General features: G+C 54.1%; 64 protein-coding genes and 1 riboswitch (1 of these 65 running past the window's edge). Of the genes, 11 read left to right on the top strand and 53 right to left on the bottom strand.

Annotation, left to right across the window (positions count from 1 at the left end; genetic code table 11):
- The 4 genes from AC6RNO_RS08350 to lpdA all read right to left on the bottom strand — a co-directional run.
- On the bottom strand, positions 1 to 882 hold the 5' portion of the coding sequence (locus AC6RNO_RS08350; RefSeq protein WP_474681504.1) for a dihydrolipoamide acetyltransferase family protein. The gene continues 510 nt to the left of window position 1, outside the view; the window shows 882 of its 1,392 coding nt (coding positions 1-882); the start codon lies at positions 880 to 882; the stop codon falls past the left edge of the window.
- 201 nt (positions 883 to 1,083) lie between these two features.
- A complete protein-coding gene (locus AC6RNO_RS08345; RefSeq protein WP_474681505.1) occupies positions 1,084 to 2,064 on the bottom strand; it encodes an alpha-ketoacid dehydrogenase subunit beta in 981 nt (326 codons plus the stop codon).
- 3 nt (positions 2,065 to 2,067) lie between these two features.
- Positions 2,068 to 3,078: a thiamine pyrophosphate-dependent dehydrogenase E1 component subunit alpha gene (locus AC6RNO_RS08340; protein ID WP_488436660.1), complete on the bottom strand. Its 1,011-nt coding sequence runs from the start codon at positions 3,076 to 3,078 to the stop codon at positions 2,068 to 2,070.
- A gap of 113 nt (positions 3,079 to 3,191) precedes the next feature.
- Positions 3,192 to 4,616 (bottom strand): dihydrolipoyl dehydrogenase, encoded by a 1,425-nt coding sequence (gene lpdA, locus AC6RNO_RS08335; protein ID WP_497105176.1) that lies wholly within the window; start codon positions 4,614 to 4,616, stop codon positions 3,192 to 3,194.
- Positions 4,617 to 4,783: 167 nt separating this feature from the next.
- On the opposite strand from lpdA, the gene AC6RNO_RS08330 reads away from it, so the two are divergent.
- Positions 4,784 to 5,044, top strand: a complete 261-nt coding sequence (locus AC6RNO_RS08330; protein ID WP_497105175.1) for a DUF2627 family protein — start codon at positions 4,784 to 4,786, stop codon at positions 5,042 to 5,044.
- On the opposite strand, the gene AC6RNO_RS08325 is transcribed toward AC6RNO_RS08330, so the two are convergent.
- The 4 genes from AC6RNO_RS08325 to steA all read right to left on the bottom strand — a co-directional run bounded on the left by AC6RNO_RS08325 (position 5,022) and on the right by steA (position 8,717).
- A complete protein-coding gene (locus AC6RNO_RS08325; RefSeq protein ID WP_497105174.1) occupies positions 5,022 to 5,195 on the bottom strand; it encodes a hypothetical protein in 174 nt (57 codons plus the stop codon). The genes AC6RNO_RS08330 and AC6RNO_RS08325 overlap by 23 nt on opposite strands.
- A 731-nt stretch (positions 5,196 to 5,926) precedes the next feature.
- Positions 5,927 to 6,811 (bottom strand): hypothetical protein, encoded by an 885-nt coding sequence (locus tag AC6RNO_RS08320; protein ID WP_474681510.1) that lies wholly within the window; start codon positions 6,809 to 6,811, stop codon positions 5,927 to 5,929.
- A complete protein-coding gene (locus tag AC6RNO_RS08315) occupies positions 6,784 to 7,566 on the bottom strand; it encodes a glycosyltransferase family 2 protein (RefSeq protein ID WP_474681511.1) in 783 nt (260 codons plus the stop codon). Before AC6RNO_RS08315 ends, AC6RNO_RS08320 begins: the two co-directional genes overlap by 28 nt.
- The gene (gene steA / locus AC6RNO_RS08310) at positions 7,563 to 8,717 is read right to left on the bottom strand and encodes a putative cytokinetic ring protein SteA (RefSeq protein ID WP_497105173.1); all 1,155 of its coding nucleotides are present in this window, start codon (positions 8,715 to 8,717) and stop codon (positions 7,563 to 7,565) included. The genes AC6RNO_RS08315 and steA overlap by 4 nt, the downstream gene beginning before the upstream one ends.
- A 134-nt stretch (positions 8,718 to 8,851) precedes the next feature.
- Here steA and AC6RNO_RS08305 point away from each other — a divergent pair, with 134 nt between their 5' ends.
- Positions 8,852 to 9,034 (top strand): hypothetical protein, encoded by a 183-nt coding sequence (locus AC6RNO_RS08305; protein WP_474681513.1) that lies wholly within the window; start codon positions 8,852 to 8,854, stop codon positions 9,032 to 9,034.
- 69 nt (positions 9,035 to 9,103) lie between these two features.
- Here the strand turns inward: AC6RNO_RS08305 and AC6RNO_RS08300 are convergent, their stop codons facing one another.
- On the bottom strand, positions 9,104 to 9,280 hold the full coding sequence (locus AC6RNO_RS08300; protein ID WP_497105172.1) for a hypothetical protein: 177 nt from the start codon (positions 9,278 to 9,280) through the stop codon (positions 9,104 to 9,106).
- Positions 9,281 to 9,394: 114 nt separating this feature from the next.
- Between AC6RNO_RS08300 and brfA the strand changes: the two genes are divergently transcribed.
- Positions 9,395 to 9,643, top strand: coding sequence for a ribosome rescue factor BrfA (gene brfA, locus AC6RNO_RS08295; protein ID WP_488436654.1), 249 nt, complete (start codon positions 9,395 to 9,397; stop codon positions 9,641 to 9,643).
- Here the strand turns inward: brfA and AC6RNO_RS08290 are convergent.
- The gene (locus AC6RNO_RS08290) at positions 9,593 to 9,844 is read right to left on the bottom strand and encodes a hypothetical protein (protein ID WP_474681515.1); all 252 of its coding nucleotides are present in this window, start codon (positions 9,842 to 9,844) and stop codon (positions 9,593 to 9,595) included. The genes brfA and AC6RNO_RS08290 overlap by 51 nt on opposite strands.
- Positions 9,845 to 9,947: 103 nt before the next feature.
- Between AC6RNO_RS08290 and AC6RNO_RS08285 the strand changes: the two genes are divergently transcribed.
- Complete coding sequence (locus AC6RNO_RS08285) at positions 9,948 to 10,214, top strand: hypothetical protein (protein ID WP_474681516.1); 267 nt, start codon at positions 9,948 to 9,950, stop codon at positions 10,212 to 10,214.
- A 105-nt stretch (positions 10,215 to 10,319) separates the two neighbouring features.
- On the opposite strand, the gene AC6RNO_RS08280 is transcribed toward AC6RNO_RS08285, so the two are convergent.
- The 12 genes from AC6RNO_RS08280 to AC6RNO_RS08225 form a co-directional block, all read right to left on the bottom strand.
- Positions 10,320 to 11,729 (bottom strand): cobyrinic acid a,c-diamide synthase CobB, encoded by a 1,410-nt coding sequence (locus AC6RNO_RS08280; protein WP_474681517.1) that lies wholly within the window; start codon positions 11,727 to 11,729, stop codon positions 10,320 to 10,322.
- Positions 11,726 to 12,883 carry a cobalt-precorrin 5A hydrolase gene (locus tag AC6RNO_RS08275; protein WP_488436653.1) on the bottom strand — a complete coding sequence of 386 codons (1,158 nt, stop codon included), beginning with the start codon at positions 12,881 to 12,883 and terminating at the stop codon, positions 11,726 to 11,728. The genes AC6RNO_RS08280 and AC6RNO_RS08275 overlap by 4 nt, the downstream gene beginning before the upstream one ends.
- Entirely contained in the window at positions 12,880 to 13,656 is a 777-nt protein-coding gene (cobM, locus tag AC6RNO_RS08270) for a precorrin-4 C(11)-methyltransferase (RefSeq protein WP_474681519.1), read from the bottom strand. Before cobM ends, AC6RNO_RS08275 begins: the two co-directional genes overlap by 4 nt.
- Positions 13,657 to 14,367 carry a precorrin-2 C(20)-methyltransferase gene (cobI, locus tag AC6RNO_RS08265; RefSeq protein ID WP_474681520.1) on the bottom strand — a complete coding sequence of 237 codons (711 nt, stop codon included), beginning with the start codon at positions 14,365 to 14,367 and terminating at the stop codon, positions 13,657 to 13,659.
- On the bottom strand, positions 14,360 to 15,595 hold the full coding sequence (cbiE, locus tag AC6RNO_RS08260; RefSeq protein ID WP_497105171.1) for a precorrin-6y C5,15-methyltransferase (decarboxylating) subunit CbiE: 1,236 nt from the start codon (positions 15,593 to 15,595) through the stop codon (positions 14,360 to 14,362). Before cbiE ends, cobI begins: the two co-directional genes overlap by 8 nt.
- 18 nt (positions 15,596 to 15,613) lie before the next feature.
- A complete protein-coding gene (locus AC6RNO_RS08255; RefSeq protein ID WP_497105170.1) occupies positions 15,614 to 16,717 on the bottom strand; it encodes a cobalt-precorrin-5B (C(1))-methyltransferase in 1,104 nt (367 codons plus the stop codon).
- Between the two features lie 7 nt (positions 16,718 to 16,724).
- Positions 16,725 to 17,375, bottom strand: coding sequence for a precorrin-8X methylmutase (locus tag AC6RNO_RS08250; RefSeq protein WP_474681523.1), 651 nt, complete (start codon positions 17,373 to 17,375; stop codon positions 16,725 to 16,727).
- Positions 17,376 to 17,381: 6 nt separating this feature from the next.
- Positions 17,382 to 18,158, bottom strand: coding sequence for a precorrin-6A reductase (gene cobK / locus AC6RNO_RS08245; RefSeq protein ID WP_497105169.1), 777 nt, complete (start codon positions 18,156 to 18,158; stop codon positions 17,382 to 17,384).
- A complete protein-coding gene (locus AC6RNO_RS08240) occupies positions 18,155 to 19,102 on the bottom strand; it encodes a CbiX/SirB N-terminal domain-containing protein (RefSeq protein ID WP_497105168.1) in 948 nt (315 codons plus the stop codon). The genes cobK and AC6RNO_RS08240 overlap by 4 nt, the downstream gene beginning before the upstream one ends.
- Positions 19,103 to 19,169: 67 nt before the next feature.
- Positions 19,170 to 20,843 (bottom strand): precorrin-3B C(17)-methyltransferase, encoded by a 1,674-nt coding sequence (gene cobJ, locus AC6RNO_RS08235; protein ID WP_488436647.1) that lies wholly within the window; start codon positions 20,841 to 20,843, stop codon positions 19,170 to 19,172.
- A 145-nt stretch (positions 20,844 to 20,988) separates the two neighbouring features.
- Positions 20,989 to 21,192: riboswitch (cobalamin riboswitch) on the bottom strand.
- Positions 21,193 to 21,235: 43 nt separating this feature from the next.
- Positions 21,236 to 21,466, bottom strand: a complete 231-nt coding sequence (locus AC6RNO_RS08230) for a hypothetical protein (protein ID WP_488436646.1) — start codon at positions 21,464 to 21,466, stop codon at positions 21,236 to 21,238.
- 14 nt (positions 21,467 to 21,480) lie between these two features.
- Positions 21,481 to 22,149, bottom strand: a complete 669-nt coding sequence (locus AC6RNO_RS08225; RefSeq protein WP_497105167.1) for a DUF1361 domain-containing protein — start codon at positions 22,147 to 22,149, stop codon at positions 21,481 to 21,483.
- Positions 22,150 to 22,316: 167 nt separating this feature from the next.
- Here AC6RNO_RS08225 and AC6RNO_RS08220 point away from each other — a divergent pair, with 167 nt between their 5' ends.
- Positions 22,317 to 22,895 carry a guanylate kinase gene (locus AC6RNO_RS08220; protein WP_474681529.1) on the top strand — a complete coding sequence of 193 codons (579 nt, stop codon included), beginning with the start codon at positions 22,317 to 22,319 and terminating at the stop codon, positions 22,893 to 22,895.
- Between the two features lie 45 nt (positions 22,896 to 22,940).
- Here AC6RNO_RS08220 and AC6RNO_RS08215 read toward each other — a convergent pair whose 3' ends face one another.
- Both AC6RNO_RS08215 and AC6RNO_RS08210 read right to left on the bottom strand, forming a co-directional pair.
- Entirely contained in the window at positions 22,941 to 23,228 is a 288-nt protein-coding gene (locus AC6RNO_RS08215; RefSeq protein ID WP_474681530.1) for a hypothetical protein, read from the bottom strand.
- Positions 23,229 to 23,487: 259 nt separating this feature from the next.
- Complete coding sequence (locus tag AC6RNO_RS08210) at positions 23,488 to 23,997, bottom strand: S-layer homology domain-containing protein (protein WP_488436645.1); 510 nt, start codon at positions 23,995 to 23,997, stop codon at positions 23,488 to 23,490.
- A 754-nt stretch (positions 23,998 to 24,751) separates the two neighbouring features.
- Between AC6RNO_RS08210 and AC6RNO_RS08205 the strand changes: the two genes are divergently transcribed.
- Complete coding sequence (locus AC6RNO_RS08205) at positions 24,752 to 26,335, top strand: M4 family metallopeptidase (RefSeq protein WP_474681532.1); 1,584 nt, start codon at positions 24,752 to 24,754, stop codon at positions 26,333 to 26,335.
- A 255-nt stretch (positions 26,336 to 26,590) separates the two neighbouring features.
- Here AC6RNO_RS08205 and AC6RNO_RS08200 read toward each other — a convergent pair whose 3' ends face one another.
- Both AC6RNO_RS08200 and AC6RNO_RS08195 read right to left on the bottom strand, forming a co-directional pair.
- Positions 26,591 to 27,046, bottom strand: coding sequence for a GNAT family N-acetyltransferase (locus AC6RNO_RS08200; protein WP_497105166.1), 456 nt, complete (start codon positions 27,044 to 27,046; stop codon positions 26,591 to 26,593).
- A gap of 226 nt (positions 27,047 to 27,272) precedes the next feature.
- A complete protein-coding gene (locus tag AC6RNO_RS08195; RefSeq protein ID WP_474681534.1) occupies positions 27,273 to 27,533 on the bottom strand; it encodes a hypothetical protein in 261 nt (86 codons plus the stop codon).
- A 311-nt stretch (positions 27,534 to 27,844) separates the two neighbouring features.
- Between AC6RNO_RS08195 and AC6RNO_RS08190 the strand changes: the two genes are divergently transcribed.
- Together AC6RNO_RS08190 and AC6RNO_RS08185 are read left to right on the top strand one after the other, a co-directional pair.
- On the top strand, positions 27,845 to 28,171 hold the full coding sequence (locus AC6RNO_RS08190) for a YciI family protein (RefSeq protein ID WP_497105165.1): 327 nt from the start codon (positions 27,845 to 27,847) through the stop codon (positions 28,169 to 28,171).
- A 53-nt stretch (positions 28,172 to 28,224) separates the two neighbouring features.
- Positions 28,225 to 28,518 (top strand): type II toxin-antitoxin system HicB family antitoxin, encoded by a 294-nt coding sequence (locus tag AC6RNO_RS08185; protein WP_474681536.1) that lies wholly within the window; start codon positions 28,225 to 28,227, stop codon positions 28,516 to 28,518.
- 138 nt (positions 28,519 to 28,656) lie between these two features.
- Here the strand turns inward: AC6RNO_RS08185 and spo0A are convergent, their stop codons facing one another.
- The 26 genes from spo0A to AC6RNO_RS08055 all read right to left on the bottom strand — a co-directional run bounded on the left by spo0A (position 28,657) and on the right by AC6RNO_RS08055 (position 50,509).
- A complete protein-coding gene (gene spo0A, locus AC6RNO_RS08180; protein WP_474681563.1) occupies positions 28,657 to 29,454 on the bottom strand; it encodes a sporulation transcription factor Spo0A in 798 nt (265 codons plus the stop codon).
- Positions 29,455 to 29,693: 239 nt separating this feature from the next.
- Positions 29,694 to 31,022: a SpoIVB peptidase gene (gene spoIVB / locus AC6RNO_RS08175; protein WP_497105164.1), complete on the bottom strand. Its 1,329-nt coding sequence runs from the start codon at positions 31,020 to 31,022 to the stop codon at positions 29,694 to 29,696.
- A gap of 117 nt (positions 31,023 to 31,139) precedes the next feature.
- Positions 31,140 to 32,867, bottom strand: a complete 1,728-nt coding sequence (recN, locus tag AC6RNO_RS08170) for a DNA repair protein RecN (RefSeq protein ID WP_497105163.1) — start codon at positions 32,865 to 32,867, stop codon at positions 31,140 to 31,142.
- Between the two features lie 15 nt (positions 32,868 to 32,882).
- Positions 32,883 to 33,332 (bottom strand): transcriptional regulator AhrC/ArgR, encoded by a 450-nt coding sequence (gene ahrC / locus AC6RNO_RS08165; RefSeq protein ID WP_497105162.1) that lies wholly within the window; start codon positions 33,330 to 33,332, stop codon positions 32,883 to 32,885.
- A 3-nt stretch (positions 33,333 to 33,335) separates the two neighbouring features.
- The gene (locus AC6RNO_RS08160) at positions 33,336 to 33,788 is read right to left on the bottom strand and encodes a hypothetical protein (protein WP_474681567.1); all 453 of its coding nucleotides are present in this window, start codon (positions 33,786 to 33,788) and stop codon (positions 33,336 to 33,338) included.
- Positions 33,789 to 33,895: 107 nt separating this feature from the next.
- A complete protein-coding gene (locus tag AC6RNO_RS08155) occupies positions 33,896 to 34,723 on the bottom strand; it encodes a TlyA family rRNA (cytidine-2'-O)-methyltransferase (RefSeq protein WP_497105161.1) in 828 nt (275 codons plus the stop codon).
- Positions 34,724 to 34,790: 67 nt separating this feature from the next.
- Positions 34,791 to 36,677: a 1-deoxy-D-xylulose-5-phosphate synthase gene (gene dxs / locus AC6RNO_RS08150; RefSeq protein ID WP_497105255.1), complete on the bottom strand. Its 1,887-nt coding sequence runs from the start codon at positions 36,675 to 36,677 to the stop codon at positions 34,791 to 34,793.
- An 87-nt stretch (positions 36,678 to 36,764) separates the two neighbouring features.
- Complete coding sequence (locus tag AC6RNO_RS08145) at positions 36,765 to 37,661, bottom strand: farnesyl diphosphate synthase (RefSeq protein WP_497105254.1); 897 nt, start codon at positions 37,659 to 37,661, stop codon at positions 36,765 to 36,767.
- Between the two features lies 1 nt (position 37,662).
- A complete protein-coding gene (gene xseB / locus AC6RNO_RS08140; protein WP_474681569.1) occupies positions 37,663 to 37,923 on the bottom strand; it encodes an exodeoxyribonuclease VII small subunit in 261 nt (86 codons plus the stop codon).
- Positions 37,913 to 39,280 carry an exodeoxyribonuclease VII large subunit gene (xseA, locus tag AC6RNO_RS08135; RefSeq protein WP_497105160.1) on the bottom strand — a complete coding sequence of 456 codons (1,368 nt, stop codon included), beginning with the start codon at positions 39,278 to 39,280 and terminating at the stop codon, positions 37,913 to 37,915. The genes xseB and xseA overlap by 11 nt, the downstream gene beginning before the upstream one ends.
- Before the next feature lie 9 nt (positions 39,281 to 39,289).
- The gene (gene folD / locus AC6RNO_RS08130) at positions 39,290 to 40,156 is read right to left on the bottom strand and encodes a bifunctional methylenetetrahydrofolate dehydrogenase/methenyltetrahydrofolate cyclohydrolase FolD (protein ID WP_488436643.1); all 867 of its coding nucleotides are present in this window, start codon (positions 40,154 to 40,156) and stop codon (positions 39,290 to 39,292) included.
- Positions 40,157 to 40,213: 57 nt separating this feature from the next.
- On the bottom strand, positions 40,214 to 40,669 hold the full coding sequence (gene nusB, locus AC6RNO_RS08125; RefSeq protein WP_474681572.1) for a transcription antitermination factor NusB: 456 nt from the start codon (positions 40,667 to 40,669) through the stop codon (positions 40,214 to 40,216).
- A 110-nt stretch (positions 40,670 to 40,779) separates the two neighbouring features.
- Positions 40,780 to 41,007 (bottom strand): DUF2273 domain-containing protein, encoded by a 228-nt coding sequence (locus AC6RNO_RS08120; RefSeq protein ID WP_474681573.1) that lies wholly within the window; start codon positions 41,005 to 41,007, stop codon positions 40,780 to 40,782.
- Between the two features lie 14 nt (positions 41,008 to 41,021).
- A complete protein-coding gene (gene amaP, locus AC6RNO_RS08115; protein ID WP_474681574.1) occupies positions 41,022 to 41,582 on the bottom strand; it encodes an alkaline shock response membrane anchor protein AmaP in 561 nt (186 codons plus the stop codon).
- Between the two features lie 64 nt (positions 41,583 to 41,646).
- Complete coding sequence (locus AC6RNO_RS08110) at positions 41,647 to 42,060, bottom strand: Asp23/Gls24 family envelope stress response protein (RefSeq protein WP_474681575.1); 414 nt, start codon at positions 42,058 to 42,060, stop codon at positions 41,647 to 41,649.
- 195 nt (positions 42,061 to 42,255) lie between these two features.
- Positions 42,256 to 43,614, bottom strand: coding sequence for an acetyl-CoA carboxylase biotin carboxylase subunit (gene accC / locus AC6RNO_RS08105; protein ID WP_474681576.1), 1,359 nt, complete (start codon positions 43,612 to 43,614; stop codon positions 42,256 to 42,258).
- A 26-nt stretch (positions 43,615 to 43,640) separates the two neighbouring features.
- The gene (gene accB, locus AC6RNO_RS08100) at positions 43,641 to 44,138 is read right to left on the bottom strand and encodes an acetyl-CoA carboxylase biotin carboxyl carrier protein (protein ID WP_488436642.1); all 498 of its coding nucleotides are present in this window, start codon (positions 44,136 to 44,138) and stop codon (positions 43,641 to 43,643) included.
- Positions 44,139 to 44,313: 175 nt separating this feature from the next.
- On the bottom strand, positions 44,314 to 45,150 hold the full coding sequence (locus tag AC6RNO_RS08095; RefSeq protein ID WP_497105159.1) for a SpoIIIAH-like family protein: 837 nt from the start codon (positions 45,148 to 45,150) through the stop codon (positions 44,314 to 44,316).
- A gap of 66 nt (positions 45,151 to 45,216) precedes the next feature.
- The gene (spoIIIAG, locus tag AC6RNO_RS08090; protein ID WP_474681579.1) at positions 45,217 to 45,852 is read right to left on the bottom strand and encodes a stage III sporulation protein AG; all 636 of its coding nucleotides are present in this window, start codon (positions 45,850 to 45,852) and stop codon (positions 45,217 to 45,219) included.
- 48 nt (positions 45,853 to 45,900) lie between these two features.
- On the bottom strand, positions 45,901 to 46,626 hold the full coding sequence (gene spoIIIAF, locus AC6RNO_RS08085; protein WP_497105158.1) for a stage III sporulation protein AF: 726 nt from the start codon (positions 46,624 to 46,626) through the stop codon (positions 45,901 to 45,903).
- Positions 46,627 to 46,738: 112 nt separating this feature from the next.
- Positions 46,739 to 47,938, bottom strand: a complete 1,200-nt coding sequence (gene spoIIIAE / locus AC6RNO_RS08080) for a stage III sporulation protein AE (RefSeq protein ID WP_497105157.1) — start codon at positions 47,936 to 47,938, stop codon at positions 46,739 to 46,741.
- Between the two features lie 30 nt (positions 47,939 to 47,968).
- Positions 47,969 to 48,358, bottom strand: a complete 390-nt coding sequence (gene spoIIIAD, locus AC6RNO_RS08075; protein ID WP_474681581.1) for a stage III sporulation protein AD — start codon at positions 48,356 to 48,358, stop codon at positions 47,969 to 47,971.
- Between the two features lie 12 nt (positions 48,359 to 48,370).
- The gene (gene spoIIIAC / locus AC6RNO_RS08070; protein ID WP_029197158.1) at positions 48,371 to 48,574 is read right to left on the bottom strand and encodes a stage III sporulation protein AC; all 204 of its coding nucleotides are present in this window, start codon (positions 48,572 to 48,574) and stop codon (positions 48,371 to 48,373) included.
- Between the two features lie 60 nt (positions 48,575 to 48,634).
- A complete protein-coding gene (gene spoIIIAB, locus AC6RNO_RS08065) occupies positions 48,635 to 49,159 on the bottom strand; it encodes a stage III sporulation protein SpoIIIAB (RefSeq protein ID WP_474681687.1) in 525 nt (174 codons plus the stop codon).
- A 6-nt stretch (positions 49,160 to 49,165) separates the two neighbouring features.
- Entirely contained in the window at positions 49,166 to 50,170 is a 1,005-nt protein-coding gene (gene spoIIIAA, locus AC6RNO_RS08060) for a stage III sporulation protein AA (protein ID WP_474681582.1), read from the bottom strand.
- 72 nt (positions 50,171 to 50,242) lie between these two features.
- Positions 50,243 to 50,509 carry a YqhV family protein gene (locus AC6RNO_RS08055; RefSeq protein ID WP_474681583.1) on the bottom strand — a complete coding sequence of 89 codons (267 nt, stop codon included), beginning with the start codon at positions 50,507 to 50,509 and terminating at the stop codon, positions 50,243 to 50,245.
- 350 nt (positions 50,510 to 50,859) lie between these two features.
- Here AC6RNO_RS08055 and comA point away from each other — a divergent pair, with 350 nt between their 5' ends.
- Genes comA through AC6RNO_RS08040 form a run of 3 tightly spaced genes read left to right on the top strand, consistent with a single transcriptional unit; the run spans position 50,860 to position 52,919 of the window.
- A complete protein-coding gene (gene comA, locus AC6RNO_RS08050) occupies positions 50,860 to 51,666 on the top strand; it encodes a phosphosulfolactate synthase (RefSeq protein WP_474681584.1) in 807 nt (268 codons plus the stop codon).
- 3 nt (positions 51,667 to 51,669) lie between these two features.
- A complete protein-coding gene (locus tag AC6RNO_RS08045) occupies positions 51,670 to 52,398 on the top strand; it encodes a 2-phosphosulfolactate phosphatase (RefSeq protein WP_474681585.1) in 729 nt (242 codons plus the stop codon).
- Between the two features lie 56 nt (positions 52,399 to 52,454).
- Entirely contained in the window at positions 52,455 to 52,919 is a 465-nt protein-coding gene (locus AC6RNO_RS08040) for a DUF441 domain-containing protein (protein WP_474681586.1), read from the top strand.
- Here the strand turns inward: AC6RNO_RS08040 and AC6RNO_RS08035 are convergent, their stop codons facing one another.
- The gene (locus tag AC6RNO_RS08035) at positions 52,920 to 54,176 is read right to left on the bottom strand and encodes an aspartate kinase (protein ID WP_474681587.1); all 1,257 of its coding nucleotides are present in this window, start codon (positions 54,174 to 54,176) and stop codon (positions 52,920 to 52,922) included. It abuts the gene before it with no gap.
- Positions 54,177 to 54,665 lie beyond the last annotated feature (489 nt).

Here is a 54,665-nt window from a genome sequence, read left to right as displayed (position 1 = left end):
CGCCAAATATGTCAAATTGATGCCTTCCCGGCGCATGAACTCGTCCTTCACTTTGTTCCGCAGTACGACGAGATTCGTCACGTCCACCTCGATCATCGTCCAGGCGTGCGGAATTTCCGTTACGCTCTGGCGCATCCGGGTCGCAATCGCGTTGCGGATCGGCGTAACATCGATGAAATATTCGTTGCGCGCATCCGATGTTTGGCCTTCCACCTCGATCAGCGGCGTAGGCGGATTCGCCGACAGATGAATGCCAGAGCTGCGCACCGGCATTTTGGCGGCGGTTTGCGTCAAATCTGCCGCAGCCGCAGGCGCAGCCGGAGGGACGGGCACCGCACTTGCCGCAGGCGCAGCCGCCAAAGCAGCCGGCTGCCCGGCCGGCGCAGCAGTTCCGCCGGAGGCGATGAACTGCTCCACATCCTTGCGGGTGATGCGGCCGCCGAGACCTGTGCCCGTTACCCGGGACAGATCGACGTTATTGTCCATCGCCAACCGATGGACAGCCGGCGAGAACCGGCCCCGCATGCTTTGATCGCCGCCTGCGGCCAGCGCAGCCCCGGCGGCAGGCGAAACCGCTCCGCCTTGCGCCCCGAAGCCCTGCTGCGGCTCGCTTGCGCCATCCTCAGCAGGCAGCTCCAGCAGGCAGATCGCCTCGCCGACAGCGGCGGTTTCCCCTTCGCCGACCAATATTTTAACAATTTTGCCTTCAATCGGCGAAGGCATCTCCGTATTTACTTTTTCCGTAAACAACTCGCAAATGACGTCGTATTGCTCGACATAGTCGCCGGGCTGCTTGAGCCATTTTCCAACGGTTGCGGACACAAGGCTTTCCGCCAGGTGCGGAATCGTGACCTCCGCGATCCGGCTGTTTGTACCGTTCATGTAGGTACCTCCTAATCAGGCCCCCGCACAATGCGGAAAAGCTGCAAAACTTTTCCGCATTCTCGACAGCGGCGCCCTAAATAATAACAATTTATAATTGCAAAACCGGCCGCAAACAGCCGTTCCAATCCGTACAAACCGGCAGCTCAAAACGGAACACGGCCCCATCCAACCTGCCAAGCTCCGTTATCAAGCCTTCTCTTAGAACATGGCGAGCTTGCGCATCGCGTCCTTCAGCTTATCCGGGCTGAGCAGGAAAAACTTCTCCATCGGCGGATTGTTGCCGACAGCCGGAACGTCAGGACCGCACAGCCTGGCGATCGGCGCGTCAAGCTCGAAAAGCAGCTCCTCGGCGATGATCGCCGAAACTTCGGCGCCGACGCCGCCGGTCTTGTTGTCCTCGTGCGCGATAAGCACCTTGCCAGTCTTGGACGCCGCTTCAAGAATCGCTTCCTTGTCGAGCGGCTGCAGCGAGCGCAGATCCAGCACATGCGCGCTGATCCCTTCCTTCGCAAGCTCCTCGGCGGCGATCAGCGCATAATGAACGGCGATCCCGTAGGCGATTACCGTGATGTCCGTCCCTTGGCGCTTGACGTCGGCCTTGCCGATCGGCACGATGAAATCGTGCTCCGGCACGTCTGCGGAAAGCGCCAAATAGCACTTCTTGTGCTCGAAGAACAGCACAGGGTCAGGGTCGCGGATCGCCGCCTTCAGCAGCCCCTTGGCATCGTAAGGATTCGAAGGCGCTACGATTTTCAGCCCCGGCGTGCCGAAAAACACCGATTCCGGGCACTGGGAATGGTACAAGGCGCTGGCGCCGGTTGCCCCGTAAGGCGCACGGATGACGACCGGGCAGCTCCAGTCGTTGTTCGAGCGGTAGCGGATTTTGGCCGCTTCGCTGATGATTTGATTCGTTGCCGGGAAGATGAAATCGGCAAACTGGATTTCGGCGATCGGCTTCATGCCGTACATCGCCGCTCCGATCGCCACCCCGACAATGGCGGACTCCGCCAGCGGGGTGTCGAGCACGCGATCTTCGCCGAACTGATCGCGCAGCCCTTTGGTGGTGTTCAGGACACCACCCTTGCCCACGTCTTCGCCGAGCACGAAGACGTTGTCGTCCTGATGCATTTCCTCCTGCATCGCAGAACGGATCGCTTCCAAATATGTGATCACTGCCATATGTTATACGCCATCTCCTTCCGCATAAACGTGGAGGAGCGTATCTTCCGGTTTCGGAAACGGAGCCAAATCCGCATACTTTGTAGCCTCGTTAACTTCCTGCTTTTGCTTGTCCTGCAGCTCGCGGTCCTGCTCCTCGCTCCACAAACCGCATTCCATCAAATACTCTTTAAATTTAATGATGCCGTCCTTCTGGCGGTTCGCTTCAACTTCTTCTTTAGTCCGGTAAAGCATGTCGTCATCCGAAGTCGAATGCGGCATCAGACGGTAAGACATCATTTCGATCAATGTCGGGCCTTCGCCGCGAAGCGCTCTTTCCCTGGCTTCCTTCATGACCCGGTACATTTCCAGCGCATCGCTTCCGTCAACCTGGTAGCCCGGGAATCCGTACCCGATCGCCCTGTCCGCGATTTTGCCGGATACCTGCTTGTGAAGCGGTACGGAAATCGCATACTGATTGTTTTCACATACAAAAATAACCGGAAGCTTGTGAACGCCCGCAAAATTGCAGCCTTCATGGAAATCCCCCTGGTTGCTGGAGCCTTCCCCGAAGGATACGAACGTGACGAAATCCTGCTTTTTCATCTTGGCTGCCAGCGCGATGCCTACAGCATGCGGCACTTGCGTCGTAACCGGAGACGAGCCCGTCACGATATTGTTTTTCTTGTCGCCGAAATGTCCGGGCATCTGCCGTCCCCCGCTGCTCACATCTTCCGCTTTGCAAAACAGCGACAGCATCAGATCTTTAAGCGTCATGCCGATCGCCAGCACGAAAGCAAAATCCCGGTAATAAGGCAGAAAATAATCTTTATTCGCCTGCAGCGCAAAAGCCATCCCCACTTGTCCTGCATACTGCCCGCTTCCGCCGATATGGAACGGAACTTTACCGGCGCGCTGCAGCATAAGGCCGCGTTCATCGTACTTATTGGTGAGCGACATGATCGTATACATCCGAACGGCATCTTCGTCCGAAAGCCCCAAACTTCTATGCTTATAAAGCTGACCGATTGACATGGAGGTTGCCTCCTTAAAATAAACATATTTATTACCTGGTCCTAAGACTTGACTCTATAAGCTTATTATAAACGCATTTGCTTCCGATTACAATTTCTAATCCGCAAAATGAGTTATCCGTTTATCGCCACGCCGTCAACCGCCAGCATCGCTTCCCCAAGCGCTTCCGACAACGTCGGGTGCGGGTGAATCGTTTGGCCGACTTCCCACGGTGTCGCATTGAGCACCTGCGCCAAAGCCGCTTCCGTTATGCTGTTCGTCACCTGCGGACCGATCATATGCACGCCGAGAATGTCGTTCGAATCGGCATCCGCCACAACTTTGACGAAGCCGTCCGCCGCCCCGTATACAAGCGCCTTGCCGACCGCCTTGAAGCTGAACTTGCCCGTCTTAATGCGATGCCCGCGCTCCACAGCCTGCACTTCCGTCCAGCCGACGCTGGCAATCTCCGGTCTTGTATACGTGCACTTCGGCACCAAATGCGCCGCCAATTCGTGCGGCGTCCGACCGGCGATATGTTCGGCCGCCAATATGCCTTCATGACCGGCCGCATGCGCCAGCATCAAGCCGCCTGCAACGTCGCCGACAGCGTAAATATGCGATTCCGTCGTTTGCATAAAGCGGTTGACGCTGATGAAGCCCCGCTCGATTTTAATATCCGTATTTTCCAGCCCGATGCCTTCCGTGTTGGCGATGCGTCCGACCGATACGAGCACTTTGTCCGCTGTAAGCGGGATAGTTTCGCCCTGCCGGTCGGCCTGCAGCATCACTTTGCCGTCAGCGATCGTGACGGTCTCGGGCAGCACTTTTGCGCCCGTAACAATGCGAATGCCGCGCTTTTTAAACAAACGCTCCAGCTCTTTGGAAATATCCGCATCCTCCTGGCTGACCAAATGCTTGTCCAACTCGACAATCGTCACACTGACGCCAAAATCGCTCAGCATCGACGCCCATTCGACCCCGATCACGCCGCCGCCGACAATGATAATCGACTCCGGCAGCCGGTCCAAACGCAAAGCCTCTTCGCTGGACAAAATATACTGCCCGTCGACCGTAAGACCCGGCAAATCGCGTGGTCTGGAGCCGGTCGCGACAATCAGATTTTGCGAGAGCAGCATCTCGATTTCGCCATCCTCCCGCTCGACGGAAACCGCCCCGCTGCGCGGCGAAAAGATCGAAGGGCCGATGATGCGGCCGTTGCCGTGATGGACCGTAATTTTATTTTTTTTCATCAAAAATTGCAAACCCTGGTGCATCTGATCCACAATCTTCTGCTTGCGTTCTTGCACCCGGCCAAAATTCAGCTCTACGGACGCCGCCGCGATTCCGTATTCTTCGCTGTGCCGCATCGCCTGAAATACCTCCGCGCTGCGCAGCAAAGCTTTGCTCGGGATGCAGCCCTGATGCAGGCAGGTGCCGCCCATCTTGTCCCGCTCGACGACCGCGACCGTTTTGCCGAGCTGTGCCGCCCGAATCGCCGCCGTATATCCTCCAATGCCCCCGCCAAGCACGACGACATCATATCTATATTCGCTCATTTCGATTCCTCCTCGCTCGCAAGAGCATGATCCAATTCCTGGTAACGGTTGTACGCTTATCTCTACTATATTACTCTTTTTTCGTATGAGAATCATAGTCTAATTTGTGAATTAGACAGGGAAACCGATTCGGAGTATGATGATAGAAAACAACGTAAGGAGCCTTTATGAAAGCACCATTTTATCGATTTATCGCGATTCTTTTGCTCGTGATTCCCGGCCTTGCCGCGACCTATGGCTTTCTCGCCATGAAGGACGCTTTTTTTGCGCAATTCAACAGCGGCGACGGACATATGCTGTGGGGCAAATTTGCGCTCGGACTGATTCTTTTTCTGCTCGGCGTCGCTTTCATCGGCGGATGGACCTTTTTCCGCGACCGCAAACGCAACTACGTCGCTCCGAGATTTAAAGCCAAACGGCAAAAATAAACCCGGACATGCCCCCCGGGAATTTGGCCTCCGGGGCCGCGGAGCGGACGGCACTCGCAATCTCCGCGGCCAGGCCGATCGAATAAAAAGATCGCTTCTCCCCGCTTGCTTCCCGGCAAGCTGGAGCGCGATCTTTTTTTGATGCGGACATCGCTGCTTCTTCCATCGGGGCGGCCGGTCGCCCCCTTCATAGCAATCGGTCCAACCGAGGCGGGAGCTCGCATTGCGGCAGTCTCCTTATCGGAAAGCATGTAGACGTAGCAGCCATTCGCACATTAGGCGGTCCGGCCGAAAACTATTTCAGCGTCATGGACGCGGGTATACTCGATTACAACGATGCCATACATCGTTACAGCGGCGCATAAGGGCTCATGGAATGCGTGACGCCGCCGTCCGAAAACGGCGCAACTGCGCGGGATACAGTTCGCAGGCCCACGAAGTTCCGAAAGAACTCATGACGCCATGGACGTCGCCACATATAAAGCTCAGGCAGTCCGTCAGAGCGTGCACATTTACTTGGCAGCGCTGCGCACACAGGGATATCCTGGTATATGTGCTGCCCATAAACCCACGCGCCAGGCCCGGTCGCCCAATCTACCTGCTTCGCGAAGAAAACCTGCAATGATACATCTTTTTCTCGGTTGATAGGCTGGTCAAGAAATATTCCTGCAATTGTGCAGGCTTTTCACCGCGAACATGGGCTCAGACTCATTTTCAGCGAAAATTCCTGCACTTTCGCAGGCTTTTCGCCAAAATGAACCATTTCTACGAAAAAAACTGCACTTTCGCAGGTTTTTTCCCTGCCAAGCCTCCTTGTCCCCCCACTTCAGCTCCACAACCCATCCAGGAAAGGGCGGATGGACTCAGGGCACTAGTGCTGCTCTATGTCCGGCCCCAGCGGTCAATCCAGTTCAGTATGCGGTTCCGCTCGATCAGCAGCGTCAGCGAGCTCGTCTCGGCCAGCAGATGAACGTAAGCCAGGACGGCGATCAGCCCGATTTGCCCGACCGGCGGGCACGTCATGACGACGCCGTATCCCAGCGTAAAGCCGAGTAAGTTCGCCCCCGCGTCCCCCAGCATGCCCTTCCCCTGTACATCCTGATAAAAAAGCAGCAGACCTCCGGCGGCAGCGGGAAGCAGCGGCAGCAGACCGGCCGAAGGGCCGACAATCAGGAGCAGAAAGAGACAGCCCGGCAAAAAGGCTTTCAATGCTCTTCCGGGACGAACGTCCAGCAAATTGAGCGTGTTTGTCAGCAGCAGCAACAGCAGCAACCGAATCCCCATTTGCCAGATGGGAATTCGGGCGTCCCCGGCAGTCGCAAGCAGCAGCCATGCGCCCGCGCCAAAAACGGCGGCCGCCTTCACGGCCCCCATGCTGAAGGTTCGCGTCTGCCGCCAATACCGGTAGTGACCGCGAAGCCCTTTTACCGTTTTGCTGCCGATAAGGTCATCCGTCCAACCGGCGAGAAAGACGACCGTGGCGGCCAGCACGAACGCGCGAAAATCCGCCTCCCGCAGCGCAAGCGCGGCAACATGTCCGCCTTCGACCGCCAGCCCGGCGGCCGCAAGCTGCAATCGCGCCTGCAGCATCCCTTCCTGCAGCCAGATGAGCAGCCAAAGCACTACCCCCAGCCCGCACGGAACCGGGCGGCCCAAATAGTTCGCTTCCAGGCGGCCATGCGCCTCCAGGAAGCGGCGAACGTGCGGCAGCAGCCACAGCCCTGCCGCAAAAAGCCCGATCAGATCGAGGATCGATCCGATGTCCATGCCGGCTTCCTCTCCTTCCAGCGAGTCAGCAGCGCGCGCCCCACCGCGGCAAACTGCCTGCCGCGGTGAAGGAACCCGTGCCAATCCCGCCCCGTCTCGCGGTGCGTGAATGGCACGTCGATCTCCGCGATGCGCAGGCCGCGCCGCGCCGCATCGATCGTCATCGCGACTTCGACGCCGAAGCCGCGGGCCAGCGCCCCCAGTTCCCGCAAACGGTCGGCGCGAATCGCGCGCTGTCCGGACAAGGGAGCTGCCGTTCTGTAGCCGCTGAGGCGGTAGATGCCCTCGCGCGCCAGCCCCTTCGCCAGCCCGAAACCGGCGCTTTGCCCCGGCCTTGGCAGCCTGGCGATGACCAGATCCGCCCCGGCCGACCGGATCGGCTCCAGCAGCAGCGGCGCATGGGCGATGGACGACCGGAGATCGGCGTCCAGGAACAAAAAAATGTCGCCTCTCGCCCGGGCAATACCCGAGGCCAGAGCGGCGCCTTTGCCCATGCGCCTGGCATGCTTCACCAGCCGATCGGCCCACGGCCACGCTTCCTCGTAAGTCCGGTCTGTGCTGCCGTCGTCCACGACGATGATTTCATACGTTTTGCGGAAACCCCCGTCCCGTAACGGCTTGTCGTCGTGCCTTTCGTCCGGTACCAGCTGTTTGACATGGAGCTCCCATGCAATGTTCAGCACATGGAGGAGCGTTTCCGAGATCGCGCTTTCCTCGTTCCAGGCCGGGATGATGATCGACAAACCCGGTTTCATTCGTTCCCCCCCAGTTTCCATACGGCGTGCGCGAGCCGCCTGGTGATCCAGTGCAGCTGCAGCAAGCTCAGCGCAACGAAGCTCAGCGACAGCAGTATCGAAATAAGCGCATCTTGGAGCCGGGACGAAGCTTGCCGGTACCGGATGCCGAGCCCTCTAATATCGATCAGCCTGTCCCCGATTTTCATCCGGACGAGCAGCGTGCTGCCCATGCCATGTCTGCCTTTTTCCATAAAATCGGCCATATGGGCGTGAGCGCCGGCAGTTACAATCCACTCGCCCCGCTGAGCGTATGCTAGCAGCAGCGCCGCATCCTCGCTTGTGCCGATGCAGGGAAACACATGCGCCTTGAGTCCCAGCGCTTCCACCCGCCGGAGGCCCGGCGCTTCTCCGTCCCGGTAGGCGTGGACGACCAGCTCGGCTCCGCAGCATAACGCCCGGTCGGATACGCTGTCCATATCGCCTACGATAAGATGCGGCTTGTAGCCGCACTCCAGCAAGGTGTCCGCCCCGCCGTCCACTCCGATCAAAACCGGCTTTTCCTGGCGGATATAGGCTCCGGCCGCCTCAAGCTCCTGTTTGTTCCCCTTCCGGCGGGCTACGACGAGCACATGCCTGCCCTCTATTTCAGTTCGCAGCGGGAGCGGAGCCACCGGCTCGGCCGCCGCGCTTTTTTCCTGCATGGCAAACACCAGCGTATTTTCGATAAAACGGTCTGTTAGCTCCGCGGCCTTGCTCTGCGCAAGCTGATGCTTGTGCAGCCATTCCTCTTTTGTAAAAGCCCGGCACGGGATCGTACAGCCCGCCGTTTCCGCGGCGTCTGCAAAAATGCTGATTTCCGCATGCTGAACGAACTTTTCAAAATCGCCCGGCTCCGCCTCCCAGAGCGGAATGCCCTGGCGCAGCAGCAGCAGCGGGCCGTGCGTCGGAAACTCGTCGCTCATCGTCGCCTGGCAGTTAATCACCGCCTTGACCTTGCGGTCAATCAGCTCCTGAGCCGCCATTTCATCCAGATCGCGGTGGCGGATCACCGCAATTCGCCCGGGCGGCAGTTCCCGCAGCAGCATTTTTGTAACGGCGCCGACACTCGCCCTTCCTTTGCACACAGGCTGCGGCTTGCCGGAAAACAACGACAAAGACGGCCAATTCATAGCAGAACACCGACTTTCTTTTGCCTCTGTATTCATGGCCTTATTTTGCCCTTCAGCGAATTATTCTATGTATAATTTGCCTTTTTAATGGAAAGTATTGGGACTAATAACTTTAAGAGAAGGGGACCCATTCGATGGAGCTAAACATGAGTGCAGACGAAGTTCTGAGTCAAATTGTGCAGCTTCACAGCAGCGGAGAATCGTTAGCCAAAAAAAATGTGAAGAAGCAGCATCCTGACTTGATGAAAAACGCTTTGTATTATTATCCGAGCTGGGAACACGCGCTTCAAAAGACCGGCGTCAGCACCGCGCATTAGCAATAGGCCCATAATGCAAAAAGCTCCGGACAGGATTGTTCGTTCCCGTTCGGAGCTTTTTTGTGCCGTTTACTCCAGCACTTCCCATTCGACTTGCAGCATGCGGTCGAGCCATGAGCGGATATTGATTTCAATCGCGCTCTCGATTTCTTCGTCCGTCAATTCGCCCAGCTTGTGCTCGGCAATTTCCAGAACTTCCTGCTTGACCGCACGGCCCTCCACGGATAATTGCACTTGAATGCGCATGAGCCTCACCTTTCTTGAAAACAGCCGCATAAGTATAATGAAACTTTCCTTTGCCGCCGCCCGTATGGTTTATGTATAATCAAAATAACTTCAGTTCGAAAAGAGGAGATTCGCATGTCCGCATCATCAGCCAAAAAGAAACGCAGCAAACGATGCCGCGCAGGAAAATCCGATCCAACCGCCAACCGTCTGGATTGGAACGGTGTACGTCCCGTTACCAGAGCGACGCCGACTTTGCAGGAAACGCTAATTCGTCACAACCGCAAACACAAAACGGGGAATTGGAACCAATCACATGGGGACGATTCCTTTTTACATTTCACCCGTTATCGCAATCTCTTGCTCCGTCATATAGCGCTTTAACTGCTCCCGCTCCTCCGGCTTGAACGCATACTTGCAATCAAAACCGTTAAAGTACAGCTTCCAGCTGCCGACCCGCCCGTCCCCGCCGACTTCAAGCTCCGCCACATACAGCGAATCCGGCTCGTCTTCGAATTGCAGTCCGATATGAACCAGCAGGCTGCCGCCGTCGGCCGGCTCCTTCTCCAGATAGTCGATAATCACTCGTCCGCGCCTCCTATTGAATAAAATGACGTTTATTAATATAATATACTAATGCACCCTTCCTAACAAAGATGAGGTCATGCTAGTTTGAGGAGGAATTCATGTGGCTTATGATCCGCAGGTTGTAGATGCCAAAATTGTTAGTGACAACAAAAAAAACGGTCTTTTCGAAGTCGTTGCCGTACTTAAGGACCGGAACCAATGCCGCCTTATCTTCGAAAGAGATCCCGAAACAGGGATCGGTAAAGTAACGAATTTGAATAGATTGATGAAAGAGCCCTGCCCGATTTGCCGCAAGGACTACTTGTGCAACTGCCTTGACCGCTATAAGCAAAGTATCGCAGATCAATCCATGCATTACATAAAATAATTGTTTTTCATGGGCAAAAAAGAACCTGACCATCGATGATGGACGGGTTCTTTTTTTGTTCACCGCTGCGATATCGTTAACGCGCTGCCGGATCGGGACGATGGCTCATCGCTCGGAGCCGCCGTTCGAATCGGCAAGCCGGTTTTGCCGGTAAGCCGCGCACGCAGCCAGCCAGCGCTCCGCGAGAACCGGGTTCGAGCCAAAATGAAGATGCGTGTAGCCCGCCACCACATTCGGCGCCGTGAACCCTTCCGCTTTCGTGCCGAAGCGGCCCTTGGACTGAAATGCGGGCGCGTATTCCGCCCCTTCATCCGGCTGAAACGTCGAGTAGTGGAACTCGTGGCCGCGCGCTTGTTCCCCCGGTCCGAGGAGGAAGTTGCCTTCCGTGCCCTCGACTTCCCGGTAGCCCAGCGCCGCCAGCTTCCGCTGCATGACGACCTGGCCGGGCACGATGCCGGCCATCGGGTAAGCATTGCCCGCCGTATCCGCCAGCTGCCCGGTGAGATACATGTAGCCGCCGCATTCGGCCAGCGTCGGAATGCCCCCGGCGATCCGCTGCCGGATCGACTGTTTCACGGCGTCGTTCGCCGCAAGCCGGGCGGCAAACTCCTCGGGAAACCCGCCGCCGATATAAAGTCCGTCCGCATCCGCCGGAACCTCTTCGCCCGCAAGCGGGGAAAAGTAGACGCACTCCGCGCCGCCCGCTTCCAGCAGTTCGATATTTTCAGGGTAATAAAAGTGAAAAGCCGAATCTTTGGCGATTGCGATTTTGACCTGCTTGTCCGAAACTGGTCCGGCAAACAAGTAAGGGACGCTTTCCAGCGGCTCGCACACCGACAGTTCAAGCAGCTTGTCCAAATCGATATGTTCCGCCGCAAGCCCGGCCAACCGATCGAAAAAAGCGCCGAGCTCTCCTCTTTCAATCGAAGGAACGAGACCGAGATGCCTTTCCGGCAGCGTAACGTCCGTGTTCCTGGGCAGCCAGCCGATTACCGGAATGCCGCATTCCTGCTCGACCACTTCCTTGACCAGCTTGTAATGGCCGACGCTGCCCGCATTGTTGGCGATAATCCCGGCGATTTTGCCGGCTTGATCGAAATGCTGGAAACCTTTTACAATCGCCGCAGCGCTTCGCGCCATACTCGCTATGTTCACGACCAGCACGACCGGCGCGTCGATGATCCGGCTTATGTCCGCGGTGCTGCCTTCGTCAGACAGCGGATTTTTGCCGTCGTACATCCCCATCACGCCTTCGACGACCGAAATGTCCGCGCCGGCGCTGCCGCGCCCGAATATTTCCCGGACCGCTTCGCGTCCGACCATCCAGCTGTCCAAATTGCGCGAAAGCCTGCCCGTAACCGCCGTGTGATAAGTCGGATCGATATAGTCGGGGCCGCATTTGAAGCCCTGCACGGTGCAGCCTTTCTTTTGCAGAGCGGCCATGATGGCTATGGTCAATGTCGTTTTCCCGACTCCGCTGCCTGTTCCTGCAATCACGATTCTCCGCTGCATCATGCGCCTCCTGCCGATGCCTGCGCCGGAGCAGGAAACTTGAGCAAACCGACCGAAATCGTCACATTCCCCGACTTTTTCTTCACCACGGGAAGCTCATCCGTGCCGGCGTACAGCTTGACGGCCGGTTCGCTCACGCCGTAAGCTCCGGTGAACCGGAAGACGGTTTCCGACGGTGCCTCGATGTTCACCCGATTCAACTCCTCCGCCGGATAGCAGACGAATTCCCAGCCGAATTTGCGGGTCACTTCCAAGAGGCCCTCTTCGTCCTGCTTCAGATCGATCGAGCATATCGCTTTTACGCTGCGCATGGAGAAGCATAGCTCGTCCAGTGTTTCGCGAACGACCGCCTCGATCTCCTCCGCCGAAGTGCCGCGATTGCACCCGATCCCGAGCGCAACGACTTTCGGACGGTACAGCACGCCATTGCTCAAAATGTGCTCCTCTTCCGGCTTCAGCAGCCTGTGCGTGATAAGCAGCACGGCCTGGGGCTCGCTCGCCCAGGCGCCCTCAATCGTGTCGAACACCCGGATGTTCGGCGGCACCGGACGATCGTGCGTCCACCAATTCGGCTCGCCCGATTCCTGAATGACGGCGATCCGCTCCTCGTTGACGACCGAGGCGCTGACCGGCGTCAGCTTGTCGGCCGACTCCCACTGCCAGCCGAACCTGCGGCCGAACAGATCGACGGGGATCGTCTTTTGCACGTCGGAGGCCGTCGTAATGACGGGCCGCGCGCCCAGAGCGGCGGCCACTTCGAGCGTCAGCTCGTTGGCCCCGCCCAAATGGCCGGACAGCACGCTGATGACGTGCTCGGCTTTATCGTCGATCACGACGACGCCGGGATCTTTCTTTTTATCTTGCAGCAGCGGTGCGATCATCCGTACGACCGCGCCGAGCGAAATGATGATGATCAGCCCCTGATAAGCGGGAAATAATGCGGGAAACAGCAGGCGGACGCTGCCGTCGAACAGTTGAATCCCCCGCTGCTCTTCATCGCCGCGGGCAAATTTGCCCATGTAATAAATGTCCGTTCCGCTCATGCGCTCATGCAGCCTTCTGGCGGTTTCCACGCCGTGCTTCGTAATCGCCACAATCGCGTAATCGCCCTGCTGACGGATCGCCGGAACGACGCCTTCCTCAAGCGCGATGGTCATTCTTTCACCCCTCTGCGGAACCGGTGCGTGAACGATTTGTCGTACAGCTTGGAGCGGTACTCGTCTTTGCCGTGAATGTCCGGGTCCAGCGCCCAGCCGGCCAAAATCATCGCATGCGCACGGATGCCGTGCTCGCGCATATCCGCTTCCAATCGGCCGACAGTCGTACGGACGATCAGTTGGTCGGGCCAGGTCGCACGCTGCACGACCGCGACAGGCGTTTCTTCGCTCCAGCCCGCTTCAAGCAGCTCGCTTACGACCTTTTTCGTCAGCGTCGCGCTGAGGAACAAGGCAATCGTGCAGTGGTGAGCCGCCAGGTCGCGCAGCTTTTCCAGCTCCGGCACCGGTGTGCGACCTTCGGCGCGGGTCAGGATGACGGTCTGCGTCAGGTCCGGAATCGTCAGCTCCGCGCCGATCGCCGCCGCCGACGCGAACACCGAGCTTACGCCCGGCACGATTTCGCAGCCGATCCCCTCTTTGCGCAAAAGCGCGATCTGCTCCATCGTCGCTCCGAACATCGCCGGATCGCCGGTATGTACGCGCACGACTAATTTGCCGTCCTTGACGCGGTCGACCATCAGCTGCACCATCTCGCCAAGCTCCATGCCCGAGCTTTTGACCACTTCCGCTCCCGGCTTCGCTTTGGCGATCAACTCGTCGTTCACCAGCGAGTCCGTGTACATGACGACATCGGCTGCCTGCAGCAGCTTGAGCCCTTTGACCGTAATCAGATCCGGATCGCCGGGTCCTGCACCAACGATATATACGTTCATCTATTTTCTCACCACCATCAGCGTTAAATATTCCAGTTCCCGCCCCTGCAGCTCCTCCACGTTGCGCCAAATCATTTCTTCGGAAGAAGTGACTTTCGTCACGACGGAAGCTTTGTGCACCAGGCCGAGATCGCGCAAAACAGCCAGCATCAGGTCGATCACCTTGGCGACTTTAATAAACACGATGCAGTCGTGATCTTCAATCGCCCGGCGCATTTTGTCGTAGTCCTCCACAGCCGGCACGATGGCGATTTGCTCATCACCGTCGGCCAGCGGAAAGCCGAGTCTGGATGCGGATGCGTTCACGGACGAAATGCCGGGAATCGAAATCGCCTGCACCTCGGGATGCCGCTCCTTCATCAGCCTCATGAGATGGATGTACGTGCTGTAGATCATCGGATCGCCTTCGGTCACGAAAGCGACATCTTTTCCTTGCGCGAGAAAGCTCCATACGCTTTCCACCGTTTTGGTCCACTGCGCTTCCAGCGCGTCGCGGTCCCGGGTCATCGGGAACGTCAGTCCGAGCATTTCTTTTTGCTCCGTATTGACGTACAGCTCCGTAATCGCCAGCGCATAGCTTTTCGCACCGCGCATTTTCCGCGGGTAGGCGATCACCGGGCACTCCTTCAGGAGCCGGAACGCTTTAACCGTAATCAATTCCGGGTCCCCGGGTCCGACGCCCAGCCCGTATAAAGTTCCAACCTTACTCACCGCTGCTTTCCTCCCCTTCCGAAACTGCGCGCCGCTTGGCCGTAATGATATAGACCGGGTTCAGCGCTTCAAAACGTTTCATGTTCAAAATCGGCTTGCTCCTCGACACCTGCGCGAGCGTAACCGCAGTAACGAAGCCAAGCTTCGCGAACGTCTTGTCCGCCTCGTACAGCGTCTCCATCGTCGCCGCGTTGAGGACGATCGTACCGCCTTCTTTCAGACGGGCCGCGCAAATGCTGAGCAGCTCCTCCATCTCGCCGCCGCTGCCGCCGATAAAGACAGCATCCGGGTCGGCAAAAGCTTCCAGCCCTTGCGGCGCCCGCCCCTGCACAGCCGTCAGATCGACGCGGAACTTGCGGCTGTTGTCCAGGCAGTTTTGCAAATCGTCGGGATTTTTCTCGATGGCGTACACTTCGCCGTTTCTCGCTATTTTGGCGGCTTCAATCGCTACCGATCCCGTGCACGTGCCGATATCCCATACGACGCTGTCGTGCTTCAAGCCCATCTGGCTCAAGCTCAGCACGCGGACTTCTTTTTTCGTAATCAGCCCTTTGTCCGGCTTGCGCTGGGCGAACTGCTCGTCTTCGATGCCAAGCGTCCACTCGGGGCCGGCGGATTGACGCTTCAAAATAACAACATTGAGCGGGGAAAACGATGCCGCTTGCATCTGCTCCAATTCGTACCATCCGGTGCGTTCGTTCTCGCCGTCCAAATTTTCCGCAACGAAAGCCCGGTACTCCGTCATGCCAAAAGACAGCAAATAAGCCGCCAGCTCCCCAGGCGTATTCGTGTCGTCCGTAAGCAGCGCCACTTTGTCCTTACCGTCGATGCGCTGCGCCAAACCTTTCATGCTGCGTCCGTGCACGCTCGTGACGAAAGCGTCCTGCCAACTTTCACCCATGCGGGCAAAAGCGAGCTGAATCGAACTGACGTTCGGATAAATATTTACGCCGTCCAGTTTTTTCGCCGCATAGCCGCCGATCCCGTAAAAAAGCGGGTCGCCGGAAGCGAGAATGACCGTGCTTCTGCTCTCGTTTTGAAGCTGCGCCATAAGGCTCTGCAAGCTTCCCTTAATTACGATCTTTTCTCCCCGAAAATCGGGAAAAAACGCCAGCTGCCGCTCGCCGCCCACGAGCACTTCGCACTCTTCGATCCATTTGATATACAAAGGGAGCAGGCTTGCCTTTCCGTTATCGCCGATCCCGATTATTTTGATGGTGCTGCTCATCCGTTTCATCCTATCTGTTCAAAATTGTTGCGGCCGCACGGCCGCTTGTCCCAACAGCTCCGCCTTCATGGAAATGATGACGGTTTCGATTTCCGCCAACCCGCCGCCGACCTCTTGTAGTCCGGCCTGGCAGCAGCGGTCGCACAGCTTTTCAAAAAAGCCGCTGACGCCGTTAACCACCATCATGTCCCCTACCTGGGCTGCCGTGTTGGCTCCGCGGATTTCGGCAACCAGCGTTACTGAAGCCCCCGCTTCTTCCGCCACCTGCGCCAAAAATCCGAAATCGACCGGGGCGCTTTTGGAATGGACCATCATGACGCCTTGAGCGACTTTGGAAAATTTGCCCATCATCCCGACAAGCGTCACTTTCCGGACCCCTTGTCTTTGGCACTGGGTGAGCGCGAACCCGACAAAATCGCCCATCTCGACGAAAGCTTCCTCCGGCAGCTCCGGGTACATGCCGATGCCGTAAGTCTCCGTCCGGCCACCGGTGGACAAAACGATATGGTCGCAGCCGCATTTGACGGCGACGCGGATCGCCTGGGCGACGCTCGCTTTGTAGGCCGATGTGGAGAAAGGCACCACGATTCCGCGAGTGCCCAGAATCGAGATGCCGCCGATAATGCCCAGACGCCCGTTGAGCGTCTTCTTCGCAATTTCTTCGCCGTCCGGCACGGATACGATCACCTCGACGCCGCGCTTTTCTTCGAAGCCGTCGAGCACTTCCTGCACGGTTTCGCGGATCATTTTACGCGGCACCGGATTGATCGCCGCCATGCCGACCTCGACCGGCAGGCCGGGCTTCGTCACGCGTCCGACGCCGACGCCGCCGTCAATCGCGATGCCCGGCTCATCGCGCCAGCTTACCCGCACGACGATTTTCGCGCCGTGCGTCGCATCGGGATCGTCGCCGCCGTCCTTGATCACGGCGGCTTCGCCCCACAGCTGCGTATACTCGCAGCTGTGCAGGTCAAAGGCGACCGTATCCCCGGTCGGGATACAGATGCGCACTTGCGCTTGCGGCGCCTGCCCGATGAGCGCCAACAGCGCGGCTTTGGCTCCTGCGGTGGCGCAGGAGCCGGTGGTGTAGCCGTAGCGCAGCGGCTTCGCGTCCTCTGCCATACGCGCGCTACTCCTTGCGCGCGGCGAGAATCGACAGCGCGTTCACCGCTGCGACGGCCACGGGGCTGCCGCCCTTGCGGCCGATGTTCGTGATGAACGGCACGTCCAGCTTCGCGAGCTCCTCCTTCGATTCCGCCGCGGATACGAAGCCGACGGGCACGCCGACGATGAGGCCCGGCTTGGCCGCGCCTTCCTTGACGAGGCGGATCAGCTCCAGCAGCGCCGTCGGCGCATTGCCGATGGCGAAGATGCCGCCTTCCGCTTCCTTGATCGCTTTGCGGATGGAAACGATCGCCCGCGTCGTATTCAGCCGCTTCGCTTCCTCGATTACGTCGGCATCGGAGATGTACACCTTGACTTCTCCGCCGAACTGCTCGATCCGCGGCTTGCTGATGCCGACCTGCACCATCTGTACGTCGGCCACCAAAATTTTGCCTGCGCGGATCGCTTCCACGCCCGCCTGAATCGCCCTCGGATGGAACACCAGACTGCGTCCCAGCTCAAAATCCGCCGAAGCGTGAATGACCCGCTGCACGACCGGGTACTGCTCGTCCGTAAACGGATGCTCGCCAAGCTCCTCCGTAATCATCTCGAAGCTTTTTTCCTCAATTTCCTGCGGTTGTACGGTTAAAGGTTTGAACTCTGTATGAAATTCCACGTAGAATTACGCCTCCTTATTGATCGACTCCCCGATATGCCGAACGACTCCGTCAAAATCCGAGAACAGCGTCCCGTATTCGATGCCCGGCCTGCCGATGACGATGCTTTCGATGCCCATCTCCAGCGCCGCTTCGAGCTTTTCGTCCACCGCTCCGACTTTGCCGCTTTCCTTCGTAATCATCAAAGTTACGTTGTAATGCGCATACAGCGCTTTGTTCAGCTCTTTGGAAAAAGGCCCCTGCATGGCGACGATGTTTTTTTGCTCGATGCCGAGCTCCTCGCATTTTTCCATGTTGTCTTTGCGCGGCAGCATGCGGGCGACGAGTGTCGTGTCAGGCAAACCGTTCAGCCGGTCGGCAAAAATTTTCAGCGTCTTGCTGCCCGTAGTCAGCATGATGCAGCCCTTTTTTTGCGCGGCGGCCTCAGCGGCCTGCTTGTAGTCGTCCACGATCGTGACGAGCGCGCTCTGCTCGTAGGCAAGACTTTGCCGCTCGAACCGCACATACGGAACTTGCGCAGCTTGCGCCGCGGCCATGGCGTTCTTCGACACCTCCTCGGCAAAAGGATGCGTGGCGTCCGCTACGACGCGAACGCCCTTGTCGGCAATCAACCGCCGCATATCCTCGGCTGTCAGCCTGCCTGTCAGCACGGGCAGCCCTGCGGCTTCCATGCTTTTGGCGGCGCTCTCCGTGACGACCGTCGTCAGCACGGCATGCCCGGCTGACCGGATCCGCAGCGCCAGCTCCCTGGCATCGCTTGTGCCCGCTAAAACGAGTATCATCGCTTCGTTCCTCCCGCGTGCTCGTGCTCATGGTCGTGGTCATGATGATGATCGTGATCGTGATGATGATGGTCGTGATCATGATCATGGTGATGGTGATGTCCGTGATCATGGTCATGGTCGTGATGATGATGGTGATCGATATGCTTCATCGCCTCTAGACGGTATTGGCACATGTCGCAGTTCATTTTAACCTCGTCCTGCACCGCTTCCAGCGCCCGGCCGATCAAAATTTCCTGCAGCAGCGGATGGAAGCCGAAGTAAGGAGCCAAATGAAATTCCTGCTCCCGATACTGCCGGCGGTATCCTTCCACCATTTCCTCCATCCGCTGAATCAAAATGCCTGTAAAAAGAAAATAAGGCAAAATAATTACTTTTTTGGCGCCGAGCTTGATGCATCGTTCCACGCCGTCATCCATCAGCGGAGCGGTAACGCCGATAAAAGCCGTCTCCACCCATTTTACTTTCAGCCGTTCCCAAAGCAGCCTGGAAATTTTGAACAGATCGCTGTTGGCATCCGGATCGCTGCTGCCCCGGCCGACGATCAAAAACGCCGTGTCCTCCAGCTCATTCTCCAGCCGAACGCCGGAATCCTGCACTCTGGACGTTAAAATGTCCAAAATTTGATCGTGTACGCCGATCGGTCTGCCGTATGTAAACCCGATATGCGGGTATTTCCGCTTAGCCTCGTCAATCGCCGCGGGAATATGAATTTTGGCATGACCGGCCGCAAATAAAATAATAGGTATGACCACAACCCGGTCCGCGCCAAGCTCGATACAGCGATCGATTCCTTGAGCGATGGTCGGCTCGACGAATTCAAGGAAACAAGTCTCTACGATAAAACCGTCCATCTTCCCGGCAATTTCCGCAATAAACTGCCGGACCTCCTCATTGCCTTCCTCATCCCGGCTTCCGTGCCCTACAAACAAGACAGCATTCATGTCTTTATCCCCTCCCAAAACTTCACCGTGCTCTATCCATAAAAAACGAACATGCTGGTATAACGTTCTAATCGCCGCAGACGGCGTTTTCAATGACGAATCCTTGCGCTTCCTGGTGGCGGTAGCCTTCTATTTCTTTAACGCGTTTAAAAAACTTGTGGAACCGCTCGTTCGGATGCCCTTCCCGCTTGTACCGCTCGACAATTCTGACGACCTGCTCGACGAGCTCCGACGGATCGATGCCTTCCGCTACCGGTTGGGCCGGATGCGCGTTTCTGCCGACGGTTTTGCCTCCCAAAAACAAATCGAACTTTTCCTTCCGGTATACGATGCCGATATCCTGCTGCACCGCGCCATAGCAAGCCATGCCGCAGCCGTTGAAGCCGATTTTCAGCTCCTTCGGTACCTCCAGATTGCCGATTCTTTGATGCAGCGCCTCCGCATAAGGAATCGATTCCCCTTTTTCCAGATTGCAAAAGTCGCAGGCTTTAATCTGCGCAACGTCGCCGATCGGCGAAAGCATGAGGCCGAGCTCGCTCAGCTCGGAAGTGATATCCTGCGGATTGTCCGTCTGGATGCGGACGATCAATTGATGGTGCGGCGAATATTCGATGTCGCCCCTGTCGCCGACGATTTCGCCCAGCGCGCATAACTGCGCCGCGCTCAACCGTTTATTTGCGATCCCCGGGCTTACCGCAAATTCAAAGATCGACTTTGTCGCGGTAAACGCCATCGGCTCCAAAGCCCCCGCAGCGCCGCCGCTGCCCCGGGAAACCAGCTCCAGCGCCTCCATCGCCAGCTGCAAAGGGCTGCTGGCTTGGGCCGCCGCTTGCGCTGCCTGCCGAACGGCCGGCTCTCCGCCGGCTGCGGCTCCCGCGCTTTCGCTCCGGTCTTCGGCCGGAGCCTCTTCCTCCTGCGCGAGCGCCCAAGGCTCCGCCTCGGCCCGCAGCCGCTGATGCGGCTTGAGCGGCTGCGTCTCCGCGCCCAGCGTATATTTGCGCTGATACCCCCGCGGGGTTATCAGCAGGCCGTCATAATTTTGGGTCGCCGAGTTGCCGATAATAATCGTTGTCAGCATCCCGATATCATGATTCAGCATATCGGCCAGCGTCGTTACGACGACGTGCTCCCGATCCCGGTATGCGCTCTTGACGATGCCGACCGGCGTTTGCGGCGAACGGTGCTGAAGCAAAATGCGCTGCGTCTCGACGATTTGCCGCGTCCTTCTTCCGCTGCGCGGGTTGTACAGCGCAATGACAAAATCCGCCTGCGCCGCGGCTTCCACCCGCCTTGCAATAAGCTCCCACGGCGTCAAATGGTCGCTCAAGCTGATCGTGCACGCATCGTGCATAATAGGCGCGCCCAGCAAGGATGCAGCGGAATTGATGGCCGAGATGCCGGGGATGATTTCAACTTCGACGCCGCCCGCTGGCGTCCACCCTTGCTCCATCAACACTTCGTAGACAAGGCCGGCCATCCCGTACACACCGGCGTCTCCGCTTGAGATGACCGCTACCTTTTTCCCCAGCTTCGCTTGTCTGACCGCCTCTTGCGCCCGGCTCACTTCCTCCGTCATTCCGGTTCTTACAATTTGTTGTTCCGAAATCAAGCCGGATATAAGATCGACATATGTATTGTAGCCGATGATGATTTCACTTTCTTGAATAGCCTCGCGCGCCCGCTTCGTAATATGTTCGAAACTTCCCGGCCCGAAACCGATGACGAGCAATTTCCCCGGCATAGCAATCACCCTTTCTAAAAACCTTTTGCACGAATAAAAAAGCATTTCCAACACAACATCATGTTAGAAATGCCTGGTTTGAACGTCTTTTCAATAAGCACAGGAGCAACCGCCCTCTAACACACCCTAATTCCTCGTAGGGCAAAAGTGTCGTTCAAACCGGGCAGGTCTCCTGACTTCGATCATACTCCCGGCGTCTTCCCGGGTATTGCCCAGTGACATGCTGCCAAGGAGAGGCTTTGCTCCAAAGCCCGATCGTTACAGTGGCGGGTCCGTGCCGGATTCTCACCGGACTTCCCTTTTAACTGAATGAAACGTATCATTCAGCACCTGGTTCCATCCATATGCAATTAAAATCATCCTATCATCAATCGTATGCATTGTCCATGCAATTATTCATAGACAGAGCGGTAGAGACCTTCCAGCAAACTCTTGTAATCGGCCGGATCGTACGCAATTTCGGAAAAGCCGACATGAATCACTTTGTTCGTCGTACGCACGACAAAAAAACTTTCTTCCGTCCGCTCCGGATCGATGTATGTATAACATTCCAGGTGAGTGCTGCCTGTTTTATTTTGCAAAAATTGCGTTGCCTCGATACTTAGATTTGCATATTTGGGCATGAAAACTCTCCTTCTTAACGAACGTTCTTTGCGGCGGCCCGATACCGGACAGAAGCGTAAAAAACAAGGTACAAACAGCTAAGAACCAGCATAAACACGCCGATAAAAACGAGCGCATCCCGCTGCTCCAGCAGCTTTATGGAATCTTGCGCGATCGCCCAGGGCTTGCGGAAAAAATCCCAGCTGTTATACCGCAAAAAGCGGCCCAAAAACACGCCAACGCTGCACAGCAGCAGCAAGACGCCGGCCAACATCCAGCTTGCGGCCGGGCGAAGCAGTCCCAACCATATTTCGTGCACGAGATAGAAGGCAAACAAGCCGACCCAAAGGGCAATAATCGCGGTAAAAGCGTTCAGCAATACGTCAAAATGTACGGGAACCGACGATTTCAAATATGTCAAATGCACCAGATCCGTCAACATATACGGAGCATTCGGCAAAAACAGGAGCCATACCAGCAATCCGATCAGCAGTCTGATGCGGAATGTTTGCTTCATATGCCACCAGTAACGAACGGCCAGCGCCGCCGCAAGCGGAATCCAGGCCAGCATCAAATTCGGCGCAATCAACCATCTGTACAGAAAGCTGCCCGACGACCCGTAAATACGGACCAGCAGCAGCGCCGTACAAGCCGCTGACGCGACCGCAAGCATACCGACCAAGTAAAACAATGCCCGATTCATTTGCACATATATTTTGAAATTCAGCAGGAACAGCTCCTTTCGACGTTTCTATTATACCGCACAATCTATGAAACACGAATTCTCTCTTTAATTTTCCGAATATTCGTACTATAATAAAACTATCACGATATCGCTTTCAAAATTTCATATTTGGAGGAGGATTCATTATGGGCGGACAGCAAACCGGCGGATTGATCTTTGTGTTCACAGGCACAAGCGGTTCCGGTCGCAAAACAATTGCGCACCAAATTGCCAAAGAGCTCGGCTTCTCATCGGTTGCATCTTACACAACACGAACTCCAAGACCTAAAGAAATCGAAGGCAGAGATTACAAATTCATTTCACGGAAAGCGTTCATCGATGCGGATATTAACGGTGAATTTTTTCAGACGGCGGAAATCGACGGAAATTTTTACGGAATCAAACGTGCGGACATCGATCAAGCTCTCAAGGAACACGGCTCTATTTACGTTATCGTCAACCGCTATGCGGCCAACCGTTTCAAATATGAGTTCGGCGAACGGGCTGTCCGAATTTTTATTTATGCAAACAAGCAGACGATTATGGAAAGGCTTCTGGCGCGCAGCACGCCGATGGACGTTATCGATCATTATATGAACCACTATATCGAGGAAGTTTCCTACCGCAAGCAATGCGAACATGTATTTGAAAATATGGACTTGAGTCAGACTACGGAACTTGTGAAAAACACAATGCTTTCCTACGTACCGGCGCCAGCAGGCTGAACCACCTAAAAAGAGACCCGCCTTTACAGGCTGGAGTCTCTTTTTTTAGCGATTCATGCTCCGCGCATGCTTGCGTCTTAACGCCACATGGCCGCCCAATAAAGAAACCGGCACGATGACGATCAGTCCGATGATTTGGTACCAAAAAGCAACGCCGGGATTGGAAATCAGAGAATCAAAGCCGACCGCCGCGCCAATCACGCCTATGCATCCGGCATTGAAGTACTCGGCCCGTTTGGCTACCTTGGCCGCTACGTAAGCGCCGTAGAAAGACCAAAACATGCCGATAACCAAAAACGCAGCCAGCCATCCCGTGTAAGAATAAATTTTCATCAGATCTTGTTCATTGTCAGATTGCGTGGACAAAAAAATGAGGCTTATGCTTGCAGAAGATAAAAAAGTCCCTACATTGTCCACAATTACGCCTAAAATTACGGCTAAAAAATGAAAACTTTTTTCGCTTTTTTTGTTTTGTTCATCCATATTATGATGTGTTTACCTTTCCTATATACTACTGCCGACTACCATTCATCATAACATGGACGTATGCGGAGTATCCAGTTTGGCGGAATATTCGCTTATTTAAGCGTGCTTATGGCGTCGCGGTCGGAGTTGCAGTTGTCGTAGCTGCAGGCGTTGTAGTCGGCGTCGAAGTGCCAGTTGCCGTTGCTGCAGGCGTAGCGGTTGGCGTCGTAGTCGGCACTGGCGTTGTCGTGGCCGAAGGTATGACAATATATCCTTTGTCCGCCAGGGAGCGAATAATTTTGACGACTTCGGCTCTAGTGATCGCTCCATTAGGAAGAAAAGTGCCGTCCGGGTAACCGTTGACCAAACCCAAGTTGGCTGCCCAGAGGACGTTGTCCGTATACCATTGTCCGCTTGGAACATCGCTGAAAATGCTTTGCGCCGTGCCGGCAGCATTTGTCGGGCTTGGGGTCGCCGTTCCGACATCCAGCGGCCGAACATAGCCTTGATTTCTGGCGGCAATATCAGGATTACGGTAATGATCGACGCTTCTCGCCCTCATATTGTTGCTGGTGCATCCAGCTATTAAGGACATGGATAGTACGGCTGCCGATAAGCACAAATAAAACTTTTTCATTGTTAGCTCACTCCTCTGTTAGTTTCCTTCATAGCATTTGCACGAATCCTTCAAATCAATCGGACGTTTTGACTCCTATGTATGGAAACTAACCCGGTTAGCAAAATGAGACCCATTTAATCAAAAAAATGCCGCTTGCTTACCGGTTGTTAAAAACCGATAAAACAGCGGCATTCTTTTTAAAAATGTGAAAACCGAATTACAAATCAAGAAAGCTTTGGATCAGTAAAAACGGCAGTGCACCAATCGCAATAAATGCATAAAGAAAACCTTTTAAAAAACTCATAACTTGTTTCACAATAATCACTCCTATTCTTTTGTCTATATTGTGAACTTAGTTCCATCTTACTCCTTTTTTTCGGCCGTTTTATTAAAGGAACATGAAAGCAACATTAATTTTCACAGCAAAAATGGCCGTAATCGCTTCCACTTGTGATTAAAATCATAGTCAACAAAATTAATTCTCATTTATTTCCATTTTATGTATTTCATTATTGATAGTTTTATGTTACTATATATATCATAATGATGTTATTATTTCTCATATAACCCTTTATATGGGCATTTGTATGCAGAATCTTGCATCATTATCCATTGCGCTTGCTAGTCTTAGATGCGCACTAAACTAGTACAGCCCAATATTGACCATTGGTTAAAAAAAAGGAGGCGATGTTTAAGTAGCAGTATCCAAACCATTTGTTTCCTTTAAACGGGAAAACAAAACTAAACCATTTAAGTTGGGAGAGATTCATTGATGAGAAAAGTATGGGTATCTATGATTACGGGTGCATTTTTGCTGGGGGCTGTGCAATCCGCACAAGCGGCTCCGCAGAGCAAGCCTGATGCTCTGAAAGATTGGTCTCCTGCCTTGTTCACAGCGGAAAATTGGAGCGCACCGAACGGAACTCCGGGCGAAGAAAAAATTTGGAAGTATCTCGACAGCAAAAAAGAGAAGCTGCAAATTGGCAAACGCGTTGCGCTTAAAGATCAAATTAAAATCGTGAAACAAGAAACCGACGCTAAGACAGGCGTACAGCATTATCGGTTAAAGCAGTATATTCAAGGCGTGCCGGTTTATGGCGCGGAGCAGACGGTGCATATTGATAAAGAAGGAAAAGTCACTTCCTTCTTCGGCAGTGTGCTGCCGGATGACAATCAAGCGTTGTCCAAAGGCATCGCTTCCCAAATTACGGAACAGCAAGCCATCTCTATTGCCGAGAAAGATACAGAAAGCATCGTCGGTAAACTTGGCGAGCCCCAAAAAACACCAAAAGCTGAGCTGAACGTATACTTAAATGATGGACAACCTGTGCTCGCCTATATAACGGAGGTCAACGTTCTGGAGCCAACGCCGACCCGCACGCGTTATATAATTAGCGCCGAAGACGGCAGCATTATATTCAAATACGACTTGCTGCAGCATGCCACGGGTACAGGCACAGGCGTACTGGGCGACACCAAAACGTTCACAACCACTTTATCCGGTTCGACTTACCAATTATTCGATAGCACCCGCGGCAACGGCATTGTAACTTATACCGCTTCCAACGGCACCTCGCTGCCTGGAACCTTGCTGACCAAGTCCAACAATGTTTGGACAGATGGAGCAGCGGTAGACGCGCATACGTACGCAGAAAAAGTATATGACTTCTACTCCTCCAAATTCGGCCGGAACAGCCTGGACGGCAACGGCTTGCGGATCAAATCGACGGTTCATTACAGTACCGCTTACAACAATGCCTTTTGGAACGGCAGTCAAATGGTGTTCGGAGACGGGGATGGATCTGTTTTTATCCCGCTATCCGGTGATTTGGACGTAGTCGGCCATGAATTAACCCATGGCGTTATCGAGTATTCCGCCGATTTAAATTATTACGGAGAATCCGGGGCGCTAAACGAATCCATTGCCGATATTATGGGAAATACGATCGAATCCAAAAACTGGCTGATCGGCGATGCCGTATATACGCCTTCCGTCTCCGGAGACGCACTTCGCTCCATGTCAAATCCAACATTGTACGGCCAACCCGACTACTATCCGAACCGCTACACCGGTTCCTCTGACAACGGCGGTGTGCATACGAACAGCGGAATCAACAACAAAGCGTTCTACCTGCTTGCTCAGGGCGGTACGTTCAAAGGCGTCACCGTAGCCGGAATCGGCCGGAGTGCGGCTGTAGATATTTATTATCGTGCCCTTGTTTACTATCTGACCCCTACATCCAATTTCTCAGCTATGCGCGCTAGTGCCATCCAGGCGGCAACCGACTTGTACGGAGCAAATTCCAGTCAAGTAACAGCGGTTAAAAATGCTTATTCCGCGGTTGGGGTATCATAATCCGCCGCAATACGGCACCGCTTATGAAACAAATCGTTAAACATTAATGGATGAAAAGCAGGGCTGGCCCTTGTCATAGCGCAGTCGATTGAACCACTTGCGAGTGCAAACAATCGCTTCAACGTTATGCGAGGGCCAGCCCTCTTTTATTAAAGAAAAACTGCTCCTTTGCCGATGCGAGCGCTTATATCTTCCAGCCGCGAAATGCTTGCCTTCAACCAATGGAAACAGACCCTTAATCTTAATACACGTACGTTACAAATGCAGTTCCATGGGATCGTTACATAGCGTATACCCGTTCCTTGAATAGAACTCCCTGCTCTCTTCGCTTGGCCAGACGATAATGAATTCAAACTTGCTAGCCGTCGCCCACTCACGAATCACTTGTAGAAGTTGACCACCGATTCCTCGTGACCGATAGCCTGGGTCGGTGTAGACGTTAGTCATGTAGGCAAACGGATATGTATTTCTTCCTGGCCGCGGCACTTTATCGATCAATTGGATATAGACATGAGACGTTATGATGCCATCCAATTCTGCAACCCAAATATGCCAGCGTTCGCCAAGCATAGCCTGTTCAAGAAATGCTCGGCACTTTGCAGCAAAAAGATCGAAATCATCCCGTACATGGGGTTGATGCTCCGAAGTAAATTCCCACCGCATCAAAATCAACGACTCAATGTCATTCTCAGTGGCCTTTCTAATGTTCATGAGCGACCTCCAACGTATTCATGTTCTAAGATCGAATACTGGTATGAATCGTGCCATTTTCCTTTGTTCCATCAGTATTTGGCCCCCAAATCATATATCGAACAACCTCGGCATCTGATGCGTAACGATGAACAGCGTTATAATCTTCAATTAAGAACTCTCTAATTATCAGACGATCCGTTTCTAGCCTCATAGTATCTCCCCTGCCTTTTTAGTCACTGAATCGCTACATCTTCTCATTATCCCTAAAGTGAAAATGTTCGTGGTAAATTCCGTTCATTCCGATCAGTTTGCCGCTCTTCTTATGATAGTAAGGAAACGTACGATTTATGGGCAACTGGAGGAGATGATAATTCATATTTTTCGGTAATGCATCCAGTTCAGCGATAGCTTTATCGCGAGAAGTGTAAATTCCGATCGGATAAAAGTTGGGGAAGCCTCCTGTATTCTCAGCTACAAAAATCGCCCAAATGTACTCATCCACCATTCAAAATAATCCTCACTTTCCACATGCGCCCGATTTACAAGTTCCAAAATTGCTAGTCCCCCTCAAAAGCATAAACCTTGTGGAGCAATCTTCGCAATGAAAAATCAAGTATTGTAACGTTCATATCTGTGTTAATGCTAGCTAGTATGCCGTGAGTCATTCTGAAAACGCGGGCCTGTATAATGCAGACGCTATTTGCGTTGAATCATCTATGTTACTTGTATAACGAAAAGGATTTGTGGGATAATTGACATTGAGCGTCATGGGTATGAAATACAATTTTAGGGTAATGGAATGGAGGGTTTTCCGTAATGTCGGATAGCACCGCAAGCAATAATCCGGGAAAAATGCACTTTATGTTATGGTCTACGCCGCCAAGAACAACTTTTCCACAGGATATGACCGCAGAAGAACGGAACGTTATGCACCAACACATTGCCTATTGGACGGATAAACAGAATCAGGGGATTGTTCTGGTTTTCGGACCGATTCGAAAACCGAACGATCCTCACGGGCTCGCCATCATCGAGGTTGAAAATGCAGACCAAGTCCCACAACTCATCGCAGAAGATCCCGCCGTTATAGCGGGTGTGATGACTACGGACTTTTATCCGATGTTGGCAACCTTACCCAAATAACAATCTTCACTAAAGAATTCACTTGCGGCGATACAGACAATGAAGCCTTGCGTATGGCTAAAGAGTGTTTAGCGCTTCATCTATACGGTATGGAACGTGATAATGACGATATTCCGGAACCAGCACGGGTAATTGATATCAAAAAGGAAAATGAGCGTCAGGCAATCGTACTCATTGAGGTGTGGATGACTCCTTTTCGCGATGAGATGGCGAACAAGTCCGTAAAGAAAACGCTGACCATTCCGAAATGGCTCGACGATATCGCAGTAGAGCAGCACGTAAACTTTTCGCATATATTACAGGATGCGCTTAAAACGTATCTTGGCGTAAGCGATCGGAATAAATAACGTAGAAAACCTACCGTTTAGCCGCGGTAGGTTTTCTACGTTATCTGAGCGAATCTAGCCGCTAAATTAACCCGTTTGTTACGTGAAGGAACGATCAAGTGGTTTAGCGAGCTTCCAAACTCCGCGTCATTCCTGCTTTCACGACACCTTATGCTCAATTCTCAGCTTATCCGCCACCATCGCGATGAATTCGCTATTCGTCGGTTTCGATTTCGATATATTAATCGTGTAGCCAAAAATAAAGCTGATGCTGTCGATGTTGCCGCGGGTCCAGGCGACTTCAATCGCGTGGCGGATGGCGCGTTCGACGCGGCTTGGGGTTGTTTTGTATTTTTCGGCAATGGCCGGGTACAGCGTTTTGGTAATGGCTCCAAGGATCTCGATGTTATTGTAAACCATCGTGATCGCTTCTCGCAGGTACTGGTATCCTTTAATATGTGCAGGAACGCCGATTTCATGTATGATGCTCGTAATGTTGGCGTCCAAATTTTTACCTTTTGGCATATGAACAACGTTCGCTTTGGGTGAAGGCGAAGTCATGGCCGCAGATTGATTGCCTCCAACCAGCTGACGGATTCGATTCGTAAGCACTTCCATATCAAAAGGTTTAAGTATGTAGTAAGAAGCTCCCAGTTGAACGGCTTTTTGGGTGATGTTTTCTTGCCCGAAAGCGGTCAGCATGATGATCTTGGGCTGCGGATTCAAATTCATTTCGCGAAGCTTTTCAAGGACGCCGAGGCCGTCCAGATGAGGCATGATGATGTCCAGAATCAGTACATCCGGCACTTCGCGCTGCTGTTCAATGAAGCGAAGCACCTCATTTCCGTTGTAAGCGACGCCTGCAATTTCCATGTCCTCTTGTTCACCGATAAACTCTGATAATAAGTGAGTGAACTCACGATTATCATCTGCCAGCAACACCTGAATTTTTTGCAACTTGAAATCCTCCTTTTAGCTACTAATACAAGTTGATTTGGTAAATTTTCTCTCTTAGGTTAAGGTATTCGACACCCTGGTTTAAATTCCTCCTGTCGAAAATTATTTTTCTTTCCTTTTTTTTCGATTTCTTATATAATTAAATATTTATCTTCTATTTCCAACATTTTTCGACATGATTATTTGGAAATTGAACCATATAAGAAAGAGAGGCCATATAAGAGAAAAATCAAAGGCCTCTAGCTAGCCTTTGATTCTGTCGATGAAGGTCTCAAAATGATACCGGAATCCTGCAGCATCCATTCGATGAAACAGCCATAGCCGCTCGTCGGATCGTTGACAAATACATGCGTAACCGCTCCGATCATTTTGCCGTTCTGGATAATAGGGCTGCCGCTCATGCCTTGCACGATGCCGCCTGTTTTCTCCAAGAGCCGCGGGTCGGTAATTTTGATCACAATGCCTTTAGTGGCCGGGAAATCCTGTTTGGAAACGTGGACGACCTGAATATCGAATTTCTCGACTTTTTGACCTTCCACCACCGTGTAGATTTGGGCTGGGCCTTCTTTCACTTCTTCCGCAAAAGCAACGGGGATCGCATCTTTCTCCAGGCTATGATCCGGTGCCGAGTACATTTTGCCGAAAATGCCGAAGGCGGTATTTTTCTCGATATTGCCGATCACTTTGCTGTCTTTGTATAAAGTGGCGCGTTTCTCGCCGGGTTCTCCGTTGTGGCTTTTGGCGATGGACGTTACGTTCGAATAGACGATGTCCCCTGCGCCAACGACGATCGGAGTTTGCGTGTCCATATCCGTAATCACATGCCCCAGCGCCCCGTATACGCCCTGATCAGGCGCATAGAAGGTCAAGGTGCCGACACCGGCTGCGGAATCGCGAATATACAGCCCTAGCCGGTACGATTTATCGACGATGTCGTAAGCAGGCTGCAGCTTGACTAGAATCTCTTCGTTATTGCGGCGAATCGTCAGATCGAGCGGTGCTTTACTTTCTCCAGCTTTCGTAACGAGATCTGCTACTTTGCTGACATCTTTGGATTCTTTGCCGTTAATTTTGGTAATGAGATCGCCGACCTGAATTTTGGCTTCTTCTCCGGGGGAAATCTTTTTGTCCTGAGCAACGGAAACAAGATGGTGGCCGACGACCAAAATACCCGCCGACTTGATTTTTACGCCTATCGTCTGGCCGCCGGGGATCACTTTCAAATCGGGAACGACGTTCACTCTAACCGTTTTGATCGGAATGGCGCCGAACAGCTTGACTTTCATTTCCGTTTGGCCGGAACGGTCAGACTGCAAAGAAATAGGCTCTTTCAAATTAACCTGAAATGAGTGCTTGGCATTGCCGTTGACTTTTACGATATCCGGATTGTTGACCGTGACCTGGGCGCTCACCGGCATCGTCAATTGGAGCTGTTTTTTCTGGCCGCTGAACAAGCGCAGTTCTTCGGGAAATGAGGCAAAGCTTTGGAAAGGCGCGGACAAACTAACCATACAAACGAAGAAGACGAGCAAGAGTCCTATCAATCTTTTTCTTTTGCTGGATTGCAACTATTTCACGCTCCTTTACACTTCCTGAGCCCTGACGAACAGCTTCGTCAAATGCGTACCTATAACTTAACCCCACTCCCCCGGTTTTATAACTGAAAATGATAGCTGTGCAAACTTTTATATCCTTGATTTCTTTTCATTCGCCAAAGTAATCATTTCTTCCGCATGGTGCAAGGTTTTATCCGTAACTTCAACGCCGCCGAGCATTCGCGCCAGTTCCTGCGTCCGCCCCGCTTCCGGCAAATCGTTGACGCGCGTAAACGTGCGCTCGCGGTCCACTTCCTTATGGATGGCAAAATGAACATCGGCCATGCAAGCCACCTGCGGCAGATGCGTGATCGAAAATACTTGGCAGCTGCGCGAAAGCACCGACATTTTCTCGGCGATCGCCTGCGCGGCGCGGCCGCTTACCCCTGTGTCGACTTCGTCAAAAACGAGCACGGGAATTTGATCGATGCGGGCGAATATCGCCTTCATCGCCAGCATAATCCGCGACAGCTCGCCCCCCGAGGCGATTTTGCTCAGCCCGCGCAGCGGTTCGCCGGGATTCGGCGCCATCAAGAACTCGATCTGATCGATACCTTCCCGGCTGAAACGGACTTTGCCGCCGTCCACATCGATTCCGCGTTCGTCCGGTACACGCTGGACTTGCACCCGGAATTGGGTTCGTTCCATTTGCAAGTCGCGCAGCTCCGCCTCAATTTGCACGGCCAATTGTTCCGCAAGCCGCTTGCGGATGTCCGAGAGATCGACCGCCGCCGCGGCGAGCTGCCGCTCCAGAACGGCCAAGCGGTCCTCCAGCCTGCGGATATGCTCGTCTTTATTTTCGATGGTGTCCACTTCTTTAATGATTTTATCCAAATAAGCGAGCATTTCCGGTATATGTTCCCCATATTTGCGGCGCAAAGAGGAAATCTGGTCAAGCCGCTCCTCAATAAAATCGAGCCGCTCGGGATTGAATTCGATTTCATCGCGGTAATCCCGCATTTGATAAGCCGCATCCTCCAACTGGTAGTAGGCAGATTGCGCCTGCTCCAGAAGCGGGTTCAGCTTGGCCGAATCCAACTGGACGATGTCCTGCAGCCGGTTGATCGATTTGCGCACCGCATCCAGTCCACGATTGGAGGCGTAAAGCAAATCGTAAGACTCCGAGGCGCTTTGGTACAGCTTTTCGGCATTGGCTAGCTTGCGTTTTTCCTCAGCCAGCGTTTCGTCTTCGCCCGGCTTCAGCTTCGCCGCGGACAGCTCCTCAATTTGGAACCGGTACAAATCGAGCATTTGCAGCGCCTGCTTGCTCGTCTCCTGCAGCTCGCGCAGTTCCTTTTGCAGACCGGTGTACTGGTCGTACGCCTCCTGATAGGTTTGCTTCGCCCGGCGGATTTCCGCTTCGCCGAACAGATCGAGCGAATGAATGTGCTCGTCCACTTTTAACAAAGACTGGTGCTCATGCTGCCCGTGAATGTTGACCAGGCTTTCGCCCGCTTCCTTTAGCATCGTCAAATTGACCAGTTGCCCGTTGATCCGGCTGGAACTTTTCCCCGCTGTCGTCACTTCCCGGCGTATGATCAAATGCTCGCTAGCATCGGCTTCTATCCCGAGATTCGTAAGCGTTTGCCAAACCGGATGATCGGCAGGCAGCTCGAACATCGCTTCGATCTCCGCCTTATCTTCGCCGTAACGAACCAGCTCCGACGAGCCGCGGCCGCCTGCGATCAGTGTCAAGGCATCGATAATGATCGATTTCCCTGCGCCTGTCTCCCCCGTCAATACATGAAAGCCTTCTTTAAACCGAATATGTACATGTTCAATGACCGCCAGGTTGCGAATCGATAGTTCCGTCAGCATGTTTTCCTCCAGGCATTAGGATAGTAAGGACATGATTTGATTGACAAAAGATTGGCTTTGATCTTTGCCGCGGCAAATAACGAAAATCGTATCGTCCCCGCCGATCGTTCCCATCACTTCCGCCCACTCCAGGTTGTCGAGCAGCGCGCAAATCGTATTCGCCGTTCCCGGCAAGCATTTCATGACGACGAGATTGTCCGTATAATCGATGCTCACAAAATGATCGCTGAGCGCCCTGCGCAGCCGCTGCATCGGGTTGTAGCGCTGATCCGCCGGCATCGAATATTTGTAGCGGCCGTCATCCAAAGGAACTTTGATCAGATGAAGCTCTTTAATGTCCCGGGAAACGGTTGCCTGCGTTACATGAAAACCGGCGGCGCGCAGCGATTCCACAAGCTCATCCTGAGTTTCAATCTCATGATTCGTAATGATTTCCCTTATTTTCACATGCCTTTGACCCTTCATTGCTTACACCTCTATATGAAACGTAATTTTTTTAATTTTTTGCTGCTCCATATCTACATACAGCACGCCGGACGCTTCCGGATAAATAAGGCTGTAGGGCAGCAGCATATCGCGAACGGCGCTTCCCGTCATTTCGAGAGGCTTGCGGTCTTTGGCCAGCTTTACCAGGTACAACTCTTCGTTCTTTTGCACAAAATAGTCGATAAAATACCGGCTTTCCAGCTGTTCGCTGTCATTCACAACCATGGTGACGGGAACCTTGGTTTTCCCTGCGAGCACATCAAACCCGGCTCCTTCCAGCAGTTCCACAGTATCGTCATAAGGAACATCCGCTTCGGCAGGCACGCGAAAACGCTTCTTTACAGGCGTATTCAGCCACCGCTGGAAACGCAGCATCATAAAGCCCGTAAAGACGATCAGGATTAGCAAAATGACTGTAATATCGCCCTTTTCCATGTCCATCACCTCGCCTTACTATTCGCGGGGTTCCCGGAAAATCCTTTTTTTCCAGCAAAAAACCCATCTCTGCGCCCTCATGTCACACGGACGGGCTCAGGATGAGTTTATTTGCCATGCAGTTTCTGCGCTTCACGAACCGTAGTCTGAATGGCAGACTCCATGCCGCCCGCGGCAATCGAAGAATGCTCCCCGCCGCAGGTCCAGTACGCCAAAAACTCAATATTGCCTTCCCCGCCCGTAATGGGAGAAAAAGTCAGCCCCTGCAAGCGAAAACCCAGCTCATCGGCAAAAGCAAGCACGGACCTCAGCACTTCTTCGTGTACTTCGGGGTCGCGAACGACGCCAGATTTGCCGACTTTGTCCCGGCCGGCCTCGAATTGCGGCTTGATCAGCGCGATGACGGCGCCTTGCTCCTGGAAAATCTCTTTCAGCGGCGGCAAAATGATACGCAGCGATATAAAAGAGACGTCAATCGTCGCAAAAGTCGGCGGCGGTCCCGTCAAATCGTCCCTTTTGGTGAAGCGGAAATTCGTCCGCTCCATGACGTTCACGCGCTCGTCGTTGCGCAGCGACCAGTCCAGCTGGTTGTAACCCACGTCGACAGCGTATACGTAAGAAGCCCCGTTTTGCAGGGCACAGTCCGTGAACCCGCCGGTCGATGCCCCGATATCGAGCATCACCGCCCCTTGCAAATCGATGTCAAACAGTTTCAGCGCTTTCTCCAGCTTCAGCCCGCCCCTGCTTACATAAGGATGCACGGCGCCTTTGACCTTGAGCGCGGCTTTGCGGCTGATTTTGGTGCCTGCTTTGTCCACAGGCTCTTCATCCGCAAAAACAAGGCCTGCCATAATAGCGGCCTTCGCTTTTTCCCGGCTTTCAAAATATCCATGCTCCAAAAGCAAAATATCAATTCGTTCTTTATCCGACGACATGTAAAGTTTGAACTCCTTGTCTCGCAGCTTCGTTAGCGAAGCGGCTGCGTGCACCGCCCCGCCGGTTTTACGCCCGCTGGCGTTTGCGCGGAACTAAAGCTTTCACTTCCGCGACAAGATTTTGCAGCGTCAGGCCGACTTCCTCGCGCTGCTCCTTCACCGAACCGTGCTCGACAAAATAGTCGGGCACGCCGAGCAGCTTGACGGGCAGCCCCACAATACCGCGAGCCGCATAAAATTCCAGCACCGCGCTGCCGAATCCGCCTTGAATCGATCCTTCTTCCATCGTAACGATCGGAAGAGCTTCATGCGCCAATTGCAGCAAATACGCTTCGTCCAGCGGCTTAATAAACCGCGCATTGACAACGCGCAGATGGAAGCCCTCTTTCGCCAGCAGTTCGGCCGCTTCCTCGGCGATTTCCACCATCGGACCGACGGCCAGCACGGCCGCATGGTCGCCGTCCCGCACCGTATCCCAGGTGCCGATCGGAATCGCTTTCGGGACCTCGTCAAGCTTCGCGCCTCGCCCGTTAATGCGGGGATAACGGTAAGCGATCGGACCCTCACCGTATTCAAGCGCCGTCTGCATCATATCCCGCAGTTCCCGCTCGTCCTTCGGCATCATCAGCACCATATTCGGCAGCGAGCGGAGAAAGGCGATATCGTACACGCCTTGATGCGTCTCGCCGTCCGGCCCGACAAAGCCCGCGCGGTCGATGGCGAACGTCACGTTCAGCTTCGGCCGGCAAATATCGTGAACGACTTGATCGTAAGCTCTTTGGAGGAATGTCGAGTATACGGCATATACCGGCTTCAAGCCTTCGCTGGCCAATCCCGCGCACAGCGTTGCGGCGTGCTGCTCGGCGATGCCTACGTCGATCATCCGATCCGGGAACTGTTTGGCAAACTTCAGCAGCCCAGATCCTCCCGGCATCGCCGGCGTGACGGCAATGATCCGCGAGTCCTTCTCCGCCAGCTCGATCAGCGTATTGCCGAAAACTTCCGTATACATCGGATGGCCTGCGGATTTCAGCATTTGGCCCGATTCGATCTTGTACGGCCCTGCGCCGTGCCAGGTCAGCGAATCTTTTTCCGCCGGCGTGTAGCCTTTGCCTTTGGTCGTTACGACGTGCACGAGCACGGGTCCGGCCACTTTTTCCGCCTGTTTGAGCGTATCCATAAGCACCGGCAAATTATGTCCGTCGACAGGGCCGATATAGGTGAAGCCCAATTCTTCGAACCAAACGCCGTTCAGTACAAAATATTTGAGACTGTCCTTCAGCTTCTCCGCCGTCTTGGCCAGCGTTCCGCCGATGGCAGGAATTTTCTTAAGTAAATGCTCGACTTCCTCTTTCGCTTTCAAATAGTGGCGGTCCGAGCGGATCTTGCTTAAATAGTTATGAATCGCCCCAACGTTGGGCGCAATCGACATTTCGTTGTCGTTGAGCACGACAATCAAATTTTTCTTTTCATGGCCGATATGGTTCATGGCCTCCAGCGCCATGCCGCCTGTAATCGCGCCGTCGCCGATCACAGCGACAACTTTGTAATGCTCGCCTTGCAAATCCCGCGCCATCGCCATGCCCATCGCCGCTGACAGCGAAGTGCTGCTGTGGCCGGCCTCCCAGACGTCATGCTCGCTTTCGGAGCGTTTGACAAAACCGCACAAGCCCTTGTATTTGCGGAGCGTATCGAACTTGTCCATGCGGCCTGTCAATATTTTATGAACGTAAGCTTGGTGGCCCACGTCAAATATCAATTTATCGTACGGGCTGTGGAACAGGGTATGCAGCGCTATGGTGAGCTCAACCACACCTAAGTTGGGGGCCAGATGTCCACCTGTAACGGACAGCTTCTCGATCAGAAATTGCCGGATCTCATCCGCCAACGTCTCAAGCTCCGTTATGGATAAACGCTTCAAATCCTCAGGCTGATTGATTTGTTCGAGCAGCACGCTTGTTTCCTCGCTTTCAATGTTCAAAATGCTAAGTTTGCACCATTATAACATAAAATGGAGCGCGACGTACTATATCGGCGTTCGCTAGTGATCCCTTTGCATCAAATAATCCGCCAGCTGCAGCAGACGGGCGGGATTCGGCAGCTGCGCCTTCAACAGCGCTTCTTTGCCTTCGGCGGTCAGCTGTCTCACTTTTTGCTCCGAAGCTTCGATCCCGATGAAATACGGGTACGTCACCTTTTCCTGCTTCTCATCGCTTTTAACCGGTTTGCCCAGTTTTGCTTCATCTCCGATGAGATCCAGAATATCATCCTGAATTTGGAAAGCGAGGCCGATGCATAGCCCGAACCGGCTAAGCGCGGCGAGCTGCTCTTCCGACGCTTCGGCAATGTGGCCGCCGGCGCGCAGGGAAAAGACGATCAAATCGCTCGTTTTGTGCGTATGAATATATTCAAGCTCTTCCAGCTTCGTGATGCCCTGCTCGCCCAGCATGTCGGCGGCTTGTCCGCCAACCATGCCCCGGGCTCCGGCAAAGAAAGAAAGCTCTTCGGTAATGGCAAGTATGCGCTCGGCCGACGCGCCGTGAACCTTGCGCGCCTGCGCAACGCTGTAGAACGCATGCGTCAGCAGCGCGTCGCCGGCCAGAACGGCCATCGCTTCGCCGTATACTTTATGGTTCGTCGGCTTGCCGCGGCGATAATCGTCGTTGTCCATCGCCGGCAAATCGTCGTGAATCAGGGAATACGTATGAATCATCTCGATGGCGCAGGCGACCGGAAGCGCCGCTTCCTTCGAACCTCCGAGCGCCTCTGCCGCTGCCAGGACGAAAATCGGCCGCAGCCGCTTGCCCCCGGCCATCAAAGAGTAATTCATCGATTCCCGCAGCGGACCGGGGACCTGCCACTGGGCAGGCAGCGACTCAGCGAGCGCCGCCTCCACTTTTTCCGCTTCTTCGGTTATATAGTCGCGTATCGTGCTTATGTTATTCAACCGAATTCCCCTTATCCTCCAAGGCCGGTTGGAAAGGCTTGCGGGTGACGCCCGCTTCCCCTTCCACCAGCATCTCGATTTTCTTCTCGACCTGCTCCAGCTTCAAGCCGCACAGGTGGGAAAGACGAACCCCTTCCTGATACAGCTCGATCGCTTTTTCCAAAGGAACGTCCCCGCTTTCCAACTGGCCGACGATGCGTTCCAACTGCTCGATCGCCTGCTCGAAGCTGAGTTCCGTTTCGCTATTTGACATCCTCGATCTCCTCCATACCCCATACGTGACAATCCAGCTTGCCGTCCGACAGCCGGATTTTGATAACGTCCCCGATCTGCACCTGACGGGTGGAACGGATCAGCGTCCGCTCCTTCTCGTCGTACGCCAGATTGTAGCCGCGCTGCATGACTTTCAGCGGGCTGAGCGCGTCCAGATGGCGGACGCCGGACTGCCACTCCTGCTTTTTGACGCGCAGGAGGCTCTGCATCGCCGTGTCCAGCTGCCGGCCGGCTGTAACCAGCCGCCGCTTCGCATACACGGCCTGCTCGCGCGGATCGAAGCCGGACAGCTTGCGCTCCAGCTTCATGTGGCGCTCGGCAGCGCGGGCAAGCCGCTGCCGGATGCGGTAACCGAGCTGCTCCGCCAGCCGGTCGAGCCGCTGCGCAGGCTGCATCAGCAGCTGCCTGCGCGGGTTCGTCAGGAACGGGGAGCGCTTCGCGCGCTCCAGCCGTTCCTGCTTGCGGCGCAGCTGCTGGAGCAGCCCGTAATGCAGCCTCTGCGCATGCTGCGACAGCTGCTGCTTCAGCTCGAGGTGGTGCGGCACCGCGAGCTCGGCCGCCGCCGTAGGCGTCGGCGCTCTGAGATCGGCGACGAAGTCCGCGATCGTGAAGTCCGTCTCGTGGCCGACGGCCGAGATGACGGGAATCGCGGAGCCGGCGATCGCCCGCACGACCGCTTCCTCGTTGAACGCCCACAGCTCCTCGAGCGAGCCGCCGCCGCGGCCGACGATGAGCACCTCGGCTTCACCGAGCCGGTTCATCGCTTCGATCGCCTTGACGATCGAAGGCGCCGCCTGCGCCCCCTGTACAAGCACCGGGTACAGGAGAATCGGGATCGACGGGTAGCGCCGCTGCAGCGTGATGATAATATCGCGGATAGCGGCCCCCGTCGGAGACGTGATCACGCCGATCGCGCGCGGAAACCGGGGAATCGGTTTCTTGCGCTCCGCCGCGAACAGCCCTTCGGCTTCGAGTTTCTTTTTCAACTGCTCGAAGGCCAGATACAAGCTGCCGATGCCGTCAGGCTGCATCGCCGTCACATAGAACTGGTACGCTCCGTCCCGCTCGTACACCGAAATGTTGCCGCGGGCGATGACCCGCGTGCCTTCCTTCGGCATAAACGCAAGCTTCTGGTTATGCGAAGCGAACATGATGCTTTTCAGACGTCCGTCCGCATCTTTCAGCGTAAAATACATATGCCCGCTGGAATGATGCGTAAAGTTGGATATTTCGCCGCGCACCCACACGTCCTGCAGACGGGGGTCGCCCTCCAGCGCCATTTTGATATAACGGTTCAAATCCTTGACGGATAAGATTTTCGCCTCGTTTTTAGCCATAACTTCGCGCTACACGCTCACATTCGCTTGAGCGGCGCGCTGTGCGGCGTCAACGGTGTTGCGCAGCAGCATCGTGATCGTCATCGGGCCGACGCAGCCGGGAACCGGCGTAATCGCCGAAGCGATCTCTTTCACCGCTTCAAAATCGACGTCCCCGGTCAGCTTGCCGTCAGCAGGGCGATTCATCCCGACGTCGATGACGACGGCGCCCGGTTTGACGTGATGCGCTTTGATCAGATGCGCCTTGCCGACGGCGACGACAAGAATGTCCGCTTGCTTCGTAATCTCTTCCATATTCGGCGTGCGGGAGTGAACGACCGATACCGTAGCATGCTCGCGCAGCAGCAGCATCGCCATCGGCTTGCCGACGATATTGCTGCGGCCGACGACGACGGCGTGTTTGCCGGCGATTTCCACGCCGGTGCGCTTCAATATTTCGATGACGCCGTGCGGCGTGCAGGGCTTCATGCCGTCTTTGCCGATCATCAGGTTGCCGACGTTGACGGGATGGAAGCAATCGACGTCTTTGGCCGGATCGATTTCATCGACGACCGCTTCTTCGTCAATATGCTTCGGAAGCGGAGACTGCACGAGAATCCCGTGTATCCGGCTGTCCGCATTGAACTTGTGAATCAGGTCGATCAACTGCTCCTGCGTCGTGCTTTCCGCCAAGCGGTGCACTTCGGAATAAATGCCCACATCGTCGCAGGACTTCGCTTTGTTTCTTACATATACTTGCGAAGCCGGGTCTTCCCCGACGATGACGACGACGAGGCCGGGCTGATGGCCTTTGGCGGTCAGCTCGGCGACTTCGGCTTTAATTTCCTCACGAATCGAGCTTACGAGTTCTTTTCCATTAATTACTTGTCCGGACATGCAGGACTCCTCCTCCAACGAAATCGATGATGTGTATGAAGACGCAGCGCCTTCCAATCAATGCGCAGGCTTGCTTTTGATGTTTGCCAGTTCCTTGATCATTTTGCCGAGTACTCCGTTGACAAACTTCCCGGATTCTTCCGTGCCGAAATGTTTCGCGAGCTCGATCGCCTCGTTCACGACGACTTTCGGCGGCACATCCTCGCGGTAAATCATTTCGTAAACCGCAAGCCGCAGCACTTCGCGGTCGATGCGGGACAGCCTGTCCATTTGCCAGCCTTTCAAATACTCTTCCAGCACTTCGTCGATCCGGACCTTGTTGACGGTTGTCCCCTCGACCAGCTCATAAATATAGGCCGGCGAAATTTTCTCGTCGGCGACATCGAGCTGCGCTTCGTTGTCATGTTCCGCTTCATGGATGGCGTTCTCGACGGCCTCCTTCGGAGACGCCTCATTCATCTGTATTTGGTATAAACTTTGTAGCGCAATTTCCCTTGCGACCCTGCGTTTCATTCATGTCCTCCTAAAAATTCGGGTTTCGTATCCGAATCATTGCTTTTCCTCTAGTATACGTCATTCGTGAATGAATCCAAACAAAAAAATCCATGGAAAACCCAAGGATTTTAGCGAAACATTCTCCATTTTTGCGTGAGATAGCGCCAAATGTCTTCGAGCACCGGAAAGCCTTCCCTGCGGTCGAGCCTGTTGCCGACATACAATCCAAGCAGTACGATACATGCAAAAATGAGCATGTTCCAAAAACCGAAAAACAAATAAATAAAGCCAAAAAATACGCCCAAGCCAGTTCCGATCGTCTTGCCCCTATGCTGCTCCCACAGCTCATTCCACATGGGTGGGTTCACCTCTATTCGACACGGCTTTTAAATGATGGAGCGGACTGCACGATGTTGGCAACGTATACGGTTACGGAAGCTACCGGGATGCCGGTAATTTCCTCAATATGCCGTTTCACGTTGTTCTGCATCTCTTCGGTCAGGTCGGGAATGGAGCTTTCCCCGTCTACCACGGTGCGGATCAACAGCTCCAGACCGGATTGGCTGACCCGGACGCGGGCCCGCAAATCTTTGACCCCTCTCGTGCGCCCGGCCGCTTTCAAGGAAAGATTCTCCACCGTTTCGATGGAAATCCGAATGTCGCCCACCTCCGTACGCTGATCGATGGACGGGGATTGGGAGCGGCTTCTGCGCAGCGATATGTATAAAAAGCGAATGCTGATGAGCAGCACGATGAGGCTGACGGCTATCGCTGTGTAAGCGTAGTTTTTATCAAAATAAAAACTGCTGAGCACGGCATCGGCCTGTTCTTTCGGAATCCAGCTGCTTGCCACGGATAAAACGGCGATGGAAACGGCGAATATGATAAGGCTGTACAGGAATAACAGAAGCCTGTCTGCAATTTTACCCACGAGAGCTTGTCCCCTTCCTATGAAGAAACCCCCTGCAACCTGTAGGGGGCTTCAAATGATCCGCTTATTTCACTCGTTGCGCGGCCGGCGACTCTTCTTCGACCGGTTTGTCGTTCGATTTGAAATGGACGTCGTGGATGTGTACGTTCACTTCCACTACATTCAACCCTGTCATCGATTCAATCGCCTGCTTGACATTTTGTTGAATTCCGCCGGCCACTTCCGGGATTCGATTTCCGTATTCGACAATAATGGAGACGTCAATGGCGGCTTCGCGCTGCCCCACTTCAACTTTTACGCCCTTGGACAAGTTCTTGCGTCCGAGCAATTCGGCAATTCCGCCTGCCAGACCGCCGCTCATCCCCGCTACTCCCTGCACTTCAACCGTTGCCAGACCGGCAATGATTTCAATAACTTCAGGGGCAATTTGGATGCTGCCCAAGTCTGTCTTGACGTAATCCGGAGCGATTGTGGTCATTGTGGCACCTCCTAAAAATTTTCGCCAGAAAACCGGCTTCGTAAACATTTGCGCTGCACAGGCGCGAAAGTATAACCGGCCTCGTCAGCATGTATCAATTTTATCGTGTTTGGGATAAGCTGTCATAATAAAATACTATACCATTTCGCCGATTATATGACAAACAAATGTCTGGGAGTCTGTCTGGGCAGACTCCTAGGATTCCGGATCGTTCACATCGTGTTCTTCCAAAAATTTGATGTCGTGGTCGCCCTGGATAAATTTCTTGTGCTCCAGCAATTTTTGGTGAAACGGAATTGTCGTATGCACGCCTTCGACGGCGAACTCCGTGAGCGCCCTTTTCATCCGGGCAATCGCGTCGTTGCGGTCGGTTCCCCACACGATCAGCTTCGCGATCATGGAGTCATAGTGCGGCGGAATCGTATAGCCCGGATATGCCGCGCTGTCCACCCTGACGCCGAAGCCCCCCGGAGGCAGGTAAAATCTTACTTGTCCGGCGGAAGGCATGAAGTTCTTGTTCGGATCTTCCGCATTGACACGGCATTCGATAGCCCAGCCGTTGATTTTGACATCATCCTGGGAGAACGACAGCGGATTGCCTTCGGCGATGCTGATCATCTCTTGGATAATATCAATTCCCGTGATCATTTCCGTAACCGGATGCTCGACCTGAATTCTCGTATTCATTTCCATGAAGTAGAATTGACCGTCCGGAGCAAGCAAAAACTCCAGCGTTCCCGCACCGGAATAATTCACGGCCTGCGCTGCGCGTACCGCCGCTTCCCCCATCGCTTTGCGGATTTCCGGGGTCAAAATCGGACATGGCGCTTCTTCGACCAGCTTCTGCCTGCGGCGCTGCACCGAGCAGTCGCGTTCGCCCAAGTGCACGACGTTGCCGTGCTTGTCCGCAAGAATTTGAATTTCGACGTGCTTCATGCCGGTCAAATATTTCTCCAGATAGACGCCTGAGTTGCCGAAAGCGTTCTGCGCCTCCTGCTGTGCGGTCGCAATTTGCTGAACGAGCGTATCCTCGTCCTCCGCAATGCGGATGCCTTTGCCGCCGCCGCCGGCCGTAGCCTTGATAATGACCGGATAACCGATATCTCTGGCGATGCTCAGCGCGTCCTCGATGTTCTCTACCAGACCGTCGGAACCGGGAATGATAGGCACTCTCGCTTCTTTCATCGTCTGCTTGGCGACGGACTTGTCCCCCATCCGGCTGATCGCATCCGGGGAAGGCCCGATGAACGTCAGATTGCAGCTCTCGCAAATCTCCGCAAAATCGGCGTTCTCCGCCAAAAATCCGTAGCCGGGATGAATAGCGTCACACTCCGTTAGCGTAGCTACGCTCATGAGGTTCGTGAAATTCAAATAGCTGTCTTTGGACGCGGTCGGCCCGATGCAGTAAGCTTCGTCGGCAAGGCGCACATGCAGCGCTTCGCGGTCGGCTTCCGAATAAACGGCGACCGTATCGATGCCGAGCTCTCTGCAGGCCCGAATAATACGAACGGCGATCTCTCCGCGGTTCGCGATAAGGATTTTATGAAACTTCATGGTTTTCCCTCCTGAACAAAACGCGCTTACTCCGGTCTGACCAAAAATAATGGTTGGCCGTATTCGACAAGCTGGCCGTTTTCGACGAGCACTTCAACGATTTCGCCTTTGATTTCCGCTTCGATCTCGTTCATCAGCTTCATCGCTTCCACGATGCATACGACCGTTTTGTCGACGACTTTGGAGCCGACGCTGACGTAAGGAGCGGCGCCCGGGGAAGCAGCCTGATAAAATGTGCCTACCATCGGGGACACAATTGTGTGAACGGACGGGTCGTTCTGCTTCGCGGCCGGAACGGACTGCACGGACGCGGTCTCGGCGGCAGGCGCAGGCGCCTGGTGGACAACGCCGGCATGTCCCGCTTGCGCGTATGTATGCTGAACAGGCGCAGCAACCAATACAGATTCCGTTTTATTCGGCTTACGAATCGAAAGTCGCGATCCTTCGTTTTCGATTTCAAGCTCTTGTAAATTGGATTGATCAACCAGCTTGATCAGCTCTTTGATTTCACTCAATTTGAACATTAAAGTCACTCCTTCAAAGTTGGTGAACCTTTAACACGGGCACGTAACCTATGAAAGCGGGCTACTTCACCCGCAACGTTAGTATTATACCCATAAACGCAAGAAATGGAAAGAGTCCAGTTTCGCGGACCCTTTCCGGCGGATTGCGTCATTTTTTGCGGTTTGACGCCCGAATCTATGGACGGACGTATTGAATCTTAATATTTTCGGGAGCGGCGCCAAGCTCTTTCATGACCATGTCCACGATCGTAACGCCCTGGCTTTTTTCAAGTTTGCCGCTTTGCACCGTCACTTTCCAGGCGCTGCCTTCCTGCGTCACGATCGCCTGCGAATAATCTTTCATCAGCATCCCTTCCAGGTTCTCGATCTTGTCGTAGTCGCCGGACAGCTTCTCGAGGTCGTTGTTCGCTTTGGCTAAGGCTTCCGGAGTTTGATTTTTGTCCGTGATCAGATCCAGCAGATCGGAAGATTTTTTCGTGTACGCTTCATGACGTTTCAACTGCTCGTTCGTAAAATAGTCGCTGGCCGATGTCGCTTTCGACTGCTCCTCGACCTGCTGCAAAATTTTCGCGTCCGCGCTTTGCTTGGCGTCACCGGATGCGTCGGCCGATGGTTTGGCATCTGTTTTCGCGCCTGTTTTGGCGTCAGTCTTCACATCCGTTTTCGCGCTCGTTTGCGGGTTCGTTTGCGGGTTCGCCTTGGCATCTGTTTGCGTATTTGTTTGCGTATTTGTTTGCGTATTTGTTTGCGTGCTAGTTTGGGCGTTTGCTTTTGCGTCCGTTTTGGCATCTGTGCCGGCAGCGGCTTTTGTGTCCGTTTTGCCTGTATTCGCGGCGGCTGCGCCCGGGTCGACCTGGCTCATGTCGATTTTGACTTCCTGCGGCTTTTTGACGTTTTCTGTCGAAGCGACATCCAGCTTGTTCACGTCTTCGGTAAACAAGTAGTAAGCGGACAGCACCACCATCAGGCTAAGCATGGATACGAGCCAAATTGTTTGTCTTTTTGCGTTCATTGAAAATTCCTCCTTGGATATTTGAAATTGGGTATGATGAATGAAATGGTTGAACAGTTGCAGCGTTTAACCTGTTTTTCTCGGCAAAATCGAGATTTTATGGGCGGGAACGTCCAGGCCCCGCTCCACCGCTTCGGAAATCATTTTTTTCACGGTCAAATTTTCCGCGCCCCTGGCGACGACGATAACCCCTCTGATTTTGGGTTTGATATATTTGAGCACGAGCGGCTTCTGGTCCCCCGAAACCTGGTAGATGACCACTTCCCCGCTCCGCGTAACCTGGGAGATGTTTCTCGTAGCGCCGTTCGTATCGCGCTCGGTCGTCATTTGCTGGCTGTCGTTGTAGTTTTTATCGACGGTCACTTCTTCCGTGGATTCGATCGTTACCAGCACTTCCACATCGCCGACGCCGACAATTTTTTGCAAAATTTCTTTCAACTGCGCGCCGTAAGCTTCCTCGTAATCGTGAAAAGCGGAATTTTCTTTCGGCTGGCTGCCGAGAAACGTCGTTTGGTTCGGAGGCGGAGAGGCTCTGCCTTCGTTAATGGGATCGGCATCTTTTACGGTTAAAAAAGAGTTCAGAATCATCAGCGCAGCTCCCGAGAGACCAATCAATACGACCCACAGGATTGTATTTTTGCGTTTGGGTCCTCCGGGACCTCCTCCGAATTTCTGCTCCATCCATTGCAGCAATGTTCCCATCCGTTCACCCCGCTTCGTTTCGTGAATGTGCCCCTCGCCCGTGCGCTGCTACAGCTTGCCCGCATCGGTTAGAATGCGGATGCCGATTTGCACCGGTTTTATTTGCCAGTCACGGCTGATTCCTTGAATGAGCCGGTCGCGTTCCTGCTGCAACCGCTGCGGCAGCGGCTCCTGCCCTTTGCTTGCCGGCGCGGACTTGCCGCCGGCTTGAATGTCGATCCGCACCGGATCGACGGGCTTGACCGGCTGCATCGCGGCGATGCTGCCGTCTTTTGCCCCGGGCTGCGGCTGCCGTTTCGCCTCTATATCATGAAGGGTTACCCTGACATCGGTAATGAAGGGCTTCCCGTTATTGTCGATTTGAGCGCGCACTTGAACGTCGCTGACGGCGAGATCCGTTTGTTTTTGCAAATCTTCCTTCATCAATTCGGCCAGCCGGGTTTGGATCAGCTGCACGGACTGTTTGTTCCCTTCGGCCGCAAGCTTTTGCGCTTCGCGCGTAATGTCGTCAAGCGATTTCATCAGGTTTTTCCCGCCGCCAGCCTGCAGGGCGGCTTCGCTCTGCCTCGTTTCGGCCGAGGCAAGCAATTGGTCGACGCTCCAATCTTTGCGCAGCAGTTGGACGACCGGCGAAAGCAGCGTCAGCAGGATGAACAGGCTGAGCACGGTTTTGACATAGCGCTGCATCGTATTGCTCGGCAGCAGCAAATCTGCGAAGGTCGCAAGCAAGATGACCATGATGACGGTTTTGAGCCATCCGCCTAACCAGTCCATGGGAGGTCCTCCTGAGCATCTTTTTCAAACATACCGACCGTCAGACTCCTGGGAGTCTGTCCGACGGAGTTACTTTTGTGCATACCTTCTGCGTGGTTCATCGGACAGACTCCTAGCGCATCATGACCGACACGTTGCTGATTGCGATCATGATCGTGATCGCCAGGAAAAACATCAGTCCTACCGCAGCGAGCGCGGCAAACACGTACACCATGCTTTTGCCGATCGTCTGCAGACAGGCGATCATCGGGCTGTCGCCGATCGGCTGCATCATTGCGGCGCTTAGGTTATATATAAAAGCGAGCGTCAATATTTTGATCGCCGGGAAGGCGCACAGCAGAATGAGGATGATGACGCCGACGAGCCCGATCGCATTTTTGACGAGCAGCGAAGCGCCAATGACGGTTTCGGTGGCGTCGGAGAACAGCCTGCCGACGACGGGAATGAAGTTTCCCGTAACGTACTTGGCCGTCCGGATCGCGACTCCGTCCCTGACGGCGCCTGCGGTGCCCTGCACCGATATGACGCCGAGAAAAACCGTTACAAACACGCCAAGCAGGCTGAGGCTGACTGTCCGCAGCAAATTGGCCAGCTGCGTCACTTTGTACCGTTCGCTGAGCGAACTGACGATGTTCAGTACCGCCGAAAAGAACAGCAGCGGAAACACGAACACATAGATGGCGGTGCCGATCGAATGGACCATGAAGATGATCAGCGGATGCAGGATCGTAACCGAGGTTACGTTTCCCATCGAAGCGAGCAGCGTCAGCAGCAGCGGAACGATAGCGACCATGAACTGGATCATCGACGTGATGGCTGTCTTGGCATAGCCGATAGCAACGCTGAAGCTGTTGATCGCGATAATAATCAAGACCATGTAGGCGATGGAGTATCCGAGCTTGCTGACCGTATTTTTTTCGAACGAGCTTTGCAGTGTCTCCAAAATCATGCTGAACACGGTTAAAATCACGATGGAGGCGAGCAGTTTGCCGTTAACAATCACTTCATGGAACACATAATTCAATAGTCCCCGGAACAGGCTGGATACGCTGATTCCTTTCGTCCCCAGCAGCAAGTCCATAAAGCTGGGCGTCTTGCTTTCCGGGAAATAGCCGCCGTATTCTTTCATCAGCTTATCCCAATACTGCTCGACCTGATCGGTGTTCAGATGGCTGGCCTGCTCTTTAATCAGCGTATCCGCCGGAGAGTAGGCGTTTGACGTGCCCGTCCATCCGAGCCAGAAGCTGGCCAGCAAAATCACAAATATCGTCCATCGGTTGTCGGGCGCGCGGCGCAGGGCGGGTGGGATCACTGGGTTCAGCTCCTTAAGCGTTGCTGCGCCTTAAGCGGGCAGCAGTTTGACGACTGTTTCTATAATGACCGTTATGATCGGAATCGCCATCACCATAATCAAAATTTTGCCGGACAGCTCGATTTTGGAAGCGACGGATTCCTGACCTGCGTCCCGGACGATTTGGGCGCCAAACTCGGCGATGTAAGCAATGCCGATGATTTTCAGTATCGTTTTCAGGAAAACCATATTGACACCGGACTTTTGCGCCAAATTCTCGAGCATTTGGATGACCGCCGATATTTTGCCGATCAGGAACAGGAAGATCATAATTCCTGCAAACGCTGCGAGCAAAAAAGCGAACATCGGCTTCTGCTCTTTAATAATGAGCGATAGTATCGTAACGATAAGCCCCAGACCGACGATTTGAATAATTTCCATAGCGAGGTCCGCCTACTGAAAAAGGAATATCGTTTTGATTTCTTTAAACAAGTGATCCAGCATGCTGACGACCATGAACAGCACGACCACGAAGCCGATTACCGTCACCCAATGCGCCATATCCTCTTTGCCCATCTGCTTGAGCACCGAATGAATCATCGCGATGATGATGCCGATGCCGGCGATCTGGAAAATGGCGTTTACATCTACGTTCATTCCGGGCACCCCACTCTGTTGACAACTGATAAAAGCTTGGCGAATGTACCGCTGCATCTTTTAATACATCAAGATCACGATTAATGCTCCTATCAGGACACCGAGGCTTTTCCACATTTTTTCGTACCTGCGCTGCTCTTCTCTCGCTTCCGTTTCCTCAGCCTGCAGTTGGCTGACGGCGAGCCGCAGATGCTTCACCTGATCTTCGCGATCGGAGATTCCGAGCACCGATCCGAGTTGAAGCACGATCTCCTGCTCGGGCATTTGCAGCGAAGTCCGCTTCCATACGTCCGTCACCGTTTGCCGCCATATTTCACGCGCGGACATTCCCGTTCCGTCCGGGGATGCAAGACGCTGCGCAGTCAGCCGAAACAGCGAGGATACGGGCTCGGCAAGCTGCTTGCTGAGCGACAGGAACGCGTCGGGAAGCGGTGTGAGCGCAAACACGATCTCGGTTTCCATCCGCTGCAAAGCTCCGATCAGCAGCCGAATTTGCCTGGGGCGTCTGGCATAGTGGGCGGCTTGCAGAAAACCAAGCAGAGCGGCGGCTCCGAGGATGAGCACCGATCCGGCAAACTTCAGCATCATCGATCATCCTCTTCCCGTTCGATAGGCTTGGAGCTGTCTTCCGGAACCGTCCAGCACCCGAAACGGCGCGTTACCCTGCTTGCGTCTTCCCAGCACGACATATCTGGCAAATACCCCCTCGTCCAGCAGCTGCCTCATAACCGGCCGGAGTCGCACATCCTCATAGTCGGCGCCATGAGCGGTCGCGACCAGCCGGATGCCGGCGTGGACCGCCTCGTGGATCGCCGACGCATCCTCGGGCCGGCCGATTTCATCGACGACCAGCACGTCCGGCGACAGGGAGCGGATCATCATCATCATCCCCTCCGCTTTGGGGCAGCCGTCCAGCACATCCGTGCGCGGGCCGAGATCGAACCGCGGAACGCCTCTGACGCTGGCCGCCAATTCCGAACGCTCGTCGACAACGCCGACTTTGCGCCCGATCCGGGCCGGCGGTTCATGTGCCGCCTCCCTGACAGCCGAACCCCAGTCGCCCCGGCTCACCAACCTCGCTAGATCGCGGACGAGCGTCGTCTTTCCTTGCTGCGGAGGCGAAATAATGAGCGTATGGTGGATGCTTTGCAGCGCGGGATCGAACAAGTACGGCATCACCTCTTTGGCGGCCCCTTGGACGTCCCTCGCGACCCGGATGTTAAAGGAGCTTACGTCGCGGATTTGCTTGACCTGCCCCTGCTCGAGCACCGTCCTCCCGGCCAGTCCGACCCGATGGCCTCCGGCAACGGTAATGTAGCCCCGGCGCAGCTCCTCCTCGAACGTGTACAAGGAATGATTCGTCAGCATTTCCAGAAGGGACCGGCAGTCCGCCTCGCCGGGCTTGTAGGCTGCCGCTTCGTCGTATACCAGTTGGCCCCGGCCGTTCAAAAACGCGTACTTGCCGCAAAAGCCGATCTCAAGCGGCCGCGACTCTCTCACCCTGATCTCTTCCACGCCCTGTTGAACGTCTGCCGGAAGCTGCGCCAAAATCGTTTGCAGCGAGCGGGGAAGCAGGTTTATTATCGAATCCAGCATAGTGGGCCATGCCTCCAGGTTGTCCAGTCTTCTCTATTCATTTGTATGCCTGATAGAAAGAAATATGACAGTTTACTTTTTTAATATGCCTATGAAAATGCAGCTTACACCCGCAATCACCCATAGCATTTTGCCAAATGATAGTTTTTCGGCAATAGCTACTAGACCGATAGTCGTTGTCGTCAAAAGTACTAGAGGACCTACCAAAGCCAGTCCCGTATTGACCAGCAAAGCTTTATCCACCTGATTCAACCGGATCATCAAAATCGCCGCAATGATCTCGATGCTTCCCGACATCAACCTCAGCGACGCCATGCTCAGAACAATTTTGTTGATCATGCCTTCTTGCTTCCCTCCTTTAAAAAGGGCATCCTCCTTGTGAACCCGGGCTGAAGCTGCAAAAGCGCAGAGATTGGAAAAAAGCCGGAGACGATACTTTTGTAAAGCCGTTTCTACCGCCCGAAGGCCAGTCCAATAAGGAAACGGCTTTACAACGGGAGTCGGAGGTTTTTTCAAATCGCGGAGCGCCCCGATGCAGCTTTCAAAAGAGGTTCAACGGCTGCTAACCCTTTTTACCCTACCTTATGCGGGCTCGTCTGATTTTAGGCATAGTGGGCACCACCCCAATCAAAAATGCATATGATGAACTCAGAAATGAACCTTAACAGGATAGCGAGGAGATAGATCCCATGGAAGTGACCTCTCAACTGAAATGGAACCCGGTTCTGGTCGACCCCTCAGGGCGGAGACAGGCCAAACCGAGGACGCTCGGAAAAACGATGGTAATCGACAAAGGGCTGGGCATGAACGCCTTTGAGGATTTGCTGAGCGCTTCCGGCGATCATGTGGATATGATCAAGTTCGGATTCGGAACCTCGCCTCTATACCCTCAGCAAATATTGAAAAAGAAAATCGAAATGGCCAAAGCTGCCGGCATTTGCGTCTATCCGGGAGGCACGTTCCTGGAGGTAGCTGTCGCCCAGGATGCGGTCGATTCTTTTTTTGATATGGTTATCGCGCTCGGATTTACCGGACTTGAAGTGTCCGACGGAACGATCAGCATGGATCGGAGGCTTAGAAACGAATTGATCCTGCGGGGGCTGGAGGCCGGTCTTGAGGTCTTTACCGAATATGGCAAAAAAGGCTGGGGGTCATCGATCGAGCTTGAGGAGCTTATCGAGACGGTAACGCTGGATGCGCAGTTCGGCGCGGAGCTTGTGACGATCGAAGCCCGGGAATCCGGGATGGGCGTGGGCATTTTTGACGAACAGGGGAACTGCAAGGACGAGGAGCTGCATAAAGTGCTTTCCGCGATACCGGGGCGGCACCTGCTTTTGTGGGAAGCGCCGCTGAAACACCAGCAGGTCCATTTGCTGCAGCTTTTGGGCCCTGACATTCATTTGGGCAATATCGCGACTCCGGACATTATTTCTTTGGAAGCATTGCGGAGAGGGCTTCGCTCCGATACGTTGTCCTTCGGTGCCGGGAAGGATTGAACCATGCAAATCGATGTGGTCGCGAGCGTAGGCGAAGCCAGGTCCGATGAATTCATCCATAAAACGGTCGTCGTGATCGATGTCCTTCGCGCTACCAGCACGATGATTGCAGCTTTAGCCAACGGCTGCATCGCCGTCGTCCCTGTGGAAACCGTGCTGCAGGCCAAAGAACTGCAAGGGCAGGGAGACCTGCTCGGGGGCGAGCGCTTCTGCAAAAAAATACCCGGCTTCGATTTCGGGAATTCGCCGGGTGAATATACGCCGTCCGCCGTCGGCGGCAAAAAAGTGATTCTGACGACGACCAACGGCACGCGCGGCATTCAAAAGGCGATGAAAGCGGACCATGTGCTGGCGGGTGCGCTGATTAACGGAAGAGCCTGTGCGGCTGCCGCGGCGGAGTTCAAACGGGACGTCGTGCTCGTGTGCGCAGGCACGCAGGACGTGTTTGCTCTGGAAGACGGGCTTTGCGCCGGCCAGCTCGTCACCGAGCTCATCGGCTTGATCGGGGATAAGCATACGCAAATCAACGATTTCGGGCTCGCTATGATGAACTGCTACCTGCACCTGCAATCGAACATAACGGAAACGCTGCTGAAAACCTCAAACGGCAAAAGATTGTGCAAGCTCGGGTTCCGCGACGATATCGCGTTCTGCGGGGAGTCGAATACGTTTGCCACGGTGCCCGTTTTGCAAAATGACCGGATGGTTCCCCATAGCCCCATCGTGTTCTAAAACAAAGCCCGTCTCATAGACTAGGATTGACTACTCATGAGACAAGGGGTTTTGGCATGAACGGCGACTTGTTACTGGTCATTCTTATTATTATCGGGCTGATCGGCCGATCGCATATTATTACGACGGCCGCCTGCATCCTGCTTGTCGTGAAGCTGATCGGGCTCGACCGCTACCTGCCGACCCTGGAGCGGCGGGGGCTGGAATTAGGCCTGCTTTTTTTGACCATGGGGGTACTCGTCCCTTTTGCAAGCGAGCGCATCTCCTTCAAGGACATCGTGTCCGTATTTACGACCTGGCCCGGCCTCATTGCATTGGCGGGAGGGGCTATCGCGACTTACATGAACGGCAAAGGACTGGAACTATTAAAAATAGACCCACAATTAATTGTGGGCCTTGTCATTGGATCGATATTCGGCATTGTATTTATGCGCGGTATTCCGGTAGGACCTCTCATGGCCGCCGGAATCACGGCGTTTTTGCTCAAGGTGGCTTACTTTCTTGCCGATAAAATCAAGTAGCTATCTCCGATCCTGCGGTCCGCCGACGAACGCCTGCTCCGTAGTGTCCAAGCCGTACGCCGTATGCAGCGCGCGGATAACGTCGGCCAGATGCGTGCCGTCGATGACGCAGGACATTTTGATCTCGGACGTGCTGACCAGGCTGATGCTGACGCCAAGGTCGGAAATGACTTTGAACATCGTTGCCGCAACTCCCGGCGTGCTGACCATGCCGGCGCCGACAATGGACACTTTGACGAGATTCACTTCGGAAGTCACTTCGCGGAAGCCTATTTCGCCTTGAATTTTCCCGATCACTTCAAGCGCTTTTTCCCGGTCGGACAAGGACGTCGTGAAAGAGAAATCGGCCGAACCGTCGATGACGCCGCTTTGCACGATAATGTCCACGTCGATTTGCACGTCGGCAAGCGCCGTGAACACTTTGGCCAGTTGCCCCGGCTTCTCCGGTACACCGAGAATACTGATTCTTGCTACATTTTTATCGTAAGCGATGCCTCGAACAACGATTCCTTGCTCCATCACTGCTTCCTCCTTCACGTTGGTACCTTCATTGTAAGTAAAGCTGGAACGCACCACGAGGGTTACGTTGTAATTTTTGGCATACTCAACAGCACGCGGATGAAGCACGGCTGCACCGAGGTTAGCCAGCTCCAGCATTTCGTCGTACGAAATCTCGTTAAGCTTTCTGGCTACTTTCACAATTCGCGGATCTGTGGAATATACGCCGTCAACGTCCGTGTAAATTTCGCAAAGATCAGCCTTGATCGCGGCAGCCAGCGCCACTGCGGTCGTATCCGATCCGCCGCGGCCGAGCGTCGTAATTTCCCCTGCTTCCGTCATGCCCTGGAAGCCGGCTACGATGACGACATTTCCTTGCGCAAGGGCGTCGCTCACCCGTTTCGGCTGAATATCCGTAATTCTCGCTTTCCCGTGAACCTCTTCGGTATAAATACCGCTTTGCCAACCGGTATACGAAACGGCCTTTTCCCCAAGGCTATGTATCGCCATCGACAATAAGGCTACCGATACTTGTTCGCCTGTTGTCAGCAGCATATCCATTTCCCGGGCAGGTGGAGCGCCGTCATAAATTTGCCTGGACAGGTCGATCAAATCATCGGTTGTATCTCCCATCGCCGAAACGACAACGACGCAGCTGTGACCCGCCTGTTTTCGTTCTACGATTCTTTTTGCAACACGTTTCATTCGCTCCGCATCTCCGACAGAGCTGCCGCCAAATTTCATCACAATAAGAGACAAAGCTGACCCACTCCTAACGCATCAAATAACATAACAATTCAATATTATAGCATAAACCTGATGAAATGTGGGAGATAACGTAGATAAAACACGAATAAATATGAAAATCCTCCTGGCCGCAGGTTGAGCGCTCAGGAGGATTTTATCGTTACCCGAAAGATTCCACGATTACTTTGCGGTGAGGGGGTTAGGTCGCGTTAAGCCGATAATGATGGTGGAAGGATGTATAATTCCTGCAAATGTACAGTTTTTTGCTCGTAGATGCGCTTGCTGCGGAATATTCCTGCATATGTGAGTTTTTTTCACCCAAATCCACTCCAAGACGCATCAAAAGCGAAAATTCCTGTACTTTCGCAGGCTTTTCGCCGAAATGAACCACTTTTGCGAAAAAAGCCTGGTCGAGTAGGCGGGGCCTTTCCTTCTCGGATTGTGCCCCATACCCCTCTCAGATCCGTACGTGCGCAATTCACGCATACGGCTCCTCACTTC

This window comes from Paenibacillus sp. sgz302190 (genome assembly GCF_059820445.1).
This window is presented reverse-complemented; position numbering and strand designations above follow the sequence as displayed.

Coding starts and splice junctions, on each gene's coding strand:
- AC6RNO_RS08275 (WP_488436653.1), bottom strand. CDS start 12,883: ATGACCATCGCGCTTGAGGAAGGCGTCGTTCCGGCGATCCGTCAGCAG.
- spoIIIAD (WP_474681581.1), bottom strand. CDS start 48,358: ATGGAAATTATTCAAATCGTCGGTCTGGGGCTTATCGTTACGATACTA.
- AC6RNO_RS08055 (WP_474681583.1), bottom strand. CDS start 50,509: ATGATCAACAAAATTGTTCTGAGCATGGCGTCGCTGAGGTTGATGTCG.
- ahrC (WP_497105162.1), bottom strand. CDS start 33,332: ATGAAGGGTCAAAGGCATGTGAAAATAAGGGAAATCATTACGAATCAT.
- AC6RNO_RS08340 (WP_488436660.1), bottom strand. CDS start 3,078: ATGTCAATCGGTCAGCTTTATAAGCATAGAAGTTTGGGGCTTTCGGAC.
- folD (WP_488436643.1), bottom strand. CDS start 40,156: ATGTCCGGACAAGTAATTAATGGAAAAGAACTCGTAAGCTCGATTCGT.
- AC6RNO_RS08255 (WP_497105170.1), bottom strand. CDS start 16,717: ATGGCAGAGGACGCGAAGCCGCTGCGCTACGGCTACACCACCGGCTCC.
- spoIIIAC (WP_029197158.1), bottom strand. CDS start 48,574: ATGAACGTAGATGTAAACGCCATTTTCCAGATCGCCGGCATCGGCATC.
- AC6RNO_RS08110 (WP_474681575.1), bottom strand. CDS start 42,060: ATGACCACAATCGCTCCGGATTACGTCAAGACAGACTTGGGCAGCATC.
- accC (WP_474681576.1), bottom strand. CDS start 43,614: ATGAAGTTTCATAAAATCCTTATCGCGAACCGCGGAGAGATCGCCGTT.
- lpdA (WP_497105176.1), bottom strand. CDS start 4,616: ATGAGCGAATATAGATATGATGTCGTCGTGCTTGGCGGGGGCATTGGA.
- AC6RNO_RS08185 (WP_474681536.1), top strand. CDS start 28,225: ATGGCTAAAGAGTGTTTAGCGCTTCATCTATACGGTATGGAACGTGAT.
- recN (WP_497105163.1), bottom strand. CDS start 32,867: ATGCTGACGGAACTATCGATTCGCAACCTGGCGGTCATTGAACATGTA.
- xseB (WP_474681569.1), bottom strand. CDS start 37,923: ATGTCAAATAGCGAAACGGAACTCAGCTTCGAGCAGGCGATCGAGCAG.
- AC6RNO_RS08300 (WP_497105172.1), bottom strand. CDS start 9,280: ATGCGCATTCAAGTGCAATTATCCGTGGAGGGCCGTGCGGTCAAGCAG.
- AC6RNO_RS08315 (WP_474681511.1), bottom strand. CDS start 7,566: ATGAAACCGGGTTTGTCGATCATCATCCCGGCCTGGAACGAGGAAAGC.
- comA (WP_474681584.1), top strand. CDS start 50,860: ATGGAAGTGACCTCTCAACTGAAATGGAACCCGGTTCTGGTCGACCCC.
- AC6RNO_RS08095 (WP_497105159.1), bottom strand. CDS start 45,150: ATGAACGCAAAAAGACAAACAATTTGGCTCGTATCCATGCTTAGCCTG.
- AC6RNO_RS08155 (WP_497105161.1), bottom strand. CDS start 34,723: ATGTCGTCGGATAAAGAACGAATTGATATTTTGCTTTTGGAGCATGGA.
- AC6RNO_RS08215 (WP_474681530.1), bottom strand. CDS start 23,228: ATGAAAATTTATTCTTACACGGGATGGCTGGCTGCGTTTTTGGTTATC.
- spoIIIAB (WP_474681687.1), bottom strand. CDS start 49,159: ATGCTGAAGTTTGCCGGATCGGTGCTCATCCTCGGAGCCGCCGCTCTG.
- AC6RNO_RS08200 (WP_497105166.1), bottom strand. CDS start 27,046: ATGAACATTAGAAAGGCCACTGAGAATGACATTGAGTCGTTGATTTTG.
- AC6RNO_RS08305 (WP_474681513.1), top strand. CDS start 8,852: ATGGAGCTAAACATGAGTGCAGACGAAGTTCTGAGTCAAATTGTGCAG.
- AC6RNO_RS08230 (WP_488436646.1), bottom strand. CDS start 21,466: ATGCCCAAATATGCAAATCTAAGTATCGAGGCAACGCAATTTTTGCAA.
- AC6RNO_RS08225 (WP_497105167.1), bottom strand. CDS start 22,149: ATGAATCGGGCATTGTTTTACTTGGTCGGTATGCTTGCGGTCGCGTCA.
- AC6RNO_RS08195 (WP_474681534.1), bottom strand. CDS start 27,533: ATGGTGGATGAGTACATTTGGGCGATTTTTGTAGCTGAGAATACAGGA.
- AC6RNO_RS08320 (WP_474681510.1), bottom strand. CDS start 6,811: ATGGACATCGGATCGATCCTCGATCTGATCGGGCTTTTTGCGGCAGGG.
- AC6RNO_RS08345 (WP_474681505.1), bottom strand. CDS start 2,064: ATGGCAGTGATCACATATTTGGAAGCGATCCGTTCTGCGATGCAGGAG.
- AC6RNO_RS08280 (WP_474681517.1), bottom strand. CDS start 11,729: ATGATGCAGCGGAGAATCGTGATTGCAGGAACAGGCAGCGGAGTCGGG.
- AC6RNO_RS08210 (WP_488436645.1), bottom strand. CDS start 23,997: ATGAAAAAGTTTTATTTGTGCTTATCGGCAGCCGTACTATCCATGTCC.
- AC6RNO_RS08330 (WP_497105175.1), top strand. CDS start 4,784: ATGAAAGCACCATTTTATCGATTTATCGCGATTCTTTTGCTCGTGATT.
- AC6RNO_RS08220 (WP_474681529.1), top strand. CDS start 22,317: ATGGGCGGACAGCAAACCGGCGGATTGATCTTTGTGTTCACAGGCACA.
- AC6RNO_RS08040 (WP_474681586.1), top strand. CDS start 52,455: ATGAACGGCGACTTGTTACTGGTCATTCTTATTATTATCGGGCTGATC.
- AC6RNO_RS08325 (WP_497105174.1), bottom strand. CDS start 5,195: ATGTCCGCATCAAAAAAAGATCGCGCTCCAGCTTGCCGGGAAGCAAGC.
- accB (WP_488436642.1), bottom strand. CDS start 44,138: ATGTTCAAATTGAGTGAAATCAAAGAGCTGATCAAGCTGGTTGATCAA.
- xseA (WP_497105160.1), bottom strand. CDS start 39,280: ATGGCTAAAAACGAGGCGAAAATCTTATCCGTCAAGGATTTGAACCGT.
- AC6RNO_RS08045 (WP_474681585.1), top strand. CDS start 51,670: ATGCAAATCGATGTGGTCGCGAGCGTAGGCGAAGCCAGGTCCGATGAA.
- spoIIIAF (WP_497105158.1), bottom strand. CDS start 46,626: ATGGACTGGTTAGGCGGATGGCTCAAAACCGTCATCATGGTCATCTTG.
- cobK (WP_497105169.1), bottom strand. CDS start 18,158: ATGATACTCGTTTTAGCGGGCACAAGCGATGCCAGGGAGCTGGCGCTG.
- nusB (WP_474681572.1), bottom strand. CDS start 40,669: ATGAAACGCAGGGTCGCAAGGGAAATTGCGCTACAAAGTTTATACCAA.
- AC6RNO_RS08240 (WP_497105168.1), bottom strand. CDS start 19,102: ATGAATGCTGTCTTGTTTGTAGGGCACGGAAGCCGGGATGAGGAAGGC.
- steA (WP_497105173.1), bottom strand. CDS start 8,717: ATGAATTGGCCGTCTTTGTCGTTGTTTTCCGGCAAGCCGCAGCCTGTG.
- spoIIIAA (WP_474681582.1), bottom strand. CDS start 50,170: ATGCTGGATTCGATAATAAACCTGCTTCCCCGCTCGCTGCAAACGATT.
- spoIIIAG (WP_474681579.1), bottom strand. CDS start 45,852: ATGGGAACATTGCTGCAATGGATGGAGCAGAAATTCGGAGGAGGTCCC.
- cbiE (WP_497105171.1), bottom strand. CDS start 15,595: ATGAGCAGCACCATCAAAATAATCGGGATCGGCGATAACGGAAAGGCA.
- AC6RNO_RS08190 (WP_497105165.1), top strand. CDS start 27,845: ATGTCGGATAGCACCGCAAGCAATAATCCGGGAAAAATGCACTTTATG.
- brfA (WP_488436654.1), top strand. CDS start 9,395: ATGTCCGCATCATCAGCCAAAAAGAAACGCAGCAAACGATGCCGCGCA.
- AC6RNO_RS08120 (WP_474681573.1), bottom strand. CDS start 41,007: ATGTGGAATGAGCTGTGGGAGCAGCATAGGGGCAAGACGATCGGAACT.
- cobJ (WP_488436647.1), bottom strand. CDS start 20,843: ATGCCGGGGAAATTGCTCGTCATCGGTTTCGGGCCGGGAAGTTTCGAA.
- cobM (WP_474681519.1), bottom strand. CDS start 13,656: ATGAACGTATATATCGTTGGTGCAGGACCCGGCGATCCGGATCTGATT.
- AC6RNO_RS08160 (WP_474681567.1), bottom strand. CDS start 33,788: ATGGAAAAGGGCGATATTACAGTCATTTTGCTAATCCTGATCGTCTTT.
- AC6RNO_RS08205 (WP_474681532.1), top strand. CDS start 24,752: ATGAGAAAAGTATGGGTATCTATGATTACGGGTGCATTTTTGCTGGGG.